The 56,836-nt window shown below is 67.2% G+C and carries 51 protein-coding genes and 3 pseudogenes (2 of these 54 only partly in view); 22 read left to right on the top strand and 32 right to left on the bottom strand.

Going from position 1 to position 56,836, the window contains the following annotated elements; genetic code table 11:
- The 7 genes from accB to TVNIR_RS02150 all read left to right on the top strand — a co-directional run.
- Positions 1–417, top strand: partial view of an acetyl-CoA carboxylase biotin carboxyl carrier protein gene (accB, locus tag TVNIR_RS02180; protein WP_015257331.1) — the 3' portion only. 39 nt of this gene lie to the left of the window's left edge; the window shows 417 of its 456 coding nt (coding positions 40–456); the start codon falls outside the window, past its left edge; it ends in the stop codon at positions 415–417.
- 43 nt (positions 418–460) lie between these two features.
- A complete protein-coding gene (accC, locus tag TVNIR_RS02175; RefSeq protein ID WP_015257330.1) occupies positions 461–1,807 on the top strand; it encodes an acetyl-CoA carboxylase biotin carboxylase subunit in 1,347 nt (448 codons plus the stop codon).
- Positions 1,804–2,697: a 50S ribosomal protein L11 methyltransferase gene (gene prmA, locus TVNIR_RS02170; protein ID WP_015257329.1), complete on the top strand. Its 894-nt coding sequence runs from the start codon at positions 1,804–1,806 to the stop codon at positions 2,695–2,697. The genes accC and prmA overlap by 4 nt, the downstream gene beginning before the upstream one ends.
- A gap of 354 nt (positions 2,698–3,051) precedes the next feature.
- Positions 3,052–3,510 (top strand): DUF3426 domain-containing protein, encoded by a 459-nt coding sequence (locus tag TVNIR_RS19965; RefSeq protein WP_015257328.1) that lies wholly within the window; start codon positions 3,052–3,054, stop codon positions 3,508–3,510.
- Between the two features lie 14 nt (positions 3,511–3,524).
- Positions 3,525–4,550 carry a tRNA dihydrouridine synthase DusB gene (dusB, locus tag TVNIR_RS02160; protein WP_043739998.1) on the top strand — a complete coding sequence of 342 codons (1,026 nt, stop codon included), beginning with the start codon at positions 3,525–3,527 and terminating at the stop codon, positions 4,548–4,550.
- 65 nt (positions 4,551–4,615) lie between these two features.
- A complete protein-coding gene (locus TVNIR_RS02155) occupies positions 4,616–4,888 on the top strand; it encodes a helix-turn-helix domain-containing protein (protein ID WP_237251838.1) in 273 nt (90 codons plus the stop codon).
- Between the two features lie 76 nt (positions 4,889–4,964).
- The gene (locus TVNIR_RS02150) at positions 4,965–5,297 is read left to right on the top strand and encodes a DUF2322 family protein (protein ID WP_015257325.1); all 333 of its coding nucleotides are present in this window, start codon (positions 4,965–4,967) and stop codon (positions 5,295–5,297) included.
- 1 nt (position 5,298) lies between these two features.
- Here TVNIR_RS02150 and TVNIR_RS02145 read toward each other — a convergent pair whose 3' ends face one another.
- From TVNIR_RS02145 to TVNIR_RS18505, 3 genes are all read right to left on the bottom strand, one after another.
- The gene (locus TVNIR_RS02145) at positions 5,299–5,895 is read right to left on the bottom strand and encodes a histidine phosphatase family protein (protein WP_015257324.1); all 597 of its coding nucleotides are present in this window, start codon (positions 5,893–5,895) and stop codon (positions 5,299–5,301) included.
- A complete protein-coding gene (gene ampD, locus TVNIR_RS02140) occupies positions 5,892–6,458 on the bottom strand; it encodes a 1,6-anhydro-N-acetylmuramyl-L-alanine amidase AmpD (RefSeq protein ID WP_015257323.1) in 567 nt (188 codons plus the stop codon). The genes TVNIR_RS02145 and ampD overlap by 4 nt, the downstream gene beginning before the upstream one ends.
- A 123-nt stretch (positions 6,459–6,581) precedes the next feature.
- Entirely contained in the window at positions 6,582–6,740 is a 159-nt protein-coding gene (locus TVNIR_RS18505; RefSeq protein ID WP_083499319.1) for an entericidin A/B family lipoprotein, read from the bottom strand.
- Between the two features lie 198 nt (positions 6,741–6,938).
- Between TVNIR_RS18505 and TVNIR_RS02135 the strand changes: the two genes are divergently transcribed.
- Complete coding sequence (locus TVNIR_RS02135) at positions 6,939–8,948, top strand: UvrD-helicase domain-containing protein (protein WP_015257322.1); 2,010 nt, start codon at positions 6,939–6,941, stop codon at positions 8,946–8,948.
- Positions 8,949–8,974: 26 nt separating this feature from the next.
- Here TVNIR_RS02135 and TVNIR_RS02130 read toward each other — a convergent pair whose 3' ends face one another.
- Positions 8,975–10,690: a potassium/proton antiporter gene (locus tag TVNIR_RS02130; RefSeq protein ID WP_043739994.1), complete on the bottom strand. Its 1,716-nt coding sequence runs from the start codon at positions 10,688–10,690 to the stop codon at positions 8,975–8,977.
- Positions 10,691–10,825: 135 nt separating this feature from the next.
- Between TVNIR_RS02130 and TVNIR_RS02125 the strand changes: the two genes are divergently transcribed.
- The 3 genes from TVNIR_RS02125 (at position 10,826) to TVNIR_RS02115 (ending at position 14,436) form a co-directional block, all read left to right on the top strand.
- Complete coding sequence (locus TVNIR_RS02125) at positions 10,826–11,422, top strand: DUF502 domain-containing protein (RefSeq protein WP_015257319.1); 597 nt, start codon at positions 10,826–10,828, stop codon at positions 11,420–11,422.
- A 75-nt stretch (positions 11,423–11,497) separates the two neighbouring features.
- Complete coding sequence (locus TVNIR_RS02120) at positions 11,498–13,591, top strand: DUF1631 family protein (RefSeq protein WP_237251707.1); 2,094 nt, start codon at positions 11,498–11,500, stop codon at positions 13,589–13,591.
- A 131-nt stretch (positions 13,592–13,722) separates the two neighbouring features.
- On the top strand, positions 13,723–14,436 hold the full coding sequence (locus TVNIR_RS02115; protein ID WP_015257317.1) for an FKBP-type peptidyl-prolyl cis-trans isomerase: 714 nt from the start codon (positions 13,723–13,725) through the stop codon (positions 14,434–14,436).
- Positions 14,437–14,461: 25 nt separating this feature from the next.
- Here the strand turns inward: TVNIR_RS02115 and ilvD are convergent, their stop codons facing one another.
- Complete coding sequence (ilvD, locus tag TVNIR_RS02110) at positions 14,462–16,330, bottom strand: dihydroxy-acid dehydratase (RefSeq protein WP_015257316.1); 1,869 nt, start codon at positions 16,328–16,330, stop codon at positions 14,462–14,464.
- Positions 16,331–16,410: 80 nt separating this feature from the next.
- On the opposite strand from ilvD, the gene TVNIR_RS02105 reads away from it, so the two are divergent.
- The 3 genes from TVNIR_RS02105 to TVNIR_RS02095 all read left to right on the top strand — a co-directional run bounded on the left by TVNIR_RS02105 (position 16,411) and on the right by TVNIR_RS02095 (position 21,197).
- On the top strand, positions 16,411–16,683 hold the full coding sequence (locus tag TVNIR_RS02105; protein ID WP_015257315.1) for a heavy-metal-associated domain-containing protein: 273 nt from the start codon (positions 16,411–16,413) through the stop codon (positions 16,681–16,683).
- Positions 16,680–17,162: a DUF192 domain-containing protein gene (locus tag TVNIR_RS02100; protein ID WP_015257314.1), complete on the top strand. Its 483-nt coding sequence runs from the start codon at positions 16,680–16,682 to the stop codon at positions 17,160–17,162. The genes TVNIR_RS02105 and TVNIR_RS02100 overlap by 4 nt, the downstream gene beginning before the upstream one ends.
- Before the next feature lie 549 nt (positions 17,163–17,711).
- Entirely contained in the window at positions 17,712–21,197 is a 3,486-nt protein-coding gene (locus tag TVNIR_RS02095) for a mechanosensitive ion channel domain-containing protein (RefSeq protein WP_237251706.1), read from the top strand.
- Between the two features lie 36 nt (positions 21,198–21,233).
- Here the strand turns inward: TVNIR_RS02095 and TVNIR_RS02090 are convergent, their stop codons facing one another.
- Positions 21,234–22,178 carry a LysR substrate-binding domain-containing protein gene (locus tag TVNIR_RS02090; protein WP_043739089.1) on the bottom strand — a complete coding sequence of 315 codons (945 nt, stop codon included), beginning with the start codon at positions 22,176–22,178 and terminating at the stop codon, positions 21,234–21,236.
- Between the two features lie 128 nt (positions 22,179–22,306).
- Here TVNIR_RS02090 and TVNIR_RS02085 point away from each other — a divergent pair, with 128 nt between their 5' ends.
- A complete protein-coding gene (locus tag TVNIR_RS02085) occupies positions 22,307–22,666 on the top strand; it encodes a TusE/DsrC/DsvC family sulfur relay protein (protein WP_015257310.1) in 360 nt (119 codons plus the stop codon).
- A 43-nt stretch (positions 22,667–22,709) separates the two neighbouring features.
- Here TVNIR_RS02085 and TVNIR_RS02080 read toward each other — a convergent pair whose 3' ends face one another.
- From TVNIR_RS02080 to TVNIR_RS20345, 3 genes and pseudogenes are all read right to left on the bottom strand, one after another.
- Entirely contained in the window at positions 22,710–24,200 is a 1,491-nt protein-coding gene (locus TVNIR_RS02080) for a RimK family protein (protein WP_015257309.1), read from the bottom strand.
- On the bottom strand, positions 24,193–25,428 hold the full coding sequence (locus TVNIR_RS02075) for a GNAT family N-acetyltransferase/peptidase C39 family protein (RefSeq protein ID WP_015257308.1): 1,236 nt from the start codon (positions 25,426–25,428) through the stop codon (positions 24,193–24,195). The genes TVNIR_RS02080 and TVNIR_RS02075 overlap by 8 nt, the downstream gene beginning before the upstream one ends.
- 116 nt (positions 25,429–25,544) lie before the next feature.
- Positions 25,545–25,753, bottom strand: a pseudogene (locus TVNIR_RS20345) (helix-turn-helix domain-containing protein); the annotation flags it as partial.
- 307 nt (positions 25,754–26,060) lie between these two features.
- Between TVNIR_RS20345 and argA the strand changes: the two are divergent.
- A complete protein-coding gene (argA, locus tag TVNIR_RS02070; protein ID WP_015257306.1) occupies positions 26,061–27,383 on the top strand; it encodes an amino-acid N-acetyltransferase in 1,323 nt (440 codons plus the stop codon).
- A 77-nt stretch (positions 27,384–27,460) separates the two neighbouring features.
- Here argA and TVNIR_RS02065 read toward each other — a convergent pair whose 3' ends face one another.
- The 10 genes and pseudogenes from TVNIR_RS02065 to TVNIR_RS02020 all read right to left on the bottom strand — a co-directional run bounded on the left by TVNIR_RS02065 (position 27,461) and on the right by TVNIR_RS02020 (position 38,631).
- Positions 27,461–27,841, bottom strand: coding sequence for a group I truncated hemoglobin (locus TVNIR_RS02065; protein WP_015257305.1), 381 nt, complete (start codon positions 27,839–27,841; stop codon positions 27,461–27,463).
- Positions 27,842–27,957: 116 nt separating this feature from the next.
- On the bottom strand, positions 27,958–28,536 hold the full coding sequence (locus tag TVNIR_RS02060) for a TetR/AcrR family transcriptional regulator (RefSeq protein ID WP_015257304.1): 579 nt from the start codon (positions 28,534–28,536) through the stop codon (positions 27,958–27,960).
- Positions 28,537–29,198: 662 nt separating this feature from the next.
- Positions 29,199–30,419, bottom strand: a pseudogene (locus TVNIR_RS02055) (IS110 family RNA-guided transposase).
- 766 nt (positions 30,420–31,185) lie between these two features.
- On the bottom strand, positions 31,186–31,527 hold the full coding sequence (locus TVNIR_RS02050; protein ID WP_015257300.1) for a hypothetical protein: 342 nt from the start codon (positions 31,525–31,527) through the stop codon (positions 31,186–31,188).
- 9 nt (positions 31,528–31,536) lie between these two features.
- Positions 31,537–32,874 carry a sulfite oxidase gene (locus tag TVNIR_RS02045; protein WP_015257299.1) on the bottom strand — a complete coding sequence of 446 codons (1,338 nt, stop codon included), beginning with the start codon at positions 32,872–32,874 and terminating at the stop codon, positions 31,537–31,539.
- A 474-nt stretch (positions 32,875–33,348) separates the two neighbouring features.
- Positions 33,349–34,567: pseudogene (locus TVNIR_RS02040) on the bottom strand (IS110 family RNA-guided transposase).
- Between the two features lie 613 nt (positions 34,568–35,180).
- Entirely contained in the window at positions 35,181–35,972 is a 792-nt protein-coding gene (locus TVNIR_RS02035) for an ABC transporter permease (RefSeq protein WP_015257298.1), read from the bottom strand.
- Positions 35,969–36,577 (bottom strand): ABC transporter ATP-binding protein, encoded by a 609-nt coding sequence (locus TVNIR_RS02030; protein WP_015257297.1) that lies wholly within the window; start codon positions 36,575–36,577, stop codon positions 35,969–35,971. Before TVNIR_RS02030 ends, TVNIR_RS02035 begins: the two co-directional genes overlap by 4 nt.
- A 396-nt stretch (positions 36,578–36,973) precedes the next feature.
- Positions 36,974–38,251, bottom strand: coding sequence for an ammonium transporter (locus TVNIR_RS02025; RefSeq protein WP_015257296.1), 1,278 nt, complete (start codon positions 38,249–38,251; stop codon positions 36,974–36,976).
- Between the two features lie 41 nt (positions 38,252–38,292).
- A complete protein-coding gene (locus TVNIR_RS02020) occupies positions 38,293–38,631 on the bottom strand; it encodes a P-II family nitrogen regulator (protein WP_043739084.1) in 339 nt (112 codons plus the stop codon).
- Between the two features lie 329 nt (positions 38,632–38,960).
- Between TVNIR_RS02020 and TVNIR_RS02015 the strand changes: the two genes are divergently transcribed.
- Both TVNIR_RS02015 and TVNIR_RS02010 read left to right on the top strand, forming a co-directional pair.
- Complete coding sequence (locus TVNIR_RS02015; RefSeq protein ID WP_015257294.1) at positions 38,961–39,539, top strand: HPF/RaiA family ribosome-associated protein; 579 nt, start codon at positions 38,961–38,963, stop codon at positions 39,537–39,539.
- A gap of 44 nt (positions 39,540–39,583) precedes the next feature.
- A complete protein-coding gene (locus TVNIR_RS02010) occupies positions 39,584–40,033 on the top strand; it encodes a CBS domain-containing protein (RefSeq protein ID WP_043739079.1) in 450 nt (149 codons plus the stop codon).
- A 34-nt stretch (positions 40,034–40,067) separates the two neighbouring features.
- Here the strand turns inward: TVNIR_RS02010 and folK are convergent, their stop codons facing one another.
- Together folK and folB are read right to left on the bottom strand one after the other, a co-directional pair.
- Positions 40,068–40,565 carry a 2-amino-4-hydroxy-6-hydroxymethyldihydropteridine diphosphokinase gene (gene folK / locus TVNIR_RS02005; protein WP_015257292.1) on the bottom strand — a complete coding sequence of 166 codons (498 nt, stop codon included), beginning with the start codon at positions 40,563–40,565 and terminating at the stop codon, positions 40,068–40,070.
- Between the two features lie 2 nt (positions 40,566–40,567).
- Positions 40,568–40,921 (bottom strand): dihydroneopterin aldolase, encoded by a 354-nt coding sequence (folB, locus tag TVNIR_RS02000; RefSeq protein WP_015257291.1) that lies wholly within the window; start codon positions 40,919–40,921, stop codon positions 40,568–40,570.
- A gap of 315 nt (positions 40,922–41,236) precedes the next feature.
- Between folB and TVNIR_RS01995 the strand changes: the two genes are divergently transcribed.
- Both TVNIR_RS01995 and TVNIR_RS01990 read left to right on the top strand, forming a co-directional pair.
- Positions 41,237–42,229: an amidoligase family protein gene (locus TVNIR_RS01995; protein WP_043739077.1), complete on the top strand. Its 993-nt coding sequence runs from the start codon at positions 41,237–41,239 to the stop codon at positions 42,227–42,229.
- Complete coding sequence (locus TVNIR_RS01990; protein WP_418081226.1) at positions 42,216–43,082, top strand: gamma-glutamyl-gamma-aminobutyrate hydrolase family protein; 867 nt, start codon at positions 42,216–42,218, stop codon at positions 43,080–43,082. Before TVNIR_RS01995 ends, TVNIR_RS01990 begins: the two co-directional genes overlap by 14 nt.
- On the opposite strand, the gene msrA is transcribed toward TVNIR_RS01990, so the two are convergent.
- From msrA to def, 11 genes are all read right to left on the bottom strand, one after another.
- On the bottom strand, positions 43,064–43,708 hold the full coding sequence (gene msrA, locus TVNIR_RS01985; protein ID WP_015257288.1) for a peptide-methionine (S)-S-oxide reductase MsrA: 645 nt from the start codon (positions 43,706–43,708) through the stop codon (positions 43,064–43,066). The genes TVNIR_RS01990 and msrA overlap by 19 nt on opposite strands.
- A gap of 234 nt (positions 43,709–43,942) precedes the next feature.
- Positions 43,943–44,974 (bottom strand): CHAD domain-containing protein, encoded by a 1,032-nt coding sequence (locus TVNIR_RS01980; RefSeq protein WP_015257286.1) that lies wholly within the window; start codon positions 44,972–44,974, stop codon positions 43,943–43,945.
- 33 nt (positions 44,975–45,007) lie between these two features.
- Positions 45,008–46,018, bottom strand: coding sequence for an LpxL/LpxP family acyltransferase (locus TVNIR_RS01975; protein ID WP_015257285.1), 1,011 nt, complete (start codon positions 46,016–46,018; stop codon positions 45,008–45,010).
- Positions 46,015–46,356 carry a tetratricopeptide repeat protein gene (locus TVNIR_RS01970; RefSeq protein ID WP_015257284.1) on the bottom strand — a complete coding sequence of 114 codons (342 nt, stop codon included), beginning with the start codon at positions 46,354–46,356 and terminating at the stop codon, positions 46,015–46,017. Before TVNIR_RS01970 ends, TVNIR_RS01975 begins: the two co-directional genes overlap by 4 nt.
- Before the next feature lie 107 nt (positions 46,357–46,463).
- A complete protein-coding gene (gene trkA, locus TVNIR_RS01965) occupies positions 46,464–47,843 on the bottom strand; it encodes a Trk system potassium transporter TrkA (protein WP_015257283.1) in 1,380 nt (459 codons plus the stop codon).
- Positions 47,844–47,858: 15 nt separating this feature from the next.
- Complete coding sequence (locus tag TVNIR_RS01960; RefSeq protein WP_015257282.1) at positions 47,859–49,235, bottom strand: sigma-54-dependent transcriptional regulator; 1,377 nt, start codon at positions 49,233–49,235, stop codon at positions 47,859–47,861.
- A complete protein-coding gene (locus tag TVNIR_RS01955; protein ID WP_015257281.1) occupies positions 49,232–51,436 on the bottom strand; it encodes a sensor histidine kinase in 2,205 nt (734 codons plus the stop codon). Before TVNIR_RS01955 ends, TVNIR_RS01960 begins: the two co-directional genes overlap by 4 nt.
- On the bottom strand, positions 51,421–51,978 hold the full coding sequence (locus tag TVNIR_RS01950; RefSeq protein WP_015257280.1) for a DUF4390 domain-containing protein: 558 nt from the start codon (positions 51,976–51,978) through the stop codon (positions 51,421–51,423). The genes TVNIR_RS01955 and TVNIR_RS01950 overlap by 16 nt, the downstream gene beginning before the upstream one ends.
- Positions 51,979–51,982: 4 nt before the next feature.
- Positions 51,983–53,302, bottom strand: a complete 1,320-nt coding sequence (gene rsmB, locus TVNIR_RS01945; protein ID WP_043739072.1) for a 16S rRNA (cytosine(967)-C(5))-methyltransferase RsmB — start codon at positions 53,300–53,302, stop codon at positions 51,983–51,985.
- Positions 53,299–54,255, bottom strand: a complete 957-nt coding sequence (fmt, locus tag TVNIR_RS01940; protein ID WP_015257278.1) for a methionyl-tRNA formyltransferase — start codon at positions 54,253–54,255, stop codon at positions 53,299–53,301. Before fmt ends, rsmB begins: the two co-directional genes overlap by 4 nt.
- Entirely contained in the window at positions 54,255–54,797 is a 543-nt protein-coding gene (gene def / locus TVNIR_RS01935; RefSeq protein WP_015257277.1) for a peptide deformylase, read from the bottom strand. Before def ends, fmt begins: the two co-directional genes overlap by 1 nt.
- A 225-nt stretch (positions 54,798–55,022) precedes the next feature.
- On the opposite strand from def, the gene TVNIR_RS01930 reads away from it, so the two are divergent.
- Positions 55,023–56,246, top strand: coding sequence for a LysM peptidoglycan-binding domain-containing protein (locus tag TVNIR_RS01930; protein WP_015257276.1), 1,224 nt, complete (start codon positions 55,023–55,025; stop codon positions 56,244–56,246).
- A gap of 13 nt (positions 56,247–56,259) precedes the next feature.
- Positions 56,260–56,836 carry the 5' portion of a DNA-processing protein DprA gene (dprA, locus tag TVNIR_RS01925; protein ID WP_015257275.1) on the top strand. It continues 551 nt past the right edge of the window, so the window shows 577 of its 1,128 coding nt (coding positions 1–577); the start codon lies at positions 56,260–56,262; its stop codon lies beyond the right edge, outside the window.

Below are 56,836 nucleotides of genomic sequence, written 5' to 3'. Positions count from 1 at the left end.
GACGAAAGCGGGATCCACGAGATCGAGATTCACGAAGGCGAGGAATCGGTGCGCATCACCCGCTCGGCTCCCAACGCCCAGACTTTCATGGCGCCACCGATGCCGGCCGCGCAGGCCGCATCCGCCCCGGCTCCCGCCACGTCCCCTCCTCCCGCCGCGGAAACGCCGGAGCCGGAGCCGAGCGGCCACCGGGTGACCGCGCCGATGGTAGGCACGTTCTACCGGGCGCCAAGCCCGGGTGCACGCCCGTTCGTCGAGGTGGGCACCACCGTGGCGATCGGGGACACCCTGTGCATCATCGAGGCCATGAAGATGCTCAACCCGATCGAGGCGGACAAGGCGGGAACGATTCGCGACGTGCTCGTCGAGAACGGGCATCCGGTCGAATACGGCCAGCCGCTCTTCATCATCGAGTAGGCGCCACGCATACCGATTCACGAGTAGCCAGGCAGGGATTCGCATGCTGGAAAAGATCCTGATCGCAAACCGTGGCGAGATCGCCCTCAGGGTGCTGCGTGCCTGCCGCGAGATGGGCATTGCCACCGTCGCTGCCCACTCGGAGGCCGACCGTGACCTCAAGCACGTACGCCTGGCCGACGAGACCGTCTGTATCGGACCCGCCGCGTCCAGCGAGAGCTACCTGAACATCCCGGCGATCATCTCCGCGGCCGAGGTCACCGATGCCGGGGCGATTCACCCGGGCTACGGTTTCCTGTCCGAGAACGCCGATTTTGCCGAGCGGGTGGAATCCAGCGGCTTCGCATTCATCGGGCCACGGGCCGAGACGATCCGCCTGATGGGCGACAAGGTGTCGGCGAAGAACGCGATGCTTGCGGCCGGCGTCCCCTGCGTGCCCGGATCCGACGGCGCGCTGGGCGAGGATCCGGAGGAGAACGTCCGGATGGCACGCGAGATCGGCTACCCGGTGATCGTGAAGGCGTCCGGCGGCGGCGGGGGCCGCGGGATGCGGGTGGTGCATACCGAGGGCGCGCTGCTGAACTCGATCGCGCTGACCCGCAACGAGGCGCGCCAGGCCTTCGGCAACGACACCCTGTACATGGAGAAATACCTGGAACACCCCCGTCACGTCGAATTCCAGATGCTCGCCGACACCCACGGCAACGCGGTGTGCCTGGGCGAGCGCGACTGTTCGATGCAACGCCGCCACCAGAAGGTGATCGAAGAGGCGCCGGCCCCCGGGATCACGCCGGAGATGCGCGATTCGATGAGCCAGCGCCTGATCCGCGCCTGCCTGGAGATCGGCTACCGCGGCGCGGGTACCTTCGAGTTCCTGTTCGAGAACGGTCAGTTCTATTTCATCGAGATGAACACGCGCCTGCAGGTCGAACATCCGGTCACCGAAGAGATCACCGGGGTGGACCTGGTCCGCGAGCAGATCCGGGTCGCGGCCGGCGAAGCGCTGTCGATCGATCAATCCGACATCCGGATACACGGCCATGCGATTGAATGCCGGATCAACGCCGAGGATCCGGTGCATTTCCTGCCCAGCCCCGGGACGGTGACCCAGTACCACGCACCCGGCGGGCCGGGCATCCGGGTGGACACGCATCTGTACAACGGCTACAAGGTGCCGCCGTATTACGACTCGATGATCGCGAAGCTGATCGCCTACGGGCCCACACGGGATATCGCGATCGCGCGCATGCGCGGGGCCCTCGGGGAGATCGTGATCGATGGCATCCGGACGAACATTCCGCTGCACATCGACCTGATGAACGACGCGAATTTCCGCAAGGGCGGGGCCAACATCCATTACCTCGAGAAGAAACTGAAGGCCGGGCCATGAGTCTGACCGAACTGGAACTCGAGACCAGCCCCGAAAATGCGGAAGGCCTCGAGGATCGGCTGTTCGCCCTCGGGGCGCAGAGCGTCGAATTGTTCGACGCCGGAGACGAACCGCTGTTCGAACCACCGCCCGGCACCCACCCGCTGTGGTCGTCGGTCCGGCTTCGGGCCCTCTTCCGGGATCCGCTGCAGGCGGAGATCGCCCGCGCCGCCCTCCAGGCCCAGGATTCGACGCCGGGCGCGGCGCCGGTGGGCACGCAGCTGTCGGCGCTCGATGACCGCGACTGGGTGCGCGCAGGGCTGGCCGGCCTGACCCGGATCCACAGTGGCGGCCCGTTGTGGATCGTACCGTCGTGGGAGACGCCGCCCGACGTCCCGAATGGCGTCTACGTGCATCTGGATCCAGGGCTTGCGTTCGGCACCGGCAGCCACCCGACCACCGCGATGTGCCTGGCGGCACTCGCGGCAGTTCCGCCAGCCGGCCAGACCGTGCTCGACTACGGCTGCGGTTCGGGAATCCTGGCGATCGCGTCGCTGAAGCTGGGCGCGACCTCCGCACTCGGCGTCGACATCGACCCGCAGGCGCTTCAGGCAACACGCCTGAACGCGGCACGCAATGGAATCGACGAGCCACGACTGCCGACCGCAACGCCGGACCGGGATCCGCCGGCCGCCGCGTTCGACCTGGTACTGGCCAATATCCTGGCCGGCCCATTGATTGAGCTCGCCCCGACACTCGCCCGCGCTGCCCGCCCGGGCGCCCGGCTACTGCTGGCCGGGCTGCTCGACCGGCAGGCCGAGCCGGTGATGGCGGCATACCGCGATGCCTTCGACATCGCCATCGGAGACCGACGCGATGACTGGGTCCTGCTGGTCGGCCAGCGCCGCTGACGTAGGGGCTGCGACCGCCATCGCAGGTCCCGTCCCGGCCACCAGACGATGATCGTTCGCTGCCCCAGTTGCGGTGCCGGTCATGCAGTGCGTTACCGCATCGGCCGCGCGCCCCGAAAGCACCGCTGCAGCAACTGCCATGAAGTCTTTGCCTTTTTGCCGGCCCTGGAGTTCGAGACTGCCGGCACCAGCTGGGGCGCGGTGCGGCTGCCGCACCGTTCGACGGCACTTGCCGGACCTGCAGCCGGGATCGGAGCCGAGGCGACGGAAGCCCCGCCCGCCGTCACATCCAAGCGCCCGATGCAGCCCCGGCCGCCCGCGTGGCTCGAGCCCGCGCCCGATCGCGGACCGGGAATGGTCGCCCGCCTGGCGGGGCTGCTGGCGGGTCTAGCACTGATCGCTCTGCTGTTCGCCCAGTTCCTGGTGCACGAACGGAACCGCCTGGGTCCGCACCCCGAACTCCGCGCCCTGGGCGACCGGATCTGCAGCCACCTGCCCTGCACCGACGCCGTCTGGCGAGTTCCCGGGGCGGTGCGCATCGAGGGGCTGCAGTTCCAGCCGCAGGGGCCGAACGTGCTGCGGGTCGACCTGGAACTGGTCAATACCTTGGAGCAGCCCCAGCCCTGGCCGCTGCTGGAGATGGCGCTGTCCGATCGCCATGGCCGGGTGCTCGCCCAGGGTCGCTGGCGCCCGAAGGAGTTTCTTGACGTGACTGCAGTCCCCGACCTCGCCCCACACGAACGCCGCTCCCTGCGGCTCGAGGTCCGGGGCAGCCCTCAACGCCCCGAAGGCGTGATGGTCTGGCCCCTGTGACCGCTGAACGCGGCATCCAGCTCGGAACGCACCGGTTTCCCGGTCCCGTGGTTTTCCTGGCCCCGATGGCGGGGGTCAGTGACCGGCCCTTCCGGCAGCTCTGCCGCCGCCTCGGGGCGAGTGGCGCCGTGTCCGAGATGGTGACCTCGGACACGCGGCTCTGGGACACTGCGAAGACACGGCATCGGCTGGATCACCGGGGCGAGCCCGCCCCCCGGATCGTGCAACTGCTGGGCAACGAGCCGGACCGACTGGCGCAGGCGGCCCGCGAGAACGTTGCCCGCGGAGCCGACATCATCGACCTAAACCTCGGCTGCCCGGCGAAGAAAGTGTGCCGGAAAGCGGCGGGCTCGGCCCTGCTGGCCGATGAGGACTTGGTCGAACGGCTGTTGCAGGCCCTGACCGCCGCCGTGACAGTGCCGGTGACGCTGAAGATGCGGCTCGGCATCGACCGCGATCATCTGACCGCGACGCGCATCGCGCGCATCGCCGAACGCGCCGGCGTCGCGATGCTTACGGTACACGGACGCACCCGCGCCTGTGGTTACCGGGGGGAGGTCGACTACCGGGCGATCGCCGCGGTGGTCGACGCGGTCGGGATCCCGGTGCTCGCGAACGGCGACATCACCACGGTGGAACACGCAACCGCCGTGCTCCGGCAAACCGGCGCGGCCGGGCTGATGATCGGACGCGGGGCGCAGGGACGGCCCTGGCTGCCCGGCCGGATCCGGGCTGCGCTGGACGGCCGGCCCGTGCCTCCCCCCCCGGGTCGCGAGGCCCTGGGCCGGCTGATCGAGGAACACGTAGCGGCCCTGCATCGCCAGTACGGGCAGGATCAGGGGGTGCGTATCGCACGCAAGCACATAGGCTGGTATCTTCTGCACAACCGCCCGGAGATCGACCGACGCCCGCTGCTCGAACTGGCCGACGCCGGTGAGCAGCTCGCCGCCATCCGCACGATGTTCGGCCGGTCGGCGGGGCCCCGCACGGTGCCGCCCGCCCCGGGGGACGACGACGTTTCGATCGTCACCGGGGACTGAACGCCATGGATACAACGACAACAAGAACCTGCTCGGATTCGGGGGCAAGCCGCATGAACTATTCGATGGACGCCGCTTCAAAGGTACCTGCCCGTCCCGGGGCACAGACCCCGCACCGGCTGGCGGAGCATGTGCGCGCTGCACTGGACGACTATTTCGGAACTCTCAATGGCGAGGACGCCGGCGACATCTACGCGCTGGTGATGGCCGAGGTCGAGCGCCCGCTACTAGCGTGCGTGCTGGAGCGTTGCGGTGGCAACCAGACCCGCGCGGCCAGCCTGCTCGGGCTCAACCGCGCGACGCTGCGCAAGAAGCTGCGTGCGCACGACCTGCTCTAGTGGGCTATGACCGGTGCCTTGTCCCGGCGCCGGGCTTGCCGCAATATTCCAGGCACCCGCCGGACCGGAGGCTTCTATGGGCAGCGATCTTCCCGACGTCAGCCAAATCGACCGCCTGGAACTGTTCGCGGACGACTACACCCCGGTCGCGGTGATCGAGAACCGCGACGGCCAGCGTCTCTCGCTGCAGATCTACTACCATGCCGCCCGCACCTTCGGCGGCATCGGACCGAAGGCCGCGAACTCGGCGCTGCTGCGCTACGGGGAGCACGTCGCCGATGCCCGGCGCAACCCCGGCAAGCATCCGAACATCGACCGCCTGTTCGACATCATCATCAACGACCGTTTCCTTTCGGTGCACGCGGTGGCCGCGGGGGAACGCGGGTCCGACACGCGCAAGGGTTCCTGAATCACCGACGGCGGTTGGTGAACCCGACGCGCCAGCCGCGCTCGGCGTCGCGGCTGACCCGGCTGATGCTTCCATAGTCGCATTCGATCCGATAGATCGCCGCGTCGGGCGCGTCCATGACCCAGCCGATCACCGCACGGATCACACCGGCGTGCGCGACCACCAGGATCTTCCGCACCCCCAGCGCCGCGCTCTCGGCCGCCAGCGTGGCCTCCACGCGCCGGCGGAAATCCGCCAGCGGCTCGGCGCCCGGCGGGCGATTGGCGACCGGGTCAGCATAGAACGCGCGGTACTCGTCGGGGTGCCCGCCGCGGACCTGCTCGCGGGTCAGTCCTTCCCAATCCCCGAATCCCACCTCGCGCAGGCCCGATGCGACGCGCAGGGGCATCGGCCGGCGCGCGCACAGCGCCTCGGCGAAGTCCCGGCAGCGCGCCAGCGGAGACGACAGCACGCCGTCCCACGGCCAGTCGACCGAGGATTCCCCGACCGCCTGCCACATCTGGCGCCATCCCTGTTCGCTCAGCGGATCGTCACAGCCGTGCCCGCGGTAGCGAACCCCGCCGCGTGGCTCGCCGTGGCGCAACAGGTCGATGATCATGCGTTGGCCTCTCCTTCCAGGCGTGCTGCCAGGTGCTGCCAGTCGAAGTATGGCCCGGGATCGGTCTTGCGACCCGGCGCGATATCCGCATGCCCGACCAGCGTGTCGCCCGCGAGCCCCGGGAACCGCTCACGCAGCCAGGCGATCAGACTGGCGAGTCGCTGGTACTGGGCCGGCGTGAACGGACATTCGTCGCAGCCCTCGAGTTCGATGCCGATCGAGAAGTCGTTGCAGCGCTCGCGGCCGTGCCAGCTCGACACGCCCGCGTGCCAGGCGCGTTCGGTGAACGGCACGTACTGGGCCGCCTCTCCATCACGGCCGATGACCACATGCGCAGACACCCTCAGATCTGCAATCGCGGCAAAATAGGGGTGCGCTTGGGGTTCCAGCGCGTTCATGAACAGCTGCCCGATGAACGGCCCGCCGAACTCGCAGGGCGGCAGGCTGATCGAGTGGATCACGATCAGTTCCGGCTCCATGCCCGCGGGACGGAGATCGCGGTTCGGACTGGGCCGGATCCGCGCCTGCGGCCACCACGCCCGCGCATCGCCGGATCCGGCCATAGCGGCTCCGATCTCCGCGTCGCCCGGCGAGTCATTCACAGGCACATCATTCACAGACACGAACGCATCGGCTCCAGTTGCAGGAAACGCCGCCAACGGATCCCGGTACGTCTCATGCCACGGTCAGTCCGACTTGTGACGCTCAGCCGCCCGCTCGATGGCCTCGCCACCTTTCTGCACATCCTTACCAAAGCCCTCGACCGTACCGCAACCACCGAGTCCGCCTGCCGCGAACACCACAAGCCCCGTCAACAGGACTGTCCAGGATATCGTTCGACGCATCGCTCTCTCGCTCCTAGGCCGTAAATCGCCAGCGGCGCCCGGGCAGCGGCGGCGTCGATTGCGCCACCGGGGCCGGGACAGCCGCAACTCCGGGGCCACGCTGCCGGCATCGAATTCGGGACCCCGTGACTTATCATAGGAGATTCCGCGCCGGGACGGTGCCCCCGCCCGCTCACCCGAAAACCGATACGGCCTTGCGTGCTCGAACTCAACCCCCAACAACGCGCGGCGATCACCACCGCCGACCGCCCGACGCTGGTGCTTGCCGGCGCCGGCTCCGGCAAGACGCGTGTGATCACCGAAAAGATCGCCTACCTGATCGAGCGGCGCGGTCTGCCCGCCCGCAGCATCGTCGCGATCACTTTCACCAACAAGGCCGCGCGCGAGATGCTCGAACGCGTCCGTGGCCGTCTGGACCGCGAGCAGGGACGTGGCCTGACGGTGTCGACGTTTCACACCTTCGGCCTGAACTTCCTGCGCCGGGAACTGGACGCGGCGGGATTGCGCACCGGGTTCTCGGTGCTGGACCCAGGCGACTGCCGCCAGCTGCTGCGCGAGATCACGCACCGCGACAACGACCCTGGCGTGCCGGAGGCGCTGCTCGCTCGCATCAGTGCCTGGAAGAACGCGCTGGTGGACCCGGAGCAGGCCGAAAGCCACGCTGCGGATCCCGAGGAGCAGCTCGCGGCCCGCGTCTATCGGCGCTACCAGCAGGCGCTGTCGGCGTACAACGCGGTGGATTTCGACGACCTGATCCTCGGGCCCGTGGCGACGCTGGCCGCCGACGCCACGCTGCGCGAGCGTTGGCAGAATCGCATCCGGCACTTGCTGGTCGACGAGTACCAGGACACCAACGGTGCCCAATACCGGCTGGTGCAGCTGCTGGTGGGCGTGAGCCCCGGACTGACCGTGGTCGGCGACGACGATCAGTCGATCTACGCCTGGCGCGGCGCCCGGCCCGAGAATCTCGCCCGCCTGCAGCAGGATTTCGCGCGTCTGGAGGTGATCAAGCTGGAGCAGAACTACCGCTCGACCAACCGCATCCTCGCGGCCGCCAACCAGCTGATCGGGCACAACCCACACCTGTACGAGAAGCGCCTCTGGAGTGCGCTGGGCGAAGGCGAGCCGATCCGGGTGATCGCCTGCTCCGATGCCGAAGCCGAGACCGCGCGGGTGGTATCCGAGCTGATGCGCCAGCGCTTCCGACTGCGGGCACGCTGGGCGGACTTCGCGATCCTGTACCGAAGCAATCACCAGTCCCGGCCGTTCGAGAAACTGCTGCGCGAACAGGCGATCCCCTACCGGATCAGCGGCGGGCAGTCGTTCTTCGAGCGTTCCGAAATCCGCGATCTCGCAGCGTACCTGCGCCTGCTGGTCAACCCCGACGACAACCCGGCGTTCCTGCGCGTGGTCAACGTGCCCAGGCGCGAGATCGGTCCGGCCACGCTGGAGAAGCTTGGGCACCATGCCCACCAGCGCGGCTGTTCGCTGTTGCGGGCCGCCGGCGGGATCGGGCTCGGCGAGCATCTGGACAGCCGCGGGCAGCTGCGCCTGTCCCGGTTCAGCGACTGGGTCGGCGAGATGCGCACGCTGGCCGAATCCAACACCCCGGACGGGCTGTTGCGACGTGTCGTCGACGAGACCGACTACGAGGCCTGGCTGATGGATACCAGCCCGAACCCCCGCGCTGCCTCCCGGCGCATGGACCAGGTGCGGGAGTTCATCGACTGGGTCGGTCGGGTTGCCCGCCCCGGAACGCCGGACGGCGACACGCTCGGGCTCGACGACGTGGTGGCGCGCATCAGCCTGATGGACATCCTCGAGCGCCAGCGCGAGGAACAGGACCAGGATGCCGTGCAGCTGCTGACCCTGCACACCGCGAAGGGACTCGAGTTCCCGCATGTCTTCCTGGTCGGGTTCGAGGAGGAGCTGCTGCCGCACCGGGTCAGCCTGGAGGAGGACAACCTCGAGGAAGAGCGGCGACTCGCGTACGTCGGGCTCACCCGGGCACGCGAGACGCTGACGCTGACCTACGCCGCACGGCGCGCGCGCTACGGCGAGGCCATCGACTGCGTACCTTCGCGGTTCCTGGATGAGCTCCCTGCGGATCACCTGGAATGGCCCGACGCGAAACCGCCGGACCCCGAGACCCAGCGCATGACCGCGAAGGCTCATCTCGCGGGCCTGAAGGCAATGCTTCGCGGCTGACAACAGGCTGCGCCGGGGCGGAGGCATCAGAGCAGCTTCAGGCCGACGCGGGTAATGCGCGCGCCTTCCATCTCGCGCACCACCAGGCGTACCCGGTCCAGGTCCACCGCGTCGCCGACCACCGGCTCGGCCACCAGCCGGGAACGCAGGAACTCTTCCAGCGTCCGCCCACGATCCTCCACAGGCACCGTGGCACCATAGGCCACCGCTACCGCCCCGAGCTGGGCATTCCCGTTCAGCACGAACTCGCCGAACACGCTGCGTTCGCTCAGGCGATCGGGAACCTCGGTCGCGAGGAACAGCCGGTCCAGGTCCGGCAGCTCGTTCGGCGCAACCATGATGAACAGGTGATCCCCGGCACGCAGATCCAGCACCTCGAGACCGTCGAGCAGCCGACCGCCACGCAGGTGGGCGACCACGCGGGCGCTGCGGGGCAGCCGGAAGTTCGACCAGGCCTCGCGCACCACCGGTGTGTTCTCGGCAAGCCGATACCCGATCAGTTCCATCTCCTGCTGCCCCGGGATGTCCAGGTGGGTGCGCTGCACCCGCGCGCTGTTCGGAGGCAGCTCGAGCCCCAGCCAGCGCGCCGCGGGCGCGACTGTCCACCCCTGCACGACCAGTGAGATCAGCACCACGAAGAAGACCACGTGAAAGAAATACTCGGCGGAACCGAGCCCGGCCAGCAGCGGAAACAGCGCCAGGATGATCGGCACCGCGCCCCGCAGGCCGACCCAGCCGATGAACACCTGTTCGCGCCACGGGAACCGGAACGGGGCCAGGCAGACCGCGACCGCGATCGGACGCGCCAGCAGGATCAACACCGCAGCGAGCAGACCCGCATCCAGCGCCACCGGCAGGAGTTCCGACGGGGTCACGATCACCCCCAGCATCAGGAACATGCCGATCTGGGACAGGGACGCGATGCCGTCGTGGAAACGCTTGATGTTCTGGCTCGACTCCATCGACCGGTTGCCCATCACCAGGCCGGCGAGGTACACGGCCAGGAAGCCGCTGCCGCCGAGCATCCCGGTCACTCCGAAAATCAGCAGGGCCCCGGCCAGCGCAGCCAGCGGGTAGAAGCCGGGCGACATCGGCAGCCGGTTGATCACGCCCAGCAGCACCAACCCGCCGAGCAGACCGAAGGCGGCACCCAGCCCCATCTGCTGCGCGAACTCGGCGACGACCAGCCAGCCGAACGTGGCATCGGGCATCAGGATCAGCTCGATCAGCACTATGGTCAGGAAGATCGCCATCGGATCGTTGCTTCCGGATTCGATCTCCAGCGTGGTGCCGACCCGGCTCTTGAGCTCCAGCCCGCGCGAGTGCAGCAGCGAGAACACCGCGGCTGCATCGGTCGAGCCGACGATCGCTCCCAGCAGCAGGGACTCGAGCCAGGAGAGCCCGAGCCACCAGTACGCGAACAGGCCGGTAAGTCCCGAGGTCAGCACAACCCCGACCGTGGCCAAACCCAGCGCAGGTTTCAAACCGATGCGGAAATTGCGCACCGAAGTACGTAGCCCTCCGTCGAACAGGATCACCGCCAGCGCGGCCGACCCGAACAGGTGGGCCAGCGGGATGTTCTCGAAAATCAGGCCGCCCGGACCCTCCGGACCCAGCAGCATGCCGATGCCCAGAAACACCAGGAGCAGTGGCACCCCCAGGCGCGAGGTCACCACGCTGGACAGGATGCTGCCAAGCACCACCAAAGCGCCGAAAAAGATGATCTGATGGGTCCAGTCCATGGCGGTCAGGGTAACCGATCGCCCGGTCAGCCCGGACCGCGCTTCGCCCTTTTCGGCTACGGGAACCATTCCTGTACAGTGTGCAGGCGTGGACCCCGCCGTTGCGGCGGGCACCCCCATTTCGGAGGAAACCCTGTGAAAGGCTTCACGCGCACCTTCCTGACCGGCCTCGCAGCCATTCTGCCGATCGCGATCACTGTGGCGCTGTTCTGGTGGCTCGGCTCGACGGCCGAAAGCCTGCTCGGAGGCCTCCTGCAGTACCTGCTTCCCGACGTGCTGTACTTCCCCGGGCTCGGTCTGATCATCGCCATCGCGCTGATTTTCGGGATCGGCGTGCTACTGCGCGCGTACGTGGTACAGGGCCTGTTTGCGTGGCTCGAAGACTGGATGCAGCGGATCCCGGTGATCAAGACGATCTACGGCATCGTACGCGACGTGATGAACGTCGTCTCCGGGGACATCCAGAAGCAGTTCGGGGCCGCCGTGCTGGTCAGTTTCCCCGGCACCGACTACCGGCTGGTGGGATTCGTCACCCGCGAGGATTTCGAGGGCCTTCCGGAGAACCTCGGTTCGGGTGGTCGCATCGCGGTCTACCTCCCGATGAGCTACCAGATCGGGGGCTACACAATCATGCTACCGCGTGACCAGGTCGAGCCGCTGGATCTTTCGCTAGAGGACGCGATGCGCTATACGCTGACCGCTGGCGTTTCGGCACGCCGAAACGGCGCGTGAACCACTCGTTCCGCCGCGGATGAACCCCGGCCCGGCAGCACGCCCACACCCGGCCGGACTGCACCGGGGGAGCACATGATGACGTCCAAGGAAGACCGCAACGACCCCACCGCGACACCGCCCGCCGGGAAACCGCGCTGGCAGGGCCTGGCCGGCCTGAGCCCGGAACAGCGCGAAGAACTCGTGGTCACGATCGCACCCGCCGTAGTGGGCCACCTCGCGGGCTGTCTGCGCAGCACCACCCAGCGCTGGACTTCCGGGCAGTCGCTCGACGAACACGACAGCGAACGGGCCCGGTGGAGCCTGGAACTGGGCCGTTTCCCGATCGCGCAGGACTTCGATACCGCCATCCGCGACGACCTTCGTGACACCCGCTACCCGCCCGCCTACGAGTTCTCGGGAATCGGTTTCGCAGCCGACGACAGCGGACTCAAGGTCCTCGACGACTACCAGACCGCACGCCGATCGCTGCGCCACGGCCTCGAGGCGCTGATCCGCGGCGAACATGCCTATTCCCACCTGATCCTGTACCAGGCGGCGCGGGAGGGCGATCGGTTTGAACACCCCAACTGGGCACCATGGTCGCCACTGCACTGGTTCGAGCGCCTGTTCGAGGCGGCCGAACGGCACCTGGGCCGCAGCCGGGCGGCGCTGGAACTGATGGATGCCTATGTGCAGTGCCTGGCACGATCAGGCAGCGGGCTTCTGACCACGGTCGCAGAAGCGGTCGACGCCTGCGGACTGGTGACGGATCCTGCACCGACCCTCGAACCGGATACGGACGCAGTACCCGCAGCGTCCTGGAACGACTACCGCCAGCCAGGATCTGGCAGCGCGCAGCCCTCAGGGACGGGCAGGGAGAGCGCCCGTGCCGCGCCGAGCCACGGCTGGGCGGGACCGATGCCCGACGCCCGCGAGGATCCGGATGCGTGGGCCCGCTGGGCCCGCGTCCTGCTGCATGGCGCAGGCTCGGGCGGCACGGCCGGCATACCCGCCGTGCAGGCCCACGGTGACATGGGCATGACCGGGGATCCTCCCGTCGCTGCGGCTGGCTCGGCAACCGGCGCCGGGCCGGTCACGCGCGACTCGCTCCAGGTCCTGATCCGGGAGCTGCTGGACGCGATCCTGCGTCAGATCCTCCGGCAGATCGGCTTTCACCCAGGCGCCGAAGAGGGCGTGCTGGCGATCCTGCCTCCGCTGTCGACGGTTGTGGCACGCGACCTCGATTTCTTCCGCGAGCGCCGGCACCCGCTGCGGATCTGGCTCGGGCAAGTCGTCAACGCCGGCGCCCGCATCACGCCGGACAGCCCGGACGACACCGGCGGCGCGGTCGAGCGGCAACTGGAGCGTCTGCACCGCTTTGCCGACCGGCTGCGTTCGGGGGCCGACGCCATGGACCGCGTGCAGGCCCAGGCACTGCTCGCAGACTGGTCTTGGGAGACGGTCCGGGATCTGGCCCGCTGGCAGGAGATGCACGAGGACCGCATCCGGCCGCTGCGCCACGAAGAGCACGTTGCACGCGCCTGCCGCGGGGTCACGGTGTGCGTGCTGGAGACCGGGGCCACCCTGCCCGAGGACGCGGCTCGACAGATTGCCGACGCCTGGGGCGAGATCCTGGATCTGCTTCCGGACGGAGAACAACGGCTCGATCTCGACCTCCGCGCGGTGGTTCGCGCGATCTGCCGAATGGCCAGCCCGACCGAGGTCAACGCGCTGGTACGCCAGGCGCTGGCCGACGCTCAGCGCCTGGGGATTCCGGACGCGCGGATCCGGTCCGTGTTCGCCCGCCTGGGGCAGGCGCATCTCCAGCATCTGCGCCCGCCGCCGGACGCAGCCGCATTCGACCCGCAGCAGAGTCTACGCAGGCGACGGTCGGTGCGCCTGCGCGACGACGACCCCGACCTGCTGCCGGACTTCGACGACATCCACGTCTTCGAGGCAAACCGCATCCGGGCGGGTGACTGGTGCGAATTCGTCGACCGCACCAACGGCCGCCTGCAGCGCATGGCACTCGCCTGGCGCGGGGAGGCTACCCGGAGCTTCCTGTTCATCCCGCTCGACGGGGGCTCCGAGCGCCGCCACAGCCTGCAGGGGGTCGCGAACGAGCTGCGCGAGGGCCGGATGCGCATGCTGCCGCACGACAATCCGATCGATGTCATCCTGCGCTGAGCGCCCGGCCGGCACGCGGGACCCTTTGCCCGTTGCGCGAACGGTGTCAGAATCCGCGCTCGGTTCAACACCCTTTCCCGAAGCGGCGCCGACGCGCTGCGCCTGACCTCCTCCTGCTGCCGAGCCTGCTGATGACTCCTGCCAACGCCGAAGAACTGAAGATCAACGTGCTGAAGACCGGTGACGGTCCCGAGGCCACGCCCAACACCGAAGTGACGGTGCACTATACCGGCTGGCTCGACGACGGCACCCAGTTCGATTCCAGCCGCGACCGCGGCCAACCGTTCACGCTGCCACTCGGTGCCGGGCGCGTGATTCCGGGCTGGGAACGCGGCATCGAAGGCATGCGCGTCGGCGAGATCCGGGAGCTGATCATCCCGCCGGAACTCGGTTACGGGGCGCACGGGGCCGGCGGTGTGATCCCGCCGAACGCCACGCTGCGCTTCGAGGTGGAACTGCTGGAGGTTCGAACCCCGCCCTACTCGGAACTCGACAACCGGGGCCTGGCCGAGATGATGGCCGGCGGCGTGAAGGTCGTCGACATCCGCCGCCCCGAGGAGTGGCGCCAGACCGGCGTAGTCGAGGGCAGCCATCTCCTGACCGCGTTCGACGGATTCGGTCGGCTCGAACCCGGGTTCGTCTCCGAATTCCAGAAGCTGGTCGCGAAGGACGAGCCGGTGGCGCTGATCTGCCGTACCGGCAGCCGCACCGCGGTGCTGGCACGTGCGCTCGCCGAGCAGTTGCATTACGAACGGCTCTACAACGTGACCGACGGAATCACCCGCTGGATCGCCGAAGGGCAGGCCGTCAACCGCGAGATCGCCGAGGGTGCGCGCCGGGGCTGACCCCGGCCGGCCCCGCCGTTGCCGGCTACTCCGGGGGAGCCGCCTGGCCGATGAGCTGCGAGACGTCGCGCACCGCGCCGCGGGACGCCGAGGTGGTCATCAGCGCGTAGGCCTGCAGCGCCTGGCTGACGACACGGTTGCGGTTCACCGGCTGCCACGCCCACTCCCCACGCGCCTCCATGCGCGCACGCCGCGCGGCCAGTTCCTCGTCCGACACTCTGGCGTCGATCCGCCGCTGCGGGATGTCGATCTCGATCAAATCGCCTTCCTCGACCAGGCCGATCGCACCGCCCTGCGCCGCCTCGGGCGAAGCATGACCGATGGACAGGCCCGAGGTGCCGCCGGAGAATCGACCGTCGGTGATCAGCGCACAGGCTTTGCCCAGCCCCTTGGATTTCAGGTAGCTGGTCGGGTACAGCATCTCCTGCATCCCGGGTCCACCCTTCGGGCCCTCGTAGCGGATGATCACCACGTCGCCTTTCGCGATCCGGTCGCCGAGGATCGCCTCGACCGCGGCGTCCTGGCTTTCGAAGATCCGCGCCGGACCGCTGAATGTCAGGATCGACGCGTCGACTCCCGCAGTCTTCACGATACAGCCTTCGACGGCGATGTTGCCGTAGAGCACCGCCAGACCGCCGTCCCGGGAGTAGGCGTGCTCGATGTCGCGGATGCAGCCGTTCGCGCGATCGAGATCCAAGTCGTCCCAGGTCGCGTCCTGCGAAAACGCGACCTGGGTCGGGATCCCGCCCGGAGCGGCCAGATAGCGCGTGCGCGCCTGCTCGGCATCGCTGCGCACCACGTCCCATTGGTCCAGCGCGTCGCCGAGAGTCGCACTGTGCACGGTCGGCACGTCGCGGTGCACCAGCCCGCCACGGTCGAGTTCGCCGAGAATGCCCAGCACCCCTCCGGCGCGGTGCACGTCCTCCATGTGGTACAGCTGCGTGGCCGGCGCCACCTTGCAGATGTTCGGCACCCGGCGCGAGAGCCGGTCGATGTCGGCCATCGTGAAGTCGACCCCGGCCTCCCGGGCCGCGGCGAGCAGGTGCAGTACAGTGTTGGTCGACCCGCCCATCGCGATGTCGAGCGCCATCGCGTTTTCGAAGGCCGCGAAGCTCGCGACCGAGCGCGGAAGTACCGACGCGTCGTCCTGCTCGTAATAGCGGCGGGCCAGATCGACGACCAGCCGGCCGGCCTCGAGAAACAGTTCGCGCCGGCCGGCGTGGGTCGCGAGCAGCGAGCCGTTGCCGGGCAGCGACAACCCCAGCGCCTCGGTCAGGCAGTTCATCGAATTTGCGGTGAACATTCCAGAACAGGAACCGCAGGTTGGGCATGCGGAACGCTCGTACGCCGCCACATCGGCATCGCTCTGGCTCGGGTCGGCGGCCACCACCATCGCATCGACCAGGTCGAGGTGGAGCACGTTGCCGTCGCGCACGACCTTGCCGGCCTCCATCGGGCCACCGGACACGAACACGACCGGGATGTTCAGGCGCAGCGCGGCGTTCAGCATTCCCGGGGTGATCTTGTCGCAATTGGAGATGCAGACCAGTGCATCCGCACAATGCGCGTTGACCATGTACTCGACCGCATCCGAGATCAGCTCCCGCGACGGCAGGCTGTACAGCATGCCCGAATGCCCCATCGCGATCCCGTCGTCGACCGCAATGGTATTGAACTCCTTGGCTACCCCGCCGGCCTTCTCCACCTCGCGCGCGACCAGCTGCCCGAGATCCTTCAGATGCACGTGGCCGGGCACGAACTGGGTGAACGAATTCGCGATCGCGATGATCGGTTTGCCGAAATCGCTGTCGTGCATGCCGGTAGCGCGCCAGAGGGCGCGTGCCCCGGCCATGTTGCGTCCATGGGTGGTGGTGCGGGAACGGTACTGGGGCATGCCGGAGTTCCTTGAACACTCTTGGAAACCGGAATGATACAATTTCCGATTAAGGCTTGGCGAAACCCGCGGAGGATCCCATGCGCATCGAGGTAGAAAACATCAAGTGCGGCGGCTGCGCGAGCAGTATCCGCAAGGGCCTGCTGGAGATCGAGGGGGTCGACACCGTGGCGGTCGACATCGAGGGCGGCGTGGTGGAGATCCAGGCCGACGACACCCGTCGCGCCGAGATTGCGGGCCGGCTCGCGTCGATGGGCTATCCCGAGAAAGGATCGGTGCAGGGTCTGAAGTCGGCCGGCGCGAAGGCCAAGTCGTTCGTCAGCTGCGCGGTCGGGCGCATGGACAGCGAATGAGCGCTCCCGGGGCCGGCATCCCGCGCTGGTTCGCGGCCTGCACCGCGGCCGTAGTGCTGCTCGTTGCCGTGGCGAGCACGGCCACCGGCCTCCCGGTGGCGGAGCTGCGCCTCGCGGACCGGACGCTGACAGTCGAGATCGCCGCCACCCCGGAAACGATGAGCCGCGGGCTGATGTTCCGCGAACACCTGCCGGAGGATCACGGGATGCTGTTCGTCTGGCCTGCGGATCAGGTGGTGGCGATGTGGATGAAGAACACCTTCGTTCCCCTGTCGGTGGCATTCCTCGACCGCGATTTCCGCATCCTGAACATCGCCGACATGGAGCCGCGATCACTCCGACCACATCGTTCGCACGGGCGCGCGCGCTACGCGCTGGAGGTCAACCAGGGCTGGTTCGAACGCCACGGCCTGGGCCCGGGCGACCGCATCGGCGATCTCGAACGCGTGCTGCAGCGGTTGTCCGACGAACGGCGTTAACTTTCATGGCCAGCGGCCACCCTGCAAGATGAAAAGGCGAGCCACGGAAAGCACAGACAGACACGGAACAAAGGGTTTGATCCGTTTCATCTTCCGTGATTTCCGTGTTCTTCCGTGGCTGGATTTTCACAGTAACTACCGGGGCGCGAGCGGGTCCAACCGACCACCTGATTATCACGAAACCTCCGCAGCGAGTGCGACGCCGTGCGGCATCGGTCGTCATTGCGAGCGTAGCGCGGCACTAATGCGCATAGCGCATTGAACAGCCGCAGGCTGGCCCGAAGGGCGAGCGCAGCGAGTAATCCAGGCGGCGCGGGGAGGACTAACGCCGTTTGGATCGCCACGTTGCTTCGCTCCTCGCGATGACGGTGGTTTCGATGACGGCCCGTTCCAATTTGCGGAGCTTCCCTGATAATCAGCCTCCCAACCCCCGTCCGTACCGGGGCAGGCGTTCGTGGAGAAACGGGACTGCGGCGTAGCACTATCGGCATCCCGGTAACCCACTGATTTCAGTGCAGCGTAGCAGTTTGTTTCTCAAGAGGACCGACCATGTCCCAACCCGGCCCGAGCATGCACCTGCCGCTGACACGCTTTTATCGCCTGCTGCTTCTGCTCCTGCTGCTGCCTGCATGGCCAACCGCCGCGGCTGCCCAGGAACGCAACGACCATGGGGCCGCGGCGCCTCCAGTGATCACCTCGCAACAGCTGCGGGACCTGCGCGCCGAGGTGCAGGGCGGACGCGAGCGGCTCGAACCGCTGATCGAGGCGATCGACCTCGGTCCGGCCGAGCAGTGGCTGGAGCGCAGTCCCGCCGAGCGCCTGACGCAGCGGGTGGAGGCCGCGGCCGACCACCCACCCTCCCGAAGTCTCTGGGAGGGTGCGCTGGAGCACGAACAGGCCGCGACCGAACGGCTGCGCGGCGCACTGGACCGCGCGAATCTGGCGCTGGCAGGCTTCCAGAGACTCAATCAGGCCGAAGGGCAGATCACCAGCCTGCTGGACGCGGACCCGATCGTGATCACCGACACCGCGCCCGAAGGCCGGAATCTGAGCGAGATCGAGGCGGATATCGCCGCGCTCGACCGCCGGCGCGCGCAGATCGCGCTCGAGCGCGATCAAAAGCAGCAGACGTTGGTGCGCCTCGAGGAGCAGGTTCGCACCCAGGACGAGACCATCGAGCGGCTGCGCCTGGAGCGCGAGACGGAACTGGAGCCGCCGCCCTGGGGCCCCCTGGAAGAGCCCGCGCTCGCCGAGGCTTTCGATGCCTGGCAACTGGCGTTGGACCGGCGGACCGAGGCCCGGATCCTCGCCGCCCAGCTCGATGGCCAGACGCTTCCCGCGCGCATCGAGATCCTGCGACTCGAGACACGGGTGCTGGCCGCGGAGGGCGTCTGGGCGGCGCAGCGGCTGCGACAGCTGGCGGCGGAATTGGCCGAGCGTTCGGGAGAGGAACTGCGCGCGCTTCGCGGCGAGATCCGGCGCCTGGTCGAACGGGATCCGGAAGCGGGGGAGCGCTTCGGCCCGCAGATCGAGCTGCTGCTCGAACGCATCGACCGGATCGCCCATACCCAGGCACGGGTGCGCACGCTCCAGGAAAAACGCGAGCGCTTCGCACAGATCGAGACCGATATCTCCGACACGCTGGCCAGCGTCCGCGAGCGCCTGGAGATCGGCGGCCTGACCGAGATCCTGGGCGGCCTGTTGCTCGAGGAGCAACGCCGGCTGCGGCAGATCGAGGACCTGCGCTTTTTGTTGAGCGATCTGGAGCGCGAACTCGCGCAGTCCCGGCTGCGCGATATCAGCCTGCGGGACGAACTGCGCGCGTTGCCGCCAGTCCTGCCGGCGATCGCCGACGACCCGTCCGAGGCAGAGCTGCGGCGCCTGCAACGCGAGGTGATCCAGTCCCAGTTGCAGGCCGACGAGCAGCTGACCGAGCACCTCCGCCTGGCCGAGGTGCGATTGCGCGCGGTCGTGGCCCAGGTCGACGAACTGGCCCAGTTGCTGCGCGAGTCGCTGCTCTGGTGGCCCAGCCACGTGCCGGTCGGAATCGACTGGTCGGCCCAGCTGCCGGCCGCCCTGCTCGCGTTGCTGGACCCGGCCTCCTGGCAGGAGATCCGCAATGCGATGTATACCATCACTGCGGGAAGCCCCTGGGGCACGCTGCTGACGGTATTGATCGCCGGCCTGCTGTTCCTCTGGGGCCGGGGAACACCCCAGCACCTGGCGCGGCTGGCGGAAAAGACCAGTCATCGCTACAGCGACCGCATCGGGCTGACGTTCCAGGCGATGGGCTGGAGTCTGCTGCGCGTGCTGCCGGTACCGCTGCTGCTGCTGTCCACCAGCTTGCGACTGGAACAGCTGCCGGAGATCGGGCCGGGGGTGGAGATTCTGGCCGCAGCCCTGCTCGGAACCGCGATCTGGTGGCTCGCCGGCCACCTGTTCCTGCTGTTCACCAGCCGCAACGGGGTGGGCATGGCCCACTTCGACTGGAATCCGCTGGTCGTGCGCCGGCTGCGCCTGAACCTGGCCTGGTACCTGCCCACCCAGCTCACGTTGATCATCTTCCTCGCGCTCGCATTCGGCCATCCCAGCGAGCTGGTCTTCGACGTGTTCGGCCGCATCGGCCTGCTGGCGGCGGTGGTGCTGAGCGGCCTGTTCGCCTGGCGCATGCTCGCACCCCGGCGCACCGATGCCGACGTGGATCCGCGCCAGAACCGCCGAAGGCGGCTGGTGCGCATCGCACTGGCCGCGGTCGCGGTGGCGCTGATCGGACTGACGCTGGCCGGCTACCTGCTGACCGTGTCCGAACTGCTGGGCCGCATCATCAACACCATCGTCGTCGTCGCCGCGGTCTGGCTCGGCTACAGCCTGGCAGCCCGCGCGCTGGTGCTCAGCGAGACGCGGCTGGTGATGCGCCGGATGCGCGAGCAGCGCGCCAAGGCCGCGGCCCTGGAGCCGGGCAGTACCGTCGGCGAAGGCGCGGTCATCGACCTGCCAGAACCCCACCTGAGCGTGGAAAACATCAACCAGCAAACGCGCACGCTGCTGCGCGTCACCGCGGGCGCGGCGCTGGTACTGGCGCTGCTCTGGGTCTGGGCGGATATCCTGCCGGCGCTGACCTGGCTCGAGCGCGTGACCCTCTGGTCGCGCACGATCGTGGTCGGTGAAACCGAGATCCTGAGCCGGGTCAGCCTGCAGGACTTCCTGCTCGCGATCTTCCTCGGCGTCCTGTTCACGCTGGCGGCACGCAACCTGCCCGGGCTGGTCGAGATCCTGCTCTCGCGCAGCACGCACATGGACGCGGCCGGCCGGTACACCGTGACCACGCTGCTGCGCTACGTGCTGGCCGTCGTCGCGGTGATCAGCGTGTTCTCGCTGCTCGGCCTGCGCTGGAGCGAGCTGCAATGGATGGTCGCGGCATTGACGCTGGGCCTCGGCTTCGGCCTGCAGGAAGTCGTCGCGAACTTCGTCTCGGGAATCATCATGCTGTTCGAACGCCCGGTGCGCGTCGGCGACACGATCACCATCGGCGAGTACAGCGGCACCGTGGCCCGGATCCGCACCCGCGCGACGACTATCATCGACTGGGACAACCGCGAGATCGTGATTCCGAACAAGGCGTTCATCACCGAACGCCTGATCAACTGGACGCTGTCCGACACGATGACCCGGATCGTGATCCCGGTTGGCGTCAGTTACACTGCTGATGTCGACGAGGTGATGGCTACCCTGCAACACATCGCCGAGGCCAGCCCCCTGGTGCTGAGGGATCCGCCCCCCACCGTGTTGTTCCTGAAGTTCGGCGACAGCGCGCTGAGTTTCGAGCTGCGCGTGTACGTGGACCAGCTAAAGGACCGGCTGGTCACGATCAGCGAACTGCACCAGACGATCATTCGGCAATTCCGCAGCAAGGGCATCGAGATCGCATATCCACAGATGGACCTGCATATCCGCGACGTCGCCCCGATGGCCCGCGCCGTGTCACGGGACGGCGACACGGACGGGAATGGCCGGAACCCGCAGCCGTCGCCCTGACTCCCGCGTGCCCTCCCGGCCACGGTCCCGAACCGGTCACAGGTCCGCGCGGCGGGACACCGTCGCGCCCGCCCCCCCTCCCCTGCCGATGCGATCCGCCTCCTGCTGAAACAGGTCGATGAACCGCTGCTGGAAACGGCGCACGTACTTGCCCCGCGGGTAGGCGAGCCGGGTGACCTCCCAGGGAAACAGGTGGCTCAGATCGCGGCGCTCCAGGTCTTGGTCGTGTTCCGGGTGAAATGCTAGATCAGCGATGATGCCGATGCCCATGCCGGACCGTACGTAGGTCTTGATCACGTCGGCATCGGCTGCACTCAGCACCACCCGGGGGTGCAGGCCCACCTTCGCGAAGGTCTGGCTGAGGCTGGTCCTTCCCGTGAAGCCGAACACGTAGGTGATTATCGGGTATTCGCAGAGCGCCCCGAGCGAGATCGGCCTTCGTTCCAGCAGCGGATGCCCCGGGGGCGTGATCAGGCAGCGGTTCCAGCGATACGATGGCAGGGTGACTAGGGCCGCATGATCGCCAACGGCCTCGGTACAGACCGCCAGGTCCACACGATCCGCCAATGCCATCTCGACCAGCTGGGCCGGCGTGCCCTGGTGGATCTGCACCTCGACCTCGGGGTACGCCCGTTTGAATTCCAGCAGCACCGGCGGCAGCACGTAGCGGGCCTGGGTATGCGTGGTGCCGATGCGCAGCACACCGCGGGCTTCCTCCACGTGGTCGCGCCCCACGGCCACGATGTTCGCGACCTCGGCCAGCATGCTGCGGGCATGCCCCAGCACCTTGTCCCCCGCCTCGGTCAGGCCCACCAGCCGCTTGCCATGGCGCAGGAACAGCGGGGTTCCCAGCGCCTCCTCCAGCAGCCGCAGGTGCTGCGAAACCGCGGGCTGGACCAGGTGCAATTGCTGCGCCGCACGGCTGACGCTGAATCCGCTCTCGGCCAGCGTCACCAGGGAACGGAGTTGCCGGAGCTCCATATCAATAAGGACAATATAAATGCATGCTTCATTATTTTACTTGATATGCGGGCAGGTCGATACTCCATTTCATGGCGCCGCGGCACGATCCGCCGGCACCACGACCCAAGCCACACGGAGACATCACCATGCTGAGGATCCCGGAACCCTCCACGTCCAGACCCAACTCGCAGCTGTTCGCAGAGCCCGGCACCCTGTTCGACGAGGACGGGTTCGTGGTCGACCACGAGCACTGGAACGAGGCGCTGGCCGAGCGCATCGCCCGGCGCGAAGGCGTGGGAGCATTGGACGAACGGCACTGGAAACTGCTGCACCACGTGCGCGAACGTTACCTGGCATTGGGCGGCATGCCCGGCATGCGGCGCGTCTGCAAGGCAACCGGCATGTCGCGCGAAGAGATCTACGACCTCTTCGGCGGCTGCCTGCCCGTGTGGCGGATCGCCGGACTTCCCAACCCCGGCGAGGAAGCCAAGACCTATCTGGATTGAGCGACAGCGCCAGCAGGCCCGCCTGCCGGTATCCTCGCCTGCCTCAGCCCGGTACAGCTTGGCTGCGCCGGGCCGTGTCCAGCCGGCGCACAAAATCCTCCATCACCGCCCGGTATAAGGTCTCGCCGAGCACCTTGTCCTCGACCCCGGCATCCAGATTCGGGTTGTCGTTGACCTCGATTACCATCACGCCGCGCTCGGTCAGCTTCAGGTCGACCCCGTAGAGGCCGTCACCGATCAGGTTTGCAGCTTTCACCGCAGTGCGCACCACCGCGGCCGGCGCGTCGGCGATGTCGACGGTGTTGAAGCCCCCCTGGCGCGGTCCGCCCTTGGCGTCGTGGTTCACGATCTGCCAGTGCTGGCGCGACATCAGGTACTGCGAAGCGTACAGCGGCTTCTTGTTCAGCAGGCCGATGCGCCAGTCGTAGTCGGTGTACACGAACTCCTGCGCAAGGATCAGGTCGCTCTCCTTGAGCAGCTTCTTCGCGATCGACTCGAGCTCCGAACGGCTGCTCGCCTTGAACACCCCACGGGAGAAGCTGCCGTCCGGAATCTTCAGCACCACCGGGTAGCCGATCAACTCCTCGGCGCGCAGGATCGTGTCGCGGTTCAGGATCACGGTCTTCGGCGTCGGCACCTTCTGCGCCGCCAGCCGCTCGGCCAGGTACACCTTGTTGGTACAGCGCAGGATCGAGTTCGGATCGTCGATCACGACCATGCCCTCGCCCTCGGCCTTGCGCGCGAAGCGGTAGGTGTAGTGGTCGATGCGCGTGGTCTCGCGGATGAACAATGCGTCGAACTCCGCCAGCCGGCCGAAGTCGCGGGCCTGAATCAGCTCGACGTCGACCCCGAGCGCGCGCCCGGCGCGCACGAACCGCTTCAGGGCCGCCGTGCTCGACGGCGCGAGTTGCTCGCCGGGGTTGTGCAGGATCGCCAGATCGTAGCGGTGGCTCTTCGCGCCGCGCGGCCGACGGAACGGCTTCTTCAGGTAGCCTTCCAGCGCGGTGAAGAACTCCACTTCCTGCGCTGCGGACAGCGAGTTCAGCGCGAACGGCTTCAACGCGTGGATCTGCCACTGCTCGCCCTGCAGCCGGAACTCGACCCGGAACATCGGCGCGGGAAACAGCGCGAACAGCTGCGCCGCGATCTCCTGCATCTCCTTCGCCGCGCATTGTCCGAAGAACATCGTCAGCTCCAGCGCGATCGGCTGCAGCCCCGCCCGGCTGCGCCCCAGAACCCGGCCCACCTTGCGGTCGAGATCCTCGGTGTCGAGGCTGTAGATCGCCTTGCGCGACAGGTCCTGCAACGTGCGCACACTGGGAATCACCCGGTGACCACGCGCCTCGGCCAGCAGCGAGCCGTAATACCCCTCGGAAAGATAACGCTGGCTACGGCAGAGATTGATCACCCGTAGGCTCGCGGAATAGCGCTCGGAGGACGCCTTCAGATAGGCGTCGACCTCGGCCACCGGGAGCCTCGGGAAATGCGCCTTCCAGTCCGCCTTGCGTTCGATCAGCAGCAGGTGCTCAGACATCCGTTCCCGGCTCCTTCAGGTCACGGGGACCCACGATCACGGCCGCCTGCAGTCCCGCGCGCCCATAGCGCGCCATCCGTTCGAAATCGCGGCGCAGGATCGGCATGTTGATCGAATCGACGGCCCGCTCGCCCTCCTCGACGTCGACCAGCGGATCGTGCACGTAAATGAAACGCTCGTCGAAGCCGGTCACGGTGACCCAGTGCGGGAAGCGCTCGGCGTAGATACGCACGCTGCTGATCAGCACCACCGGCACCCGGCCGGCGTGGAAACGGTCCTCCAACGCCCCGACATTCACCGGACCGTGCACAATCGGCACCTGCAGGCGTTCCAGTTCCTTGACCATGTCCTCCTGCACCAGTTGCATCACCCTTTTCTTGTCCGCGCTGCGTACCGAGTCGAAGAACGCGACTCCGGTGTCGCGCACCAGCAGTTCCACCTCGAAGCCGCGGTGCGCTGCCGCGAGCGCCAACCCGTACGGCCCGCAGCCGCCGTGTCCCGAGGTCATGAAGATCGTCGTCGCCTCGCGCCAGACCCGCAGTTCGAGCTTGCGGTCAAGCTTCACGCCGGGATCGACCGCGCGCATCGCCATCATCAGCGCCGCCGATCCGCAGGTGAAGTCGAGCGTCTGCGCATAGAACGGGGCCCGCACCAAAGCGGGATCGGGGCCCGGCGCCAGCGACTTCTGCAGCCGCAGCGCCTCCATGTGGTCCTCGTAGTAATCCTCGATGGTGCCGAAATCGCGGTATCCCATGCCCCGGAACAGCGCGAGGCTCGCGGCGTTGTCCCGACGCACCTCGAGGCGCAGATCGGCACAGGCATTCTCGATCGCCGCCGCCTCGGCCGCCGCCACTAGGCGCCGCCCCAGCCCGAGGCCCCGGGCACCACCGCTTACCGCGATCGAGTACAGCCGCGCCAGCGAAGTGCCCCGGCTGAACAACACCATCACGTAGCCGATCAGGCTGGAACCGGCGGGATCGGGGGCCACCAGCGTCCGCGCATGGCCGCGCGTCAGCAGGTAGCGAAACTGCCGCCGCGAGATCCGGTCGCCCTCGAAACATGCCTGCTCCAGTCCCACGAGGGCATCGAGGTCATCAAGTGTTGCCGGCCGGATCCCTGGCTCCCGCGCTGGCTCGACCGGATCGTGGGACAGGCGATCCGCCACCGCGGGGCCAGCCGCCCGCCGCGATGGCGCGAGCCCGGATAACGGGGTTTCGGTCTTGGCCATCGAGTCCTCGTGCAGAGCGGGGCCACAACCCGAATTCTACTCCGCCCCCGGTGGATCCGGCGCCCGGCAGCGGATACTCCGCCCCATCCGCGTTCATTTGGGGTCCGGCCTGCCGATTAGGACATGGGTTGAATTCCGTTGCCGGCTTCGTCGAAACGAACCCGTTCCGCGCCGTCCAGATTCACCGACTTCTTCGCGCACCAAAGATCGTGCCTATCCGCCTGGCCAGCCAACTCTCTGGCGAACGGCCTGGCCCCTTGGATAAACGCAAGCCCATCTCGTGACTGACTGGGCTTTGACCCTGCAGCACTCGCGCTACCGTGGACGCCGCAAACGGTACAGCCCTGAAGCGGTGCGTTTCCCATGCGAGCCGCTTGCGGGATCGGGGATCCATACTCATGATGCAGCTTTCAGGCGATACGCACGGGCCTTAGGCGATTGCCGGAAAACAGGGTACCGGATTTTCGTTCGTCGGCAAGGCGCCATCCCGGGCGCATTGTGGTTCCATGCAACCGGGAGGGCAACGCAGCGGACGGACCAAAAGACCAGCAAGACGGTATCTTGTTTGACAGAAATCGCCTTAGAGGGCGGTGGACCTTTGATAGAGGTGCGTAAGAGCGGCGTTGGGGGCAATGGAGACCGAGCAGCAACAGACCGGACTTGACTGGTTCCGCGCGGCGGTCCCCTACGTCGCCGCGCACCGCGACCGAACCATGGTCATCGCCATTGCGGGCGAGGCCGCGCAGGCGCCGGCCTTCCCGACGCTGCTGCGTGACATCGCACAACTGCGGGCGTTGGGCACGCGCGTAGTGCTGGTGCACGGCGCGCGGCCGCAGATTGAGGTGCGGCTGCGCGAGCGGGGGCTGGCGCCGCGCTACGCCGCTGGTCTGCGGGTCACCGATGCCGATGCGCTCGAGGCGGTCTGTGACGCCGTGGGTCGGCTGCGACTGCACATCGAGGGGCTGCTGTCGCGCAACTTGGGCAGTCCCGGCATTGCCGGCGCAAGGCTGCGCGTCGCCAGCGGCAACTTCGTGACCGCACGCCCGCTCGGCGTGCGCGAAGGCGTCGATTTCCAATACACGGGCGAGGTTCGCCGGGTGGACGCACAGGGCATCGCCCGCCTGCTCGACGAGGGGCAGATCGTGCTGGTATCGCCGCTCGGCTACTCGCCGACCGGGGAGGTATTCAACCTGTCCGGCGAGGACGTTGCGACCCAGGTCGCAGCTGCACTGAAGGCGGACAAGCTGGTGTTCCTGACCGAGGCCGGCCCGCTGCGCGACCGGCAACGGGAGATGCTGACGCAGTTGACGGTGCCGGCAGCCGAACAACTGCTCGCGACCGACTCCCGATTGCCCGAGGAACTCGCGGCCCATCTGCGCAGCGCGATCGAAGTCTGCACCGTACACGACCTGCGCGTGCACCTCGTCGACCGCCACATCGACGGCGGCCTGCTGATCGAGCTGTTCTCGCGGCGCGGCATCGGCACGCTGGTCAGCCGCGAGCCGGTGGAACGGCTGCGTGCCGCAACCGTCGACGACGTCGGCGGCATCTTCGACCTGATCCAGCCGCTGGAAAGCGAGGGGATCCTGGTACGGCGCTCGCGCGAGCACCTGGAACTCGAGATCGACTGCTTCCAGGTACTCGACGCCGACGGTCTGATCATCGGCACCGCGGCGCTGTACACGTTCCCGGAGACCCAGGCCGCCGAGATCGCCTGCCTCGCACTACATCCGGAGTACCGCGGCGGCGGGCGCGGCGACCAGATCCTGGAACACATCGAGACGCTGGCCCGGCGACGCGGCCACCGCCAGGTGTTCGTGCTGACGACCCGCACCGCACAGTGGTTCCAGGAACGCGGCTACCGCGAGGGGCAGGTCACCGAACTGCCACCTTCGCGGCAGGCGCTGTACAACCAGGCGCGCAACTCGAAGGTGTTGGTCAAACCGCTGGGCTGAGCTGAATCGTCAGCGCGGCCGGATAGCGGCCGTGACGGCCCTCCACATCCGCTGCACCCGGCATGCGTCATGGTGGGTTACTGACGCACGATCTGGTCCTTGAGCGACCAGCAGATCATCAGGAGTTCCTCCTTCTCCCTCTGGCCAACCCCGTGTTCGTCCAGCGCTGCAAGGATGTCGTCGAGCACCGCCACAAACTCCTGGTCGCTGATGTTCATGCCCCGGTGGGCCACCAGCATATCTTTGCCCGTGTAGGTCTGGGGGCCGCCGGTCCCGGCGGAGACGAACGCGGTCAGGATCGGAATCAGCGCCTCACGATCGCTGGCGACATACCTCCGCTGCACTGCCGGGTTCCCGATGTGCCGGTCAAAGATGGTGCCGGCAATGGCGCGGATCCTGTCCTCACCCCCCAGTCGATCGTACAGCGAGCGGGTTGCGGAGTTCTTCGAGTGATCCATGTTGTCTGCCTCCTCGGTCTGGCGGTTTGACATGTCCCCGCGCTACATGAAGTCGCTGGGATACGCGGAGATTGGATTAGACTGGTCTGTCTATTTTTAGGACAAATCGATAGCGGTCAGCGGGTGACGACCGCAGTGAAGTAGAAGTCGAGCATCGCGTTCAGCGGCGCGGGATCGCGTTTCAGTCGGCTGCGCAGTGCGGCCCCTTCCCAACAATCGAGCAACAGGTCCGCGAGTTCCCTCGGATCCGCCTCCCGATCGATCTCGCCCCGCTGCCTCGCTTCCTCCAGGCAGGCGGTCAGGCGATCGACGATCGCCACAAAACAGCTTTGGATCCTGCGTCGGAAGCCCTCGCTGACACCCGCCAGTTCCTGACCCAGGCCGCCCAGCAGACACCCCATATAGCCTTCCCGCCGGTACTTCTCGCGAGACAGTTCGAAGAAGGCGCGTACCCGCTGGAGGGGTGACAGCCGAGAATCGCCAAGGCTGGCATCCAGGCCCGCGTGCACCTCCTGCATGTACTCGTCGATCACCTGCAGGGCGAAGTCTTCCTTGTTGGTGAAGTGATGGTAAAACGAACCCTTCGGAACATGCGTAGCCTCGAGCAAGGCCTGGATGCCCAGATCGTGGTAGCCGTGCTTCAGCAGCATGGAAAGGCCGGTGTCGAGCAGGCGTTGTTTGGTCGTCGATGCCATAGGTGCTCAATTAGACAGAACGGTCTACTCCCAAGACTAGACGTTGAGACAAGACTGTCAAGGGTGGACGGCGGCGCGGCCTCCCCCACTCTTGCAGGTCATCGCGGTCGACAGGCGATCACTTTCCGCTGCCCCACGGGTGTCGTTCTTGCCGGAGATCCGGTCGCCGTTCCAGCTCACCTACGTCGTCACCACAGAATCATTGAACAGAAGGCACTACTGGAAGCGCTGGAAATCCGCTCCGTGGAGGAACTGACGTGTTGCCACCGCCAGTAGGCCGGGGAAGCGTTACGATCAGGTCGTGCCAAACGCGATGCGCTATGGACGGTGTCAATGGCCATCGGCAGCATGAGCGATCTGGAGCAGGTCCATAAGGCGCTGGGGGCCGGTGCACGCAAGCGTATGCTCGCGATGATGGACGACAGGGCCTGTATTCGCGAGGTCTCGCCTGACTACAAGGCTGGTGTTAGCGTGAAAATACGCCGCCATAGAATCGTATGTCTATGATTTATAATCGTATTTTCATCCTTCGGGGTGCCTCGCGGCCGAGGGCATGACAGTTAGCGTGAAAGAACCTGACGTTGGGGCGAGCGAGATTCTGGCGTGACGCATGCCGGTGCGCAAATGCCTGCTTGCGGGACTCGAAGAGCCTGTGTGGCGGCTCAGGTGGCGGTGAGATAGCCGTGCTTTTCCAGCATCTTCAGCCAGCGCGGCGCGTTGCGCTGCACGACGAGAGGCCTCGTAATCGACGGTGCGATCCTGGTAGGGGGCCGCATGATTGAGCATGGCGTAGACGATGCGCAGGAGCTTGTGCGCCAGGGCCACGATGGAGCGCTTGTGTCCCTTGCGGATGGACAAGGCCGAAAACTTGTCCTTGAGCGCACAGCGGGTGCGGGAGGCGGCTTGCGCGAACTCGCACAGCAGGCGACGGACCCAGGCGTTGCCCTTGCGCGTGCGTCCGCTTTTGCGTTTGCCGGCGCTCTCGTGGTTGCCGGGGCAGATGCCGACCCAGGACGCGAGGCGTTCGGCGCTGCCGAAGCTCGCCATGTCGGTACCGACTTTCGACGAGCAGCATGGCGGCGCCAATGCGGTCGATGCCGGGCACGGTTTCCAGCAGGCACACCTGCGGCTCCCAGGGGGCCAGACCCGCAAGCAGTTCCTGTTCGAAGCGGGCGATCATGGCCTCGAGGTACTCGATGTGCGCCAGAACCTCGTTGAGCACGAAGCGGTGCCTGGTGCTCAGTTCCTCCGGTTGCAGGGCTTCGAACAGTTCTTCGCGGGAAGCCCGCAGGCGGCCGGCGAGGTCGAGGATTGCGTGCATGGGGCATCGGCGAGCAGGGCCTTGATCATGGCCCGTGCCGACGCGCCGTGTACGTCGGAGACCAGCACGTTCAGGCGAATCCCGGCATCGGTCAGCACCTTGTGCAGCCGGTTCTTCTCCGCGGCCAGCATCCCGACCAGCTTCTGGCGCTGCCGGGCGATCAGGCGCAGATGGCGGATCTCGGCCGGAGGAATGAACGAAGCCCGCAGCAGACCGGCACGGGCCAGCGTGGCCAGCCACTGGGCATCGGAGAGGTCGGTCTTGCGGCCAGGCACGTTTCGGGCGTGACGGGCATTGACCACCCAGGCCATGACGCCCACACGCTCAAGGGCCGCATAGGGGCTCTTCCAGTAGATCCCAGTGCTCTCCATCACCACGACCTCGGGGTCAAACCCGCGAACCCACTCGGCCAACGCCCGCCGATCGCGCTTGAAAACCACCAAAACTCCCGGTGCTCCACCGCCACACTGCCATCGGGCTGCTCGATCAGCGCACAGGCCGTGATCTTGCTCTGGTGCACATCCAGACCGACAACGCGCCGGTGAATCGGGGTAATGTCCATGCTGACCTCCTCGGGCAAACGCACTATCCTTCACGATGTGCTGTCGCCAAGGGCGCCGTCCTTCAACGGCCTGTCGGGACTCGACGGCTCTTTTAGCGTGCGCTGTCCATGACCCTTCCAGGCCATGCCAGGCAATCCGGGGGTACAGTGAAGGGCAGCGGGTCGAGTTAGCGTGCGCGGTCAGGCGCCATCAAGAATTATCGCGACCTCAGCCCGACGCGACAGCACGCCCATTATCTTTCATCATCGGGGGTGCCGCGCGCCCGGCGGCATGACAGTTAGCGTGAAAATACGCCGCCCTAGAATCGTATGTCTCTGATTTATAATCGTAGTTTCATCCTTCGGGGTGCCTCGCGGCCGAGGGCATGACAGTTAGCGTGAAAGTCACGGCCTGTCTCGTGTCCCTGGCGACCCGTAGGGCGGAAGAGCGCAGCGTCATCCGCCACATGGCGTTCGCAGTGCCCAGGCGCCCGCAGCATCCCCAACGCCGGCTGGCGGATGACGGCCTACGCCTCTTTCATCATCGGGGGTGGCTGCACGCGCCATGACAGTTAGGCCAGGAATGTATGTTTTAAGGCACCAATCGAGTGGTTCTAGGAAAGAATCTCAATTGAAACCATCAGTTACTGTGGCCCGACCCCGCCGCACCGCCCCGCGCGCTGCAAAAGCCGGGACGGATTCGTCGAGTGCTTCCCAGGAAAACGCCCCGGACAAAGCCGGGGCGTCGGTCAGGCACCGCGTACGGTGCAACGCTCAACCGTCAGCGTCAGCGCGGCGGATAGTTGGTTTCCAGGTAATCCAAGATGAGTTCCTCGGTTTCCGGGTCGAATTCCCACAGGCCCTGGCTGTCCTGCATCCAGCGGATCTGTTCCAGCCACACCTTTCGTGTGTAGCCGCGGTTGATGAACGTGCGGGACGAATGGCAAACGGTGCAGTTGTTCTTCACCGTCTCGAAACCGCGCGCCCGGATCATACCGGTTTCCGGGTCGATCTCCGGTTCACCGGCCGCAACCCCGTCGCCATCGGCGGTCGGCTCGTCCGCCAGCACGAGCGGCATCGACAGCAGCCACAACACGGCGGGCAGGAACAGACAGGCTTGCCACTTCATCCGCATGCCTCAGGCTTCGACATACACGTCGATGTGGTGGGCACGGTTGTTGCCGTAACCACGGGGGTTCCAGCCCGGCACCCGCATCGGCTGGCTTTCGCCGCGACGGTTGGTCGCCTTCGCCCAGACCTGATAGTAGCCCGGGGTCGGAAACTCGATGTCCGCCTCCCAGGTCTGCCAGGCAAACCTGTTGCGCGGCCGGTTAAGCTTCGCCTTCTGCCAGGTGGCGCCATGATCGATGGAGACGTGCAGTTCCTCGACATCGCCGTAACCGTCCCACGCCTTGCCCTCCACCTTCAGGCCGGCACCCACGGTGGTACGCACCCCGGTTTCGGGGAAGGTGATCAGGGATTTCACCGGCATTTCCTCGAGGATTACCATATCCTCCTCCGGTACATCGGCACCCGGCTCGACCGGATAGGCCGGCACGCGGTAGCTGTAGCCGGTCATCTTCTCGCCGTCGTGCTCGCGGTCCCGGATCAGGATGCCCTGCAGCCACTTGCCACTGGCGGAACCCGGGAAGCCCGGGACAATCAGGCGCAGCGGATAGCCGTGCTGCTCGGGGATGTCCTCGCCGTTCATCGCAAACGCGATGATGGTTTCGTCCTCCAGCGCCTTGCGCATCGGGCAACCACGGGAAATCGCGTCCAGATCGGGCCGACCACTGAGATGAGCATCACCGGCCTCGTAGCCGATGTAAACGGCTTTATCCCTGTCATAGCCGGCATCCTCCAGCACGTCACGCAGGCGCACGCCGGTCCATTCCGGGCAGCCGATCGCACCCAGGTCCCACTGGTTGCCACGCGGCGACGGCTCGAACGCGGCGCGGCCATTGCCGCCGCACTCGATCCAGATCTGCAGGGTCACGTTCTCGAATTTGCTCTTCAGATCAGCGATCGAGTAGGTCACCTCGCGGTCGGCCGCCTCGCCACTCACGGTCAGCGTCCACCGCGAGGGATCGATGCTGTCCTTTGCCGGCGGGACGCCGTTGTTGCGGATGAACATATTCGGGAACGGAGTCACCTCGTCGTGCAACAGGTGTGGCGGCAGCTCGCCGTTGATCGGGCGGTCATTTAGGTAGATGAAACCGTCCACCTTGCCTTCCACCCGGAATTCCTCGAGGGCGGCTGCGACCGCGCTCGACAGCGTGCTGCGCCCAAACAGGCCCTGGATCGCCGCCTCCGACCCGAGGCCGAACACGGCCAAGGCCGCGCTGCCCTTGCCTACTCGGCCGAGGAAACTCCGCCGCGACACCCCGGCCGCGTCGAGCGTATCCCAACCTACCGTTCCCTTTTGCTCCGTGCGCTCTATCAGCGACCGGTGTTTCTTGCGGTCCATCATTGCCACCCTCCGGTTTCATTGTGGAACGTATGCGAGGTGATGCCCCCTTCGTGGAAGCATTGGAACGCCATTCCGGCTTTCCCGGCCCCGGCGGCGCCAGGGCAGTTTCCCTGCCGACTTCCGCGCAACCGCGGCTCGCGGGCCCGAATCACGGACAACCACCGGCGGTGGGCAAACCTGGCGGCGCATCCGGAGTGCCCCCGAGACATGGCGATGGGTCAGCGTTCTCCCCGGGGACATCCAATCACCTTCATTAGTCGCCGCGCTGGTGTTTGTCAACGCAGTTAGCGTGAAAATACGCTGCCCGGGAATCGTATCTCTCTGATTCATAATCGTATTTTCATCCTTCGGGGTGCCTCGCGGCCGAGGGCATGACAGTTAGCGTGAAAGAACCTGACGTTGGGGCGAGCGAGATTCTGGCGTGACGCATGCCGGTGCGCAAATGCCTGCTTGCGGGACTCGAAGAGCCTGTGTGGCGGCTCAGGTGGCGGTGAGATAGCCGTGCTTTTCCAGCATCTTCAGCCAGCGCGGCGCGTTGCGCTGCACGACGAGAGCCCTCGTAATCGACGGTGCGATCCTGGTAGGGGGCCGCATGATTGAGCATGGCGTAGACGATGCGCAGGAGCTTGTGCGCCAGGGCCACGATGGAGCGCTTGTGTCCCTTGCGGATGGACAAGGCCGAAAACTTGTCCTTGAGCGCACAGCGGGTGCGGGAGGCGGCTTGCGCGAACTCGCACAGCAGGCGACGGACCCAGGCGTTGCCCTTGCGCGTGCGTCCGCTTTTGCGTTTGCCGGCGCTCTCGTGGTTGCCGGGGCAGATGCCGACCCAGGACGCGAGGCGTTCGGCGCTGCCGAAGCTCGCCATGTCGGTACCGATTTCGACGAGCAGCATGGCGGCGCCAATGCGGTCGATGCCGGGCACGGTTTCCAGCAGGCACACCTGCGGCTCCCAGGGGGCCAGACCCGCAAGCAGTTCCTGTTCGAAGCGGGCGATCATGGCCTCGAGGTACTCGATGTGCGCCAGAACCTCGTTGAGCACGAAGCGGTGCCTGGTGCTCAGTTCCTCCGGTTGCAGGGCTTCGAACAGTTCTTCGCGGGAAGCCCGCAGGCGGCCGGCGAGGTCGAGGATTGCGTGCATGGGGCATCGGCGAGCAGGGCCTTGATCATGGCCCGTGCCGACGCGCCGTGTACGTCGGAGACCAGCACGTTCAGGCGAATCCCGGCATCGGTCAGCACCTTGTGCAGCCGGTTCTTCTCCGCGGCCAGCATCCCGACCAGCTTCTGGCGCTGCCGGGCGATCAGGCGCAGATGGCGGATCTCGGCCGGAGGAATGAACGAAGCCCGCAGCAGACCGGCACGGGCCAGCGTGGCCAGCCACTGGGCATCGGAGAGGTCGGTCTTGCGGCCAGGCACGTTTCGGGCGTGACGGGCATTGACCACCCAGGCCATGACGCCCACACGCTCAAGGGCCGCATAGGGGCTCTTCCAGTAGATCCCAGTCGCTCTCCATCACCACGACCTCGGGGTCAAACCCGCGAACCCACTCGGCCAACGCCCGCCGATCGCGCTTGAAACCACCAAACTCCCGGTGCTCCACCGCCACACTGCCATCGGGCTGCTCGATCAGCGCACAGGCCGTGATCTTGCTCTGGTGCACATCCAGACCGACAACGCGCCGGTGAATCGGGGTAATGTCCATGCTGACCTCCTCGGGCAAACGCACTATCCTTCACGATGTGCTGTCGCCAAGGGCGCCGTCCTTCAACGGCCTGTCGGGACTCGACGGCTCTTTTTAGCGTGCGCTGTCCATGACCCTTCCAGGCCATGCCAGGCAATCCGGGGTACGAGTGAAGGGCAGCGGGTCGAGTTAGCGTGCGCGGTCAGGCGCCATCAAGAATTATCGCGACCTCAGCCCGACGCGACAGCACGCCCATTATCTTTCATCATCGGGGGTGCCGCGCGCCCGGCGGCATGACAGTTAGCGGCAAAAATACACCGATCTGGAATCACATACCTATGATTATTAATGACATTTTGACGTGAAAATCCAGCCACGGAAGAACACGGACAACACGGAAAATTACGGGCATCCCATGTCTTGCACTATTTCCGTGGGCTTCCGCGGCCGGTTTTCATCCTTCGGGGCCTCAAGCTCAAGGGCATGGGAGTTAGGCCAGGAATGGATGCCCCAAAGTGCTAATCAAGCGGTTTCTGGGCATGATCATCAATTGAAACCACTGGTTACTGTGGTCAGACCACGCCGCCGCCGTTGGATGACCGGGCCAGCCGAAACGGATCCTATTGCGTTCCGGTCAGCGCAGGCGGTCGAGGCGCAGACGGGCGCGGTGGTCGAACAGGCGCTGGGATGCGAACCAGACTGCGCCCAGCGCGCCGAATCCGGTGCCGGCCGAGATCAGGAACATGATCAGGATCTGGTACTTGACCGCCTCGACCGGCGGCACACCGGCGAGGATCTGCCCGGTCATCATTCCCGGCAGGCTGACCACGCCGGCCGCGGCCATCGCGTTGATCGTCGGCATCAGACCGCTGCGCGCGGCCTCGCGACGCATCGTCGCGGTCGCGCAGACCCAGGAGTCGCCCAGCGCGAGCCGGCCCTCGATCACCCGCCGCTCGCGCCAGACGGTCTGCGTGAGCCGGTCCAGCCCCAGCGCGATGCCGGTCATCGTATTGCCAAGCAGCATGCCAAGCAGCGGGATCGCATACTGCGGCTCCCACCACGGAGTCGGGCCGACCATCGTGGTCAGCGCCAGCACGGTGACCGCGAACGCGGACACAAACATCGTCGCGGTGCCAATCCCGTAGCCCCAGAAACCGGCGAAGCGCCGTTCCTGCCGGGCCATCACCTCGTAGCCGGCGATCAGCAGCATGGCCATCGCCATCAGTACGACCCAGCCGAGCCGGGCGTGATCGAACAGCGTCTGCAGGATCAACCCGACCAGCAGCAGCTGCAGCACAGTGCGCACCCCGGCGATCAGCAGGCTGCGTCCAACGCCGAGCCGGGCCCAGAGCGTCAACCCGGCCAGCGCCAGCACCAGCAGCGCTGCGAGCGAAAGGTCCAGCGCGCTGAGGCTGATCACGGTCATGGCACGAGCCTCCCGGAGCGGATTTCGAGGATGCGCCCGCCGAGGCGGTTACGCTGCAGCGTATCGTGGCTGACCCACAGCGCACCGGCGTCCTCCTCGGCCAAGTAGCCGCGCACCGCGCGCTCGATGCGCCGGGTATTCTCGAGGTCGAGATTCGCGGTGGGTTCATCGAGCAGCAGCACCCGGGGATGGTTCAGGAATGCGCGGAGCAGGCCCAGCCGCTGGCGTTCGCCGCTGGACAGGCGCTCGACCTCCCAGTCGAGCGCCTCTTCAGGCAGCGAAAAACGCTGCAGCCAGTCCAGCGCCTGCTGCCGGTCCCAGTTCGAGGGGAAATGTTCCTGCACGCGTTCGGCCCACCAGGCGGTTTCGGCCGGGACATAGGCCACCTGCCGGCGCCAGTCGGTCGGTGCGATGCCGTTGCGGTCCTGCCCCTGGAGGCGCACCTGCCCCTGGTTCGGGTCGAGATCCGCCAGCGCGCGCAGCAACAGCGACTTGCCGGAACCGGAGGCACCGGTGATCTGCACGAGCTCCCCGGCCTGCAGGCGCAGGTCCAGCGGCCCCAACTGGGCGGTCCGAAGGTCTGTCATGTCCAGCAGGCAATCCATCCCGATCCTTGTCCCAAAGGCAGATCCGCGGTTTCCGAAGCGCGCATTCTACCCGACGCGCCGGGGGCACATGAGGCTGGGATTCGTCGAGCCCGCGGCTGCCCGGGATGGCCGACGGGCAGCGACCAGGGTGAGAGGGCCGAGCGCACCGCGGCAAGGTCGTGCACTGCCCCTCCCCAGCCCCCCGCGCGGAGGGGTTGCGGATTTGGTCTCGTTCCGGCTGGGGATCTTTCGGCGCGGGGGGCACCGCGGGTTGGTGTCCCCCGCCCAAAAAAAGCGGGCGCCTGGGCGCCCGCAATCACCGATGTCACGTCCTGGGAGACGGTGCGGTCGGTGTCGGAGGAGACTCCTTCGTGGGAACCCCGGGTTCGCCCCGGGGTTGCTGGTTTATGGGTCTCAGGCCTTCTTGACGAACTCGGGATAGGCCTCGAGGCCGCATTCGGCGACATCCGCGCCCAGGTATTCGTCCTCTTCCGGGAGGCGGATACCCATCACCAGCTTCAGCACGAACCAGACGATCAGGCTGGTGATGAAGACGAAGACAAAGATCGCGACGAGACCGCTGATCTGGCCGACGACGGTCGCATCGCCGTTCGACAGCAGCACCGCCATCACGCCCCAGATGCCTGCGGTGCCGTGCGCCGAGATCGCACCGACGGGATCGTCGATTTTCAGCTTGTCCAGCCCGACGATCGAGAACACGACGATCACGCCGCCCACTCCACCGATGATCGCAGCGAGCAGCGGTGACGGACTCAGCGGGTCGGCCGTGATCGCAACCAGGCCGGCAATCGCGCCGTTCAACGCCATGGTCAGATCGGCCTTTCCGAACAGCAGGCGGGTGGTGATCAGCGCCGCAATCACGCCGCCGGCCGCCGCCAGGTTGGTGTTCGCAAACACCGCCGCGACATTGTTCGCCGAATCGACGTCGGAGACCTTGAGCTCGGAGCCGCCGTTGAAGCCGAACCAGCCCAGCCACAGGATCAACACGCCCAGCGTGGCCAGCGGCAGCGCGGCACCGGGAATCGCGTTGATCTCGCCATGCGGACCGTACTTGCCCTTGCGGGCACCGAGCAGCAGGACCCCGGCCAGCGCAGCGACCGCACCGGTGAAATGCACGATGCCCGAACCCGCGTAATCGACGTACCCGAGTTGGTCGAGAAAGCCGCCGCCCCAGCTCCAGAAGCCCTGGATCGGATAGATGAACCCGGTCAGCACCACCGCGAACGCGAGAAAGGCCCAGAGCTTCATGCGTTCGGCGACCGCACCGGAGATGATCGACATCGCGGTGGCCACGAACACGACCTGGAAGAAGAAGTCGGCACGGTCGGAGTAGTACGGGCGCCCTTCTGCCGCGTCGTACGACATGTCGCCGGTGAACGCGGCGGTCACGTCCACCGCGGTATTGTCGCCGGAAATGAAGAAGCCGACGCCCGGGATGATCGAGCTCAGCCCGTCGCTATACATGATGTTGTAGCCCACCACCATATACATCACGCTGGCGATGGAGTAGAGGGCGATGTTCTTGGTCAGGATCTCGGCGGTGCTCTTGCTGCGGACCAGGCCCGCTTCGAGCATCGTGAACCCCGCAGCCATCCACATCACCAGTGCGCCCGCCACCAGGAAATAGAAGGTGTCCAGGGCATAGGCAAGTTCTGCTACCTGCTGTTCCATAGTCGGATTTCTCCAGTGAAAGTGAGTTCAGCGCCGGCGCGTCACAGCGCCTCGGCCCCGGTTTCGCCGGTACGGATGCGGACCACCTGCTCGATCGGGGTAATGAAGATCTTGCCGTCACCGATCTTGCCGGTGCTGGCCGACTTGGTGATCGCCTCGACCACGCGGTCGACCAGGTCGCCGTCGACCGCGACCTCCAGCTTCACCTTGGGCAGGAAGTCGACCACGTACTCGGCCCCACGGTAGAGCTCCGTGTGGCCGCGCTGGCGACCGAACCCCTTGACTTCCGTCATCGTCATGCCTTGCACACCGATTTCGGAGATTGCTTCGCGAACATCATCAAGCTTGAAGGGCTTGATGATCGCCGTGATCATTTTCATCGTTCACTCCTTGTTGCCAGTGCCTGTAAGTCCTCGAGGGAAGGTGTCGTCATGCAGACGACGGGGCTCCTGCACGGGGCGTGCCAACAAGGGGGCCGACGATGCACGGCCTTTTCTTGGCCCTCAAACGCACCGGCCGCGGCACTTGCACCACAACCGCACCGGAGGCGGAGCCCGCCGCACCGATTCGGTGCACCTCCTCCGGCGAGCTCACGCGCCGCGACGGAGGGTAGCCACGGCGTGTCTATACTCGGGGTAGCAGGGCCTGAAAGGGCCGTAGATGGCTTGTTTCAACGTGCCACTCCCGCGCGGAGTGCAGGAGCGATGCAATGAGCAACCCTGGAACACCCCTGGTCGAGATCGCCTTTCGCAACATGGATCACTCCCCGGCGGTGGAGGACAGGGTTCGGGCACAAATCGCAAAACTGGGCCAGTTTCACGATCAGATCATCGCCTGCCGGGTGGCGGTCGAAGCACGCCACCGCCATCAGCACAAGGGACATCTCTACCACGTGCGCATCGATCTCACCGTGCCGAACGCCGAACTGGTCGCGAGCCGGGAACCCGACGCGCACCAGGCCCACCAGGACGTCTACGTGGCCGTGCGCGATGCGTTCGCAGCGATGCGGCGGCAACTCCAGGATTTCGCGCGCAAGCAGCGCGGCAACGTGAAGCTCCACGAGCCCCCACCGCACGGGCATATCCGGGAAATCGCCCCGGCCGCGGATTACGGCATGATCGAGACCTCCGACGGGCGCGAGATCCGCTTCAGTTCCGCAAGCGTGGTCGATGCGGATTTCGCCAAGCTGGAGGTCGGTGACCGGGTCTGGTTCACCGAGGTCACCAGCGACGATGGGCCGGCAGCCAGCACGGTGCACGTGGAGGGCAAACACCACGTCGTCGGCTGAGGCCGGTCCTTGCGATCACACCCATCACCACGGAGCTTCGGACCATGCAAGCGGGAGATGTCTGCAAACGGGAAGTTATCGTGATCCAGGACGACGAATCCGTTCAGGTGGCCGCGGAACTGATGCGGCGGCACCACGTCGGCGACGTGGTGCTGTACCGGGAGGAAGGCGGTCGCCGCATCCCGACCGGCATCATCACCGACCGCGACCTGGTCGTGGAGGTTCTGGTGCCGGGACTCGACCCAACGACGCTGGCGGTACGCGATATCGTAACCTCGCCACTGTCGGTCGCACGCACCGACGACAGCCTGTTCGATGCCCTGGAACGGATGCGGGCCAAGGCGATCCGCCGATTGCCGGTGGTGGACGCCGACGGTGCGCTGGCCGGAATCCTGACGATGGATGATGTCATCGGCCTGTTCACCGAGTTGCAGGGCCGCCTCTGGGCCGTGGTCGAACGGCAGCGCGAGCACGAGCAGCGCCGAAGACCCTGAACACCGCGGCCCGCGCATGGCGCCCGCAGGCGGCTCAGAGGGGGTCGGGCGGAAGCACCGTCAGAGCATCCGCGCCGGGAAAGTCCTTCCAGAGTTCGCCGACGGTCGTGTCGTGCCCGGGGAGAATCCGTTCCGGGGCCAGCATCGCCAGCGGCCCCAGCACGTAGGCGCGGGTGAAGACCTCGGGGTGCGGCAACGGCGGACTCGCCGATTGCGTGTCTCCGAGCAGCAGCAGATCGGCGTCGATCGTCTTCGGCGCGAGCCGGGGTTCTCCAGCAGCACGTCCCAGTCGTCGCTCCATCCCCTTCAGCCAGGCGACCAGCGCGGCAGCGGAAAGGGAGGTGTCGAACCCGACGCACAGATTCCAGTAATCCGGCCCGTCGTATCCCGCCGCGCCACTGACACAGACGGGCGAACGTGCGACTGCCCCGAATTGCCCGCTCAGTTCGTCCAGCGCGCGCCGCAGATTTGCGGCCGGCGCGACATTACTGCCGAGCCCGACGAACGCGCGGCGGGAAGGCGGGCTGGACACTGTCAGGGATGCCCGCGCTCGATCACGATGCCGACCTCGCGGGCGCCCGCCACCGCCCCCGGCTTGCCCACGGTCAGGCGCACCGAGTGCCCCCCGAAACGACGCAGCAGCGTCTCGGCGATCTCTTCGGCGAGGCATTCGAGCAGTACATGGGGCTCGCGGCTGGCGATCGCGCGAATGCAATTGGCTACGGCCTCGTAGTCGACGGTATCGGCGATATCGCCGGAGCGTGCAGCCACGCGGGTGTCGGCTCCCAGTTCGATGTCGAAGCGGAGCCGCCGCCGCACCCGCTGCTCCCAGGGGTAGACGCCGATCACGGCCTCGACCTCTAGGTCACGGAGATAGATATGGTCCATCGCGGCTCGTCCTCCCGGCCTCGCCTGTGAAAGATGCGGTAATGCGCAGACATACCTGGGCAGACTGCGTTCGACCCCGGCGGTCCCGGTCCCGACCGCCTCCCCATCGCGGGGACGGCGGCAGACCGGTGCGCTATGATCCGGGCGCAGCCGGGTCGGGGCAACCCCGATGCCGGTTCGGCCCGTACCGGAAACCGCTCGGGGTTGGCCCGCGTGCCATGCGGGCAGCGGCGAACCGACGGATTCCGGTCCGGTCCAACGGGGCTTTCCCGGGGGCCGGGACGCCTGGGCACCGACATGGGAGCGAATGCAGTGATGACCGCCCGATTCCGTGAACTGCCGTGGCCCGAGGCTCCGGACGGCCGTCCCCGGCGCATCGGCGTCGAACTCGAAATGGCGGGAATCCCGCTGGAAACCATGGCCGAGACGGTCCGCAACGAGTTCGGCGGCCGTATCGAGACCGGCGGTGCCTTCCTGACGCGCGTGCTCGACACCGAGTTCGGCACGTTCGAGGTCGAGCTGGACGCCCTGGTTCTGAAGGACCGGCGCTATCGGGAGCACCTGAAACGGCTCGGGGTAGACCTCGACGACCAGGACAGCGCGGCCCTCGAACGCTGGCTCGCCGGCGCAGCCGGCCGCATCGTGCCGCACGAGATCGTCGCACCGCCGGTACCGCTCGGTGTCCTCCCGCGCCTCGACCGGATGCGCGCCACGCTGCAGCGGCAGGGTGCGCAGGGAACCCAGGCCGCGCTGCTGTACGCGTTCGGCCTGCAGCTGAACATCGAGGTCCACAGCCTCGATGCGGCCTGGATCACCTCGATCGTCCGGGCGTTCGTGCTGCTGTACGAGGCCCTGGTGAAGGTCGGGGAGATCGATCTCGCGCGCCGCCTGTCGCCCTACATCCGACCCTTCCCCGGAGGCTACGTGCGCCACGTGCTGCAGTCCGGGTACGCGCCCGACATCACCCGCCTGATCGACGACTACCTGGAACACAACCCCACCCGCAACCGGCCGCTGGACCTGCTCCCGCTGTTCGCGGAGATCGACCGGGATCGGGTGATGGCGGCGCCGGTAGAACGGTCGCTGGTGAAACCGCGTCCAGCGCTGCACTATCGGCTCCCGAATTGCGAGATCGATGACCCGAACTGGACCCTCGCCCGTCCGTTCAACGGCTGGGCCGAAGTGGAACACCTGGCGGCCGACCGCGACCGCCTGGAGGCCGCCGCAGCAGAATACCTGCGCCGCCCGGGCCAGGCCCTGGGACAGTTCACCGACGACTGGGTCCGGCGGATCCGTGACTGGTTCTGACGCGGATCCCGCACACCGCGAAGGGGGGGAACCATCCCGCCCGCAACCGCGGGCGGTGGTCGCGGTCACCGGGCCCGACCGGGGCGGCTGGCCCGCGTGGTTCTTCACCGCCTGGGCGGTGCACCGTGCCGGTGGGCGCCCGCTGAGGATTCGACCGGCACGGCCACACCACCACTGCCATTTCGACGCCCTGATCGTCGGCGGCGGTGCCGATGTGGATCCCGCGCTGTACGAGAAACCCGACGGCCCCGCAACGAGCGAGATTCAGGCCGCCGAACGGCGCTGGTCCCAGCGCCTGATCGGGTACGCATTCTACCCACTGCTGTGGCTGCTCCGACGCCTGTTCCAGTCGCATGGCGGCCGGCTCGACACGGAACGCGACCGCCTGGAGAAGGCGTTGATCCACCGGGCGCTCGACGAGCGCCGGCCGATCCTGGGCATCTGCCGGGGCATGCAGCTGGTCAACGTCGTCCGGGGCGGAACGCTGCACCGGGATCTCGGGGGGTTCTACACGGAGACCCCGCAGACGCGCAGCCTGTTGCCGGTGAAACGGGTGGACCTTGAACCCGGCTCGCGTCTGGCCGCGGTGCTGGACGGCGAGACCGTTCAGGTCAATGCCCTCCACAACCACGCGGTTGCGGAACTGGGGCAGCACCTGCGCGTATGCGGTCGGGAACCCACCGGAGTCATCCAGGCGATCGAGGCCTGCGATCGCTGGTGCATCGGGGTGCAGTGGCATCCCGAGTATCTTCCGCAGAAACACGTCCAGCAGCGCCTGTTCCGCGCGCTTGTCCGGGCGGCGGGCCCGGAGACCGGGGCACGGGAGCCGACGGATCAGGCGCCGGCGGGATAGCCGATCCCGAGCCCGCCCAGCCCGCAGTAGCCACCGGGGTTCTTCTCCAGATACTGCTGGTGATAGTCCTCGGCGAAGTAGAAGTCGCCGAGATCGACGATCTCGGTGGTGATCGGCCCCTGGCCCACGCGCCGCAGAGCTGCTTCGAAGCGCTGGCGGCTCGCCTCGGCCGGCGCACGCTGGGTCGGGTCGCTCAGGTAGATTCCCGAGCGGTACTGGGTTCCGACATCATTGCCCTGGCGCATGCCCTGGGTCGGATCGTGCCCCTCCCAGAAGACCTTCAGCAGGGCCTCCAGTCCGATCTGCCCCGGGTCGTACACCACGCGCACGAGCTCGTTGTGGCCGGTCAGCCCCGAACACACCTCCCGGTAGGTCGGGTTGGGCGTGTAGCCGCCACCGTAGCCCACCGCGGTGGTGAACACCCCGGGCTGGCGCCAGAACAAGCGCTCGGCACCCCAGAAACAACCCATGCCGAAATGGATGGTCGCCATGCCTTCGGGATACGGAGGCGCCAGCAGCGTCCCGAGTACCGCGTGACGGCCGGATACCGGCATCGGCTCGGCACGCCCCGACAGCGCCTCGGACGGATCGGGCATGCGGATCTTGTGTGTCGCGCCGAAGAACATGGTCAACTCCCGAAATTCAGTCCTGGGGATGCCGGCTCGATGTGCAGCGGCCTGCCCGAATCGTGATCGATCGGGACGCAGCGCGGGCCGACGTACACGCTTGCGGCGCTCGCGCGCGCACCGATCGCTGCCGGAGGTCTTCATCGAACGCATCGATGGCATCCCGGATACCGTGCTGGCAACGCGCATCGGAAGTTAGTGTAGCCGAGCGCGATTCCGGTTCCCTGGAATACCTCAGCCGGCGTTGTCGCGCGCTGGCTGCGGATCGCTTTGCGGCATCCCGGCATGGGCACAATCGCGAGCCAGTGCACGCACCCCCGCGACCAGTTCCTCGGCCGCGCCGTCGCGCAGGCGGGCCCGGAGATGCTCGATCAGGTCGCCCTGGCGCGTCTGCAGTTCCCGGGCCAGCGACATCAGGCCCGCGCGTTCATCCTGCTGGCGCCCCCTCGCGAGTTCGGGGGAATCGAACGGGAGCGTCAGCGACATCTCGATGAGTTTGCGCATGCGCGCAGCCCCGGCCTCTTCCGAAGCCTCGGCCAGTTCCCTTCCGAACACCTGCAGGTCACGAATCTCCCCGAGCAGGTCCTGCAGCACCTTGAGCGATCCCACCAGCGCCTCTGCCTGCGGAAAGGCAGCAGTGAGCGGCTCCAGCAGATAGCGCAGGCGCTTGCCGCTGATCCGCGCTGCGTGCAGCGGACCCTCATCGAGATCGCGATCGAGATGCGCGCAGCGGAGCGCGAATTCGCCGGCCACCTCGAGCAGCATCCCGGCGGTCACTTCGGCAAAGCTGGGCCCGGGATCCGCGTAGCGCGCCTTCAAGCGGGCGTGCAGCGGCTTGTGCACGAGCCGAAAGCGTTCCGCGAGCGTGGCCCGCAACGCTTCGTACTCGACTGCGAGCCGATGCTGGAGCCTCTGCTCCAGCCAATCGAAGCCCGGGCGTTGGTGCGGGCGGGGATCGGCGCAGCGCTGGTGTAGGCGCTCGATCTGCACCTCGGTGTCACGCGCTGCACCGGTCGCGGCCACCACGTCCTTCAGGCGCCGGCGCAGCTTCGGGGTGACCGCATCCACAAGATAGGGGCGGTAGGCTTTCTCGATGCTGCGCGCCCGGCGCACCGCGACCCGGAACTCGTGGACTGCCTCGGGATCGTCGAGCTTGTCGAGCAGCGAATCGGCGACGGCCAGGCGTTTGCGCATCAGCAGCCGCGCAACCCGGGCCGCGGGCTTGCGAAGGTGCTCGGGCTTGATAGTCAGAACCTTGGCTGCCATGGCCCGAGCCTACCGCGCAAACCGTGGCCGGCGCTACCTTCCCGGGGTGCGGGGCCCGGTGGCCGCGTCCGCGCGCGGACCCGCGGATCCGGAACGGTACGGGTTCGGGGCCCCGCCGGGGCGGGTCTGGAACAGGCGCATCGTCCAGAGATACTGCGCCGGTCTCTCGCGCACCGCTTTCTCGATCGCCGCGTTCATCGCGCGTGCGTCGGCGCGATCGTCACCGCTGGGGAAGTTCTCGAGCGCCGGCGAGAGCGTCACCACGTACTGGTCCTCGGCACGGTCATACCAGGCGAAGCTCGGAACGACCGCGGCCCCGGTCACGCGTGCCAGGCGACCCAGCGAGGTCAGCGTGGCCTTGGAAACGCCAAGGAAATCGACGAACACCGCACCCTCGGCCCCGAGATCCTCGTCGGGGAGATAGTAGAAATTGCGTCCCTGGCGCATCTGCCGAATCGCCGGACGCAGACCCTGTTCGCGTGAGTAGATCTGCGCTGAATAACGGGTACGGGTGCGGTGGTTGATCCATTCCACAACGGGATTGCGCAACTGCTTCGCAAACGACACGCCATTGTGGAGCTGGCTCATCCGCAGTCCACCGTGATCGAGTGCGATCGAATGCGGGGACAGCACGATCACCGGCACCTGGCGCGCCTGCAGCCTGAGGTAGTGTTCGTGGCCGACAACCCGGATGCGTGCCGCATGGGTGGCGGCAGATCCGAACCACAGCATCCCGTAGTCCAGCATGCCCTGCGCGGCAAAACGGTAGTGTTCCCGCAGCAGGTGTTCCCGCTGCTCCGGCGTCAGCGCAGGGAAACACCAGGACAGGTTCAGGGTAGCGAAATGCCTGCGCTTGGCCGACCCGCGCCGCAGCAGCCAGGCCAGCCCGGGCACCAGGCCGCGCAGAAACGGCCTGGGCAACTGGTGCAGCAGCCACAGCAACCCGAGTCCAAGCCAGCTGCCCCAGTGCCGTGGCAGGAAATGCCGGGGCGTGAGCGGAGCCCGATAACCGCCACCCGTTGCCCGGCTGCGGTCCTCCGTCATGAGTCCCGCTTCGGGGCATCCAGCTGCTTGCGCGCACGTCGGGCGAAGACCTCCATCTCCTTCGCCGCCTGCAGATCGCCCCTGCCCCGTGCCACCTCGATGCCGCGTTCGCAGACCTCCAGCGCGCGCGCGGCCGCGCCGGTCTCCAGCAGCGTCCAGCCCAGTCGCTTCCACGCTGCCGAGTACCCGGGATCCTGATCCAGCGCACGCTCGAGGTGCCCAACCGCCTCCGCGTGGCGGCCGGCCGCGATCAGGGCATTCCCCAGCGACAGGCGCAGCATCGGCGAGTCCTGCCCTGACTCCAGCAGCGTCTGGAAACGCGAAATCATGTCGGCCATCACCGCCTCCGTTCAGAAAAACGCGCGCAGCGCGCTCCTTATCGCCCTCTCCCGCCTGCGGGTAAGGGCGGTCTTTCGACCCGCAGCGTACCCCACGGCGGGCCGGCTCAAAAGAAACGGCGGGTCGGCTGGAACAATCGCTCGACTGCCCGCAGCAGGCCGCGATCGGTCAGGAACAGGATCACGTGGTCGCCGGAATGGATCACGGTATCGTGATGCGGGATCAGCACCTCGCGGTGGCGCACGACCGCGCCTATCGTCGCGCCCTCGGGCAAGTGCAGCTCTTCGATCCTGCGGTCGACGACGCGCGAGTTCCGCGCATCGCCGCTGACGATGGTCTCGATCGCTTCCGCCGCGCCGCGGCGCAGGCTGTGCACGGTGGCGGTGCCGCCTTCCCGCACCCGCGCCAGCAGGACCCCGATCGTCGCCTGTTGCGGCGACAGCGCGATGTCGATCGTGCCCTCCTGCATCAGGTCGACGTAGCCGGGACGGTTGATCAGCGCCATCACCTTGCGCACACCGCGGCGCTTCGCGAGCATGCTGGCGAAGATGTTAGCCTGGTCATCGTTGGTGACCGCGCAGAACACGTCGGTCCGGCCGATCCCGGAACGGTCCAGTTGCTGATCGTCGGCGCTGTCGCCAACCCGGATCTCGGTACCCTCCGGCAGCACCTCGCGCAGCTGTTCGGCACGCACCGGGTCCTGCTCGATCACGCTGACCTCGTAACGACCCGCCAGGGCCTCGGCCAGCCGCCGCCCGATATTGCCTCCGCCTGCCACCATGATCCGCCGGTACGGCTGATCGAGCTTCCGCAGTTCCGAAGTAACGGCGCCGATATCCTCCTTCGCTGCGACGAAAAATACCTCGTCGTCGGCCTCGATCACCGTATGCCCGTCGGGACGCACCGGACGATCGCGCCGGAAGATCGCGGCGACCCGGGTCTGGATGCCCGGCATGTCCCGCCGCAGATTGCGCAGCTCGTGGCCTACCAGCGGTCCACCGTAATACGCCCGGACCCCGACCAGCGAAACCAGCCCGTCGGCAAAATCGAGCACCTGCAACGCCCCGGGATGTTCGACCAGCCGTTGGATCTGGGCGGTGACGATCGCCTCCGGGGAAATCAGCATGTCCACTGGCACCGCATCTGGAGAGAACAGACGCGGATAATCGTGGTAACTGCGTTCACGCACCCGCGCGATCTTGGTACCGATACCGAACAGCGTCGAGCCGACCTGGCAGGCAAGCATGTTGACTTCGTCCGAATCGGTGACCGCGATCAGCATCTCGGCCTCGCGGGCCCCGGCGGACTCGAGCACGCCGGGATGACTGCCGAAGCCGTTCACGGTCCGGATGTCGAGATGGCTCTCGATCGCCTCAAGGCAAACGGAACGCGTGTCGACCACCGTCACGTTGTGTCCGTCGGCGCTGAGGGCCTCGGCGAGCGATTGCCCGACCTGGCCGGCGCCCACGATCACGATCCGCTTCATATCCAGCGCCTAGGGTCAGCCGTCGGTCTTCAGTTTTTTTGGGTCGATCCCAAGGGTCTTGAACTTGCGGTACAGATGGGTACGCTCCAGGCCGACCCGTTCCGCCAGTCGGGTCATGTTGCCCTCGCTGCGTTCGAGCTGATGGATCAGGTACTGGCGCTCGAACTGTTCCCGCGCCTCGCGCAGCGGCAGGTCCGGGAACAGCTTCACCGCGCCGAGATCCGCCTCGCCGAGCGTCTGCCCGGATAGCGTGCGCTCCACCTCCTCGCGCGTCACCTCCTCGCCGGAGCCCAGGATCATCAGCCGCTGCACGAAATTGCGCAGTTCACGCACGTTGCCCGGCCAGTGGTAACGCCGCAGCCGTTCGAGCGCACCGGCCTGGAAGCGCCGCTCCGGGAGCCCCTCCTGCTGGTGCAGGTGTTCCATATGGTGTTTCAGCAGCGCCGGGATGTCCTCGGGATGCTCGCGCAGCGGCGGGATCTTCAGCGGCAGTACGTTCAGCCGGTAGTAGAGATCCTCGCGAAAGCGCCCCTGGTGCACCGCCTCGGCAAGGTCGACCTTGGTCGCGGCCACCACCCGCACGTTGACCGCGATCGGCTGGTTGCCGCCGATCCGGGTGATTCTCTGCGTATCCAGCGCATGCAGCAGCCGCCCCTGGGTTTGCAGATCCATCTCAGCGACCTCGTCCAGGAACAGCACTCCACCGGCTGCCTGTTCCAGCAGTCCGAAACGCACGCGGTCGCCCTGCTCCGACCCGAACAATTCGGTGATCGCCTCCTGCCCGGACAGCGATCCAACCGCGACCACGATGAAGGGATTGTCCCGACGTGCACTGCCCGCGTGCAGGAATCGCGCAAAGGTCTGCTTGCCCACGCCCGCTTCCCCGGAGATCAGCACCCAGGTGTCGTGCTGGGCCATGCGCTGAACCTGATCGCGCAGGCTGTTCATCACCGCGCTGTCGCCGACCGGTTCGGAGATGGTGGTTCCCAGCCGCCGCAGCCCCTGGTTCTCCCGCTGCAGCCGGTCCGATTCGAGTGCGTTGGTCAGGGTAATGACGAGCTTGTCGATCGACAGGGGTTTCTCGATGAAGTCGTAGGCTCCGAGCCGGGTGGCATCCACCGCAGTCTCGACGTTTCCATGCCCGGAAATCATCACCACCGGACAGGGGAGGCTGCCGTCCTCGTTCCACTCCTTCAGCAGGCTGATCCCGTCGCCGTCCGGCATCCACACATCGAGCAGAATCAGGTCGGGACGCCGGCTGCGGCGCGCGGCCTTGGCTTCGGCGACAGATCCGGCCAGGGCCACTTCGTAGCCCTCGTCTTCGAGCACGTCCCGCAGCAGCATGCGGATGTCCGGCTCGTCATCCACCACCAGTATGTACGGTCCACTCATTCGTGCGCCTCTCCGACACCCTCGGTATCGCCGCCGCGGTTGACCGGAATGCGGATCACGAACACCGCCCCCCCCGTCGGCCCATTATGGCATTCAATGATACCCCCATGCTCCTCGACGATCTTTTTCGCAACGGCCAGGCCCAGGCCGGTGCCACGGGGCTTGTCGGTCGTGTACGGCTCGAAGATGCGCTCCAGGAACTCGGGGCGGATGCCCGGCCCGTTGTCCGCGACACGCAGTTCCACCCGGTGTCCGTTGCCGTCCTGCAGATACCGGGTGGATACCTGGACCGCACCGTCCGCACGGTCCTGCACCGCCTCGATCCCGTTCTTGATCAGGTTGTGCAGGAGCTGGCGCAAACGCCCGGCATCGGCCCGTATGGCAGGCAATCCCTGTTCCAGGTCGACCACCAGCCGCGCGGGCTGGGCCTCGCCGGCGTACAGTTCACCGACATCGCGCACCAGCTGGTTCAGATCGAGCGGCACGAGTTCCAGCCGCGGCGCCTGGGCATAGTCGCGGAACGCGTTCACCAGCGTCTTCATCGCTTCGACCTGCTGCACGATGGTCCCGGTGGCACGGTCCAGCACCTCCCGGTCGGCGCCCTGCACGGTCTTGCCCAAGCGCCGGGACAGCCGCTCGGCGGACAGCTGGATCGGGGTCAACGGATTCTTGATCTCGTGCGCCAGTCGTCGGGCCACCTCGCCCCAGGCCGCATCGCGCTGCGCGCGCAGGAATTCGGTCATGTCGTCGAACACGATCGCGTGCAGTCCGCGCCGATTGCCCGGATCGGGCAACCATACCCCGCGGGTCATCAGCACCTTGCGCCCGGTGCGGGTGAATACCACCACCTCGCGCGACCACTCCTGTTCCCCGGCCACCAGCGCGTCGCCGATCGCGTCGAAGAACTGCGCCACCAGCGGGCACGCATCCTCGAAGTCCGACAGCGGCCGGGGAGGCCCGGAGCGCAGGTCGCATTCGAGGATCTGGCACGCCGCCTCGTTCGCGGTGCGCAGGCGCAGGCCACCATCCAGCGCCAGCACTCCAGAGCGCAGGTGCTGCAGCACGCTTTCCAGGTAGGCACGCTCGGCATCGAGCAGGCGGCGGTTGCGTTCGGCCTCCTCGCGGGCTTCGTTCAGCGTGCGGGTCATCGCGTTGAACGAACGGACCAGAAATCCGAGTTCGTCGTCGCGACTGACCGGCAGCCGGGTGCTGTAGTCCCCGGACGCGACCAGCCGGGTGCCCTCAGCCAGGTCGGTGACCGGCCGCACCAGGCGCCGCGCGACCAGCAGCCCGGCCCAGAGGGCGGCCATCAGCGACATCGCCAGCGCCAGCGACATCGTGAAGATGAAGCCCTGCTTGATCGGCCCGCGCAGGTAGGCAAACTCGCGGTAATCGACGAACGCGTCCTGCACCCGCACCGCGAGCGCACTCATGCGTGGATCCACCGGGTACAGGCCCTGCAGAATACGGCTGTCGGCACCCGGCGACCGGTCCCCCGCCAGCGCGACCACGCGGATCAGCAGATGGCCGTTCGCATCGGGCTCCAGGCGTGTGAAGGGTTGCCCCGGGCTCATGCGCATCAGGATGTCGGCGCTTGGTGGAGACGGCAGCCGCCGGATCGGACTGTCGGTACTGGAGGCGATGATCCGGTTGTTGGCACCGACGAGCGTCAGCTCCTGTGCCCCCATCTGGGCACGGATATCGTTAAGCGCCAGCGGCACCAGCGTCTCGGATACGTCCTGCAGTTGGCGCATGATCTCTTGGGTCTCGCGGGCGAGATCCCGGACGCGAAGATCCAGCGACGAGCGGGACAGCTCCAGCGCGTCCTCGAGCGCCCCGTCGACGCGCACGTCGAACCAGGAATCGACGCCCTCGTTCAGGAATTTGAACGAGAAGTAGTACACCACTGTGACCGGCACCACCGCGACCAGCATGAAACCCGCGATCAGGCGCAGGGTCAGACGGCTCCCGGGCCGACCGTCCCGGCACTGCGCGATCAGGCGCCCGACCTGGTAGATGATCAGGGCGCCCAGCACGACGAGCACCACGCCGTGGAACGCGAGGAGCCAGAGGAACAGCTGCTCGAAGCGCGCCGAGTTCTGCGCGGCATCCCCCATCACCACCAGTGAGGCCAGCAGGATGACGAACAGCAGGCCCAGCCCGAAAAGATCCCAGGGGAAACGCCTTAGTCCAAGGACCATCGATACCATCCCGGCTGTGTCACATAGGCGCCGCGCAGTCGGGTCTCCCACTGCAGCGGCAGCGGCAGCGCGCCGTGATCCAGTTGCACCCGGGCGGCAATCTGGTAATCCACGCCGGGCCGTAGTTCTGCGGAACCGACCTCGAGGGCGATGCGGCCGAGGCGACGCGCGAGGATCTCCAGCGCATCCCCCAGCGTCGGCGCGAAATCGACCCGACGCGAGACCCGGTCGGTGATCACGTAGTGGCGGCTCAACGCATAGTATTCCAGGCGCGCACGGCGGCTGGCGGTCGCCACCGCGCGTTCTCCGAAGATGCCACGCCGGTACTCCAGATTCACTTCGGACAGGAAGTGGATACCGATTCCGTTCTCCAGCGCCTGCAGCAGCACGTCGGGCAGTTCCATGTCCAGGTAAAGACGCACCAGCAGCCGGTCCTCCCCCTGCCAGACCGAATCCGCCTGGCGGATCTCGGTCGCGGCCGTGAAGCCCGGGAGCAGACACGACCACAGGACTATAAGGCCAAGCACGATCCGCCTGCGCATGCCGTCAGCCCGCGCGCCCGAGCAGCGCAAAGTAGAATCCGTCCATGTCCTCGGCGCCCAGCGCGACCGCGCGCCCGACCGGGCGATCGTCCCCGCCGGGAAACGCCAGCGGCAGCGGCTTCGCGTCCGGGGTCGCGGCCAGCCAGGAACCGACGACCCGCTCGTTCTCGTCGGCCAGCAGCGAGCAGGTCACGTACAGCAGGCGCCCGCCCGGACGCAGCAGGCGCCAGGCCTGCGCCAGCAGTTCGCGCTGGCGCGCGGCCAGCGCCGGGATGTCTGCGGCCCGGCGCAGCAGCTTGATGTCCGGGTGGCGGCGGATCACGCCGGTTGCCGAACACGGCACGTCCAGCAGGATCGCGTCGAACGGCCGACCATCCCACCAGTCCTCCGGATCCGCCAGGTCACCGATCACCAGTTGCGCCCGATACCCCAGGCGCCGCAGGTTGTCGCGCACCCGACCCATTCGCGCACCGTCGACGTCGAGCGCGGTCAGGTCGATCCCACCGCTGGATGCCTCGAGCAGGTGTCCGGTCTTGCCACCCGGTGCCGCGCAGGCATCCAGGATCCGTTCGCCGGGCTGCGGCGACAGCAGCAACCCGGCCCACTGGGCGGCAGCATCCTGCACCGACAGCAGCCCATCGGCGAACCCCGGAATCGCGTCGACGTCGACGGGCTCTGCCAGCGTCAGCGCGGTCGGAACCAGAGGATGCGGCTGCGCTGCCAGCCCCGCCCGTTCCAGCCGCTCCTGCATGGCGGCCCGGGATACGCGTGCCGTATTCACACGCAGCGTCATCGGCGCCGCCCGGGTGGAAGCTTCCAGTACCGCTTCCCAGCGCTCCGGGTAGCTGGCGCGGATCCCGGCAACAAGCCAGGCGGGGCAGGCGTGGCGTAGCGCAGGCGTGCGCTGCATCGCCTGACCCAGCAATTCGCGCTCGCGCAGCGCGCGGCGCAGCAGCGCGTTCACCAGCCCCACCGCACCCGGCCGCTGGATGGCCCGTGCGAGTTCCGCGGTCTCGCGCACCGCGGCGTGATCCGGGGTTCCGAAACGGAAGATCTCCGCCAGCCCCTGGCACAGCAGCACGCGGATCACGGCATCGCGCGGTTTCAGCGGCCGGTCCAGCATCCCCTCGACCATCGCCTCGAGCTGCACGTACCAGCGTACCGTGGCGAATGCCAGGGCCCGGACCCATGCAGCCTCGCGCGGCGGCAGGTCCGCGGTTTCGTCCGCCAGCGCCACGGTCAGCGATTCCCCGTGAAGCAGCACACGGACGAGTGCAGCGAGGCATTGCCGCCGGGGAACCCAGGTCGCCCTTCGAGAGCTCAACCCACCCCCCCGAGCCGGTGCCCAATCAAGGCTGCCGAACGCGCCCAGTCGGCGGCAGCGACGGGGCGCCGCCCCGGCAGCTGCACCACCTGCAGGCGCAGAATTCCGGACCCGGCCGACACGTCCACGCCGTCTGCATGGATGCCGATTACGGTCCCGGGAATCGCCGGCTCGGGGCCGGCAGGGGCAGGCAGTGGACGCGCCTGGTGGATGCGCAGGACCTGGTCACCCCAGCGCGTCTGGGCCACCGGCCAGGGGACGAAGGCACGCACCTGGCGGTCGATCGCCGCGGCCGGGCGGGCCCAGTCGATCCAGGCCTCGGCTTTCTCGATTTTGCGCGCGTACACCACGCCCTCCGCCGGCTGCGGGCGGGGTTTCAACGTTCCATCCAGGATCTCATCGAGCCGCTCGACCAGCAGGCGCGCACCTAGGGACGCCAGCCGGTCATGCACGCTCGCCGCGGTCGCATCGTCATCGAGCGGCAGGCTCGTGCAGGCATAGACCGGGCCGGTGTCGAGGCCGGGCTCCATCTGCATCAGGCAGACCCCGGTCTCCGGGTCACCGGCCTGGATCGCGCGCTGGATCGGAGCCGCCCCGCGCCAGCGGGGCAATAGCGAGGCGTGGACGTTGACCCCCCCCGACCGCGGGATCGCCAGCACGCGGGCCGGAAGGATCAGACCGTAGGCAGCCACGATCAGCACGTCCGGCGCCAGTCGCCCAAGCTCGGCCTGCGCCTCGGCGGACTTCAGCGATACCGGCTGCTGTACCGGGATTCCCGCCGCCAGCGCCACCTTCTTCACTGGGCTCGGAGTCAGCTTGCGGCCCCGCCCGGCGGGCCGGTCGGGCTGGGTGTAGACCGCCACCGGGGTCTGGCCCGCGGCGATCAGCGCTTCGAGGGCGGGAACCGCGAACTCCGGGGTGCCGGCGTAAACGATGCGCCGGTCGTGCCGCATCAACGCGCCGCGACCGGCTCGGCCAGCCGCGCGCCTCTCCCCGGATCACGGGCCGCCTGCTTCTCGAGCTTCTTGCGGATACGCGTGCGTTTCAGGTTGGAGATGTAATCGACGAACAGTTTGCCATCGAGATGGTCGATCTCGTGCTGGATACAGACCGCCAGCAGCCCCCCGGTCTCGAGTTCGAAGGGCTCGCCATCCCGGTTCAGGGCCCGTACCCGGATTCGTTCCGCGCGCCGCACCCGTTCGTAGAAACCCGGCACCGACAGGCAACCCTCGTCCATCTCCTCCTCGCCGTCACGGCTCAGGATCTCCGGGTTGATCAGGCAGTACGGCTCGTTCTGGTCCTCGGACACGTCCGCCACCAGGATGCGCTTCTGGACGTTGATCTGGGTCGCGGCCAGTCCGATCCCGGGCGCCGCGTACATGGTTTCGAACATGTCATCGACGAGTTCACGAATGGAATCGTCCACCTCGGCCACCGGATCCGCGCGCAACCGCAGCCGCGGGTCGGGAAAACAAAGGATTTCTCTGAGTGCCATTGCCAAACCTCATGCTCTTGTACTGTGCGGGCACGGTTTTTCTGCTAACGTTTAAGCTGAAACGGGCGCGATGCCAGTGCCTGCGATGTGCGCAGTATAGGTGGTCGCGATCCGGTTTTACGAGACAACCTCTAACGGACACGGCCAAGCCAGAAAAGCGCCTTCTGCTGTACAGACCGCGTCGGGCCGAAGGAATTCGCGGCAATATCCTCGCAGTTGCCGCCGATGCTGCAGCCAGAGGCAGCGTACCGGAACGAGACCATGGGGAGATCGATGTTCCTTGCACCGGGCCTTGCCGTGACCCGTCCGGCGGGATGGATCGGACTGCTGGCGCTGACGCTCGCCGCCTGCGCCTCCGGGCCGGAATTGACGGAAGAGACCGTGGGGCACGCGGTCGCGCCCACCACGGCGCCCCCGGAACCTGCGCCGAACCCGGTGGCCGCGGAACCTGAGGCGGTGCCGGAGGGTCGGGCACCGGAACCCGAGTTCCACCCGGCGGCCCCGGAACGCTACGTCGTGCGCGATGGCGACACGCTCTGGAGTGTCGCGAACACCTTCCTGCGCGACCCCTGGCACTGGCCCGAGATCGGGCCGGCGAACCCGCAGCGCCCCAACCCGCACCTGATCTACCCGGGCGACGTGTTGAGCATCCACCATGTCGACAGCGAACGCCGCGTCACGGTCGATGGCGGCACGAGCGTGCTCCCGGTCGAGCGTCTGTCGCCGCAGATTCGCGTGGAGGCACTGGACGACGACGAGACCCTGCCGATCTCCACGCTGCAACCATTCATGTTCCGACCGCGCGTCGTGGACGAGGAGACGCTGGATCGGGCACCGTACATCGTCGCCGCGCAGGACGAACGCGTGATCTACGGCCCCGGAGACCGAGTCTATGTGCGCGACGCCCCGGATGTCGAGCGCTACGATCTCTACCATGTCGTACGCCGGGACCGCATGCTGACCGACCCGGACACCGGCGAGGAACTGGGCGTGGCCACCCTGCCGATCGGAGAGGCGAAGATCGTACGCGGGGGCGAGATTGCAACCGCCCTGCTGCGGTCTGGCGAGCGCGAAGCGATCCGGGGCGACCGGCTGCTTCCATTCGACGGCGAGCCCGATCTGTTGTTCGATATCGACCGCCCGCCGCCGGGCCTGGAGGGATCGGTGATCCTGCTGTTCGACGCGATTACCCAGACCGGTTCGCTGCAGGCGGTCGTGATCAACCGCGGCGAGCGTGACGGCGTGCGCAACGGCCAGGTCTTCGCTGCCTGGGAGGCTGGCCGCACGGCACGCGACCCGGTCAGCCGGAACCGCAACGTGCTGATCGAACTGCCGGAAGAGGAGATCGGCACCATGATGGTGTTCCGAACCTTCGACAAGGTCGCCTACGCGCTCGTCCTGCACTCCACGCGCCCGATTCGTGAAGGCTACAAGGTCCGCCACCCCTGAACCGGCCGCCGAAATGTCCACCGAGTTGGGCGACTGGCTGGCACTGCTGCACACGCCCGGTCTCGGCCCAAGACGCATCGCCCGGCTGCTCGAACGTTTCGGGAGCCCCGCCGCGGCACTCCAGGCCGACGCCCGCGACTGGGCGCTGGCGGACGTCCCCGGCGGACCCTGCCGGGGCAGCGATCGGGAGCCGCTCGAGCGGGGCATCGAGGCCGACCTCGCCTGGCTGGAGGCGGACCCACGGCACTCCATCCTGACCCGGCAGGATCCACGTTACCCGCCCCTGCTGGCCGAGTTGCCGGATCCGCCCCCGGCGCTGTACCTGGTCGGCGATCCCGAGTTGCTGCGGCGCCCGCAAATCGCGGTGGTCGGTGCCCGCGGCGCGACTCCGCAGGGGCTGCGCCACGCCGAACGGTTCGCGACCGCGCTCGCAGCCGCTGGACTGGCCGTGACCAGCGGCCTGGCCCGTGGCATCGACGGAGCGGCGCATCGCGGCGCGCTGGCGGCGGAAAATGGCCGCACGGTCGCGGTGATCGCCACCGGTCCGGATCGCGTATACCCGCCCCAGCACCGGCGGCTGGCGCACCGCA

The organism is Thioalkalivibrio nitratireducens DSM 14787, assembly GCF_000321415.2.
In the GTDB taxonomy this organism is placed as follows: domain Bacteria; phylum Pseudomonadota; class Gammaproteobacteria; order Ectothiorhodospirales; family Ectothiorhodospiraceae; genus Thioalkalivibrio; species Thioalkalivibrio nitratireducens.
The sequence above is the reverse complement of the archived record's forward strand: the minus strand, read 5'-3'. Positions and strand labels throughout refer to the sequence as shown.

Bases quoted from the DNA above. Each gene is read 5' to 3' on its own strand.
- TVNIR_RS02035 (WP_015257298.1), bottom strand. From the start codon at position 35,972: ATGACCGTGATCAGCCTCAGCGCGCTGGACCTTTCGCTCGCAGCGCTG.
- TVNIR_RS02050 (WP_015257300.1), bottom strand. From the start codon at position 31,527: ATGAAGTGGCAAGCCTGTCTGTTCCTGCCCGCCGTGTTGTGGCTGCTG.
- TVNIR_RS02030 (WP_015257297.1), bottom strand. From the start codon at position 36,577: ATGGATTGCCTGCTGGACATGACAGACCTTCGGACCGCCCAGTTGGGG.
- TVNIR_RS02120 (WP_237251707.1), top strand. From the start codon at position 11,498: ATGATGACGTCCAAGGAAGACCGCAACGACCCCACCGCGACACCGCCC.
- TVNIR_RS02080 (WP_015257309.1), bottom strand. From the start codon at position 24,200: ATGTCTGAGCACCTGCTGCTGATCGAACGCAAGGCGGACTGGAAGGCG.
- fmt (WP_015257278.1), bottom strand. From the start codon at position 54,255: ATGCGGCACGACCGGCGCATCGTTTACGCCGGCACCCCGGAGTTCGCG.
- TVNIR_RS01970 (WP_015257284.1), bottom strand. From the start codon at position 46,356: ATGGCCGACATGATTTCGCGTTTCCAGACGCTGCTGGAGTCAGGGCAG.
- TVNIR_RS02090 (WP_043739089.1), bottom strand. From the start codon at position 22,178: ATGGAGCTCCGGCAACTCCGTTCCCTGGTGACGCTGGCCGAGAGCGGA.
- TVNIR_RS02100 (WP_015257314.1), top strand. From the start codon at position 16,680: ATGAGCGCTCCCGGGGCCGGCATCCCGCGCTGGTTCGCGGCCTGCACC.
- TVNIR_RS02105 (WP_015257315.1), top strand. From the start codon at position 16,411: ATGCGCATCGAGGTAGAAAACATCAAGTGCGGCGGCTGCGCGAGCAGT.
- TVNIR_RS02075 (WP_015257308.1), bottom strand. From the start codon at position 25,428: ATGGCCAAGACCGAAACCCCGTTATCCGGGCTCGCGCCATCGCGGCGG.
- TVNIR_RS01955 (WP_015257281.1), bottom strand. From the start codon at position 51,436: ATGGTCCTTGGACTAAGGCGTTTCCCCTGGGATCTTTTCGGGCTGGGC.
- accC (WP_015257330.1), top strand. From the start codon at position 461: ATGCTGGAAAAGATCCTGATCGCAAACCGTGGCGAGATCGCCCTCAGG.
- TVNIR_RS02025 (WP_015257296.1), bottom strand. From the start codon at position 38,251: ATGGAACAGCAGGTAGCAGAACTTGCCTATGCCCTGGACACCTTCTAT.
- TVNIR_RS19965 (WP_015257328.1), top strand. From the start codon at position 3,052: ATGGTCGCCCGCCTGGCGGGGCTGCTGGCGGGTCTAGCACTGATCGCT.
- TVNIR_RS01960 (WP_015257282.1), bottom strand. From the start codon at position 49,235: ATGAGTGGACCGTACATACTGGTGGTGGATGACGAGCCGGACATCCGC.
- TVNIR_RS02115 (WP_015257317.1), top strand. From the start codon at position 13,723: ATGACTCCTGCCAACGCCGAAGAACTGAAGATCAACGTGCTGAAGACC.
- TVNIR_RS01950 (WP_015257280.1), bottom strand. From the start codon at position 51,978: ATGCGCAGGCGGATCGTGCTTGGCCTTATAGTCCTGTGGTCGTGTCTG.
- TVNIR_RS02010 (WP_043739079.1), top strand. From the start codon at position 39,584: ATGCAAGCGGGAGATGTCTGCAAACGGGAAGTTATCGTGATCCAGGAC.
- TVNIR_RS01980 (WP_015257286.1), bottom strand. From the start codon at position 44,974: ATGGCAGCCAAGGTTCTGACTATCAAGCCCGAGCACCTTCGCAAGCCC.
- trkA (WP_015257283.1), bottom strand. From the start codon at position 47,843: ATGAAGCGGATCGTGATCGTGGGCGCCGGCCAGGTCGGGCAATCGCTC.
- ampD (WP_015257323.1), bottom strand. From the start codon at position 6,458: ATGGCCGGATCCGGCGATGCGCGGGCGTGGTGGCCGCAGGCGCGGATC.
- def (WP_015257277.1), bottom strand. From the start codon at position 54,797: ATGGCACTCAGAGAAATCCTTTGTTTTCCCGACCCGCGGCTGCGGTTG.
- TVNIR_RS01975 (WP_015257285.1), bottom strand. From the start codon at position 46,018: ATGACGGAGGACCGCAGCCGGGCAACGGGTGGCGGTTATCGGGCTCCG.
- TVNIR_RS02155 (WP_237251838.1), top strand. From the start codon at position 4,616: ATGGACGCCGCTTCAAAGGTACCTGCCCGTCCCGGGGCACAGACCCCG.
- TVNIR_RS02085 (WP_015257310.1), top strand. From the start codon at position 22,307: ATGCTGAGGATCCCGGAACCCTCCACGTCCAGACCCAACTCGCAGCTG.
- TVNIR_RS02130 (WP_043739994.1), bottom strand. From the start codon at position 10,690: ATGGACTGGACCCATCAGATCATCTTTTTCGGCGCTTTGGTGGTGCTT.
- TVNIR_RS02015 (WP_015257294.1), top strand. From the start codon at position 38,961: ATGAGCAACCCTGGAACACCCCTGGTCGAGATCGCCTTTCGCAACATG.
- TVNIR_RS18505 (WP_083499319.1), bottom strand. From the start codon at position 6,740: ATGCGTCGAACGATATCCTGGACAGTCCTGTTGACGGGGCTTGTGGTG.
- TVNIR_RS01995 (WP_043739077.1), top strand. From the start codon at position 41,237: ATGACCGCCCGATTCCGTGAACTGCCGTGGCCCGAGGCTCCGGACGGC.
- prmA (WP_015257329.1), top strand. From the start codon at position 1,804: ATGAGTCTGACCGAACTGGAACTCGAGACCAGCCCCGAAAATGCGGAA.
- TVNIR_RS02095 (WP_237251706.1), top strand. From the start codon at position 17,712: ATGTCCCAACCCGGCCCGAGCATGCACCTGCCGCTGACACGCTTTTAT.
- ilvD (WP_015257316.1), bottom strand. From the start codon at position 16,330: ATGCCCCAGTACCGTTCCCGCACCACCACCCATGGACGCAACATGGCC.
- TVNIR_RS02060 (WP_015257304.1), bottom strand. From the start codon at position 28,536: ATGGCATCGACGACCAAACAACGCCTGCTCGACACCGGCCTTTCCATG.
- argA (WP_015257306.1), top strand. From the start codon at position 26,061: ATGGAGACCGAGCAGCAACAGACCGGACTTGACTGGTTCCGCGCGGCG.
- TVNIR_RS01930 (WP_015257276.1), top strand. From the start codon at position 55,023: ATGCTGCAGCCAGAGGCAGCGTACCGGAACGAGACCATGGGGAGATCG.
- TVNIR_RS02020 (WP_043739084.1), bottom strand. From the start codon at position 38,631: ATGAAAATGATCACGGCGATCATCAAGCCCTTCAAGCTTGATGATGTT.
- TVNIR_RS02145 (WP_015257324.1), bottom strand. From the start codon at position 5,895: ATGATCATCGACCTGTTGCGCCACGGCGAGCCACGCGGCGGGGTTCGC.
- TVNIR_RS02150 (WP_015257325.1), top strand. From the start codon at position 4,965: ATGGGCAGCGATCTTCCCGACGTCAGCCAAATCGACCGCCTGGAACTG.
- TVNIR_RS02065 (WP_015257305.1), bottom strand. From the start codon at position 27,841: ATGGATCACTCGAAGAACTCCGCAACCCGCTCGCTGTACGATCGACTG.
- msrA (WP_015257288.1), bottom strand. From the start codon at position 43,708: ATGTTCTTCGGCGCGACACACAAGATCCGCATGCCCGATCCGTCCGAG.
- folB (WP_015257291.1), bottom strand. From the start codon at position 40,921: ATGGACCATATCTATCTCCGTGACCTAGAGGTCGAGGCCGTGATCGGC.